This is a genomic window from Streptomyces sp. NPDC048361 (assembly GCF_040651795.1).
Taxonomy (GTDB): domain Bacteria; phylum Actinomycetota; class Actinomycetes; order Streptomycetales; family Streptomycetaceae; genus Streptomyces.
In genome coordinates, this window is record NZ_JBEZKW010000061.1 from 1 (window position 1) to 42,358 (window position 42,358).

General features: G+C 72.1%; 42 protein-coding genes and 6 pseudogenes. 33 read left to right on the forward strand and 15 right to left on the reverse strand.

Annotation, left to right across the window (positions count from 1 at the left end; all coding sequences use genetic code 11):
• The 3 genes and pseudogenes from AB0D31_RS27990 to AB0D31_RS28000 all read right to left on the reverse strand — a co-directional run.
• Positions 1-77 (reverse strand): annotated as a pseudogene (locus AB0D31_RS27990) (VOC family protein); the annotation flags it as partial.
• Positions 78-326: 249 nt separating this feature from the next.
• On the reverse strand, positions 327-719 hold the full coding sequence (locus tag AB0D31_RS27995; RefSeq protein WP_362728196.1) for a hypothetical protein: 393 nt from the start codon (positions 717-719) through the stop codon (positions 327-329).
• A 92-nt stretch (positions 720-811) separates the two neighbouring features.
• Positions 812-1,666: an alpha/beta hydrolase gene (locus AB0D31_RS28000; protein WP_362728198.1), complete on the reverse strand. Its 855-nt coding sequence runs from the start codon at positions 1,664-1,666 to the stop codon at positions 812-814.
• A gap of 237 nt (positions 1,667-1,903) precedes the next feature.
• Between AB0D31_RS28000 and AB0D31_RS28005 the strand changes: the two genes are divergently transcribed.
• Positions 1,904-3,151 carry a hypothetical protein gene (locus AB0D31_RS28005; RefSeq protein WP_362728200.1) on the forward strand — a complete coding sequence of 416 codons (1,248 nt, stop codon included), beginning with the start codon at positions 1,904-1,906 and terminating at the stop codon, positions 3,149-3,151.
• A 395-nt stretch (positions 3,152-3,546) separates the two neighbouring features.
• Here AB0D31_RS28005 and AB0D31_RS28010 read toward each other — a convergent pair whose 3' ends face one another.
• Positions 3,547-4,155: a flavin reductase family protein gene (locus AB0D31_RS28010; RefSeq protein ID WP_362728201.1), complete on the reverse strand. Its 609-nt coding sequence runs from the start codon at positions 4,153-4,155 to the stop codon at positions 3,547-3,549.
• 228 nt (positions 4,156-4,383) lie between these two features.
• Between AB0D31_RS28010 and AB0D31_RS28015 the strand changes: the two genes are divergently transcribed.
• The 5 genes from AB0D31_RS28015 to AB0D31_RS28035 all read left to right on the forward strand — a co-directional run bounded on the left by AB0D31_RS28015 (position 4,384) and on the right by AB0D31_RS28035 (position 11,457).
• On the forward strand, positions 4,384-5,217 hold the full coding sequence (locus tag AB0D31_RS28015) for a M55 family metallopeptidase (RefSeq protein WP_362728203.1): 834 nt from the start codon (positions 4,384-4,386) through the stop codon (positions 5,215-5,217).
• Positions 5,210-6,556, forward strand: coding sequence for a M20/M25/M40 family metallo-hydrolase (locus tag AB0D31_RS28020; RefSeq protein ID WP_362728205.1), 1,347 nt, complete (start codon positions 5,210-5,212; stop codon positions 6,554-6,556). Before AB0D31_RS28015 ends, AB0D31_RS28020 begins: the two co-directional genes overlap by 8 nt.
• A gap of 14 nt (positions 6,557-6,570) precedes the next feature.
• Positions 6,571-8,550, forward strand: a complete 1,980-nt coding sequence (locus AB0D31_RS28025) for a prolyl oligopeptidase family serine peptidase (RefSeq protein ID WP_362728207.1) — start codon at positions 6,571-6,573, stop codon at positions 8,548-8,550.
• Positions 8,547-9,482, forward strand: coding sequence for an LD-carboxypeptidase (locus tag AB0D31_RS28030; RefSeq protein WP_362728209.1), 936 nt, complete (start codon positions 8,547-8,549; stop codon positions 9,480-9,482). The genes AB0D31_RS28025 and AB0D31_RS28030 overlap by 4 nt, the downstream gene beginning before the upstream one ends.
• A gap of 190 nt (positions 9,483-9,672) precedes the next feature.
• Positions 9,673-11,457: a CocE/NonD family hydrolase gene (locus tag AB0D31_RS28035; RefSeq protein WP_362728211.1), complete on the forward strand. Its 1,785-nt coding sequence runs from the start codon at positions 9,673-9,675 to the stop codon at positions 11,455-11,457.
• Here the strand turns inward: AB0D31_RS28035 and AB0D31_RS28040 are convergent.
• Together AB0D31_RS28040 and AB0D31_RS28045 are read right to left on the reverse strand one after the other, a co-directional pair.
• Entirely contained in the window at positions 11,438-12,541 is a 1,104-nt protein-coding gene (locus AB0D31_RS28040; RefSeq protein WP_362728213.1) for an adenosine deaminase, read from the reverse strand. The two genes, AB0D31_RS28035 and AB0D31_RS28040, sit on opposite strands and share 20 nt — an antisense overlap.
• Positions 12,542-12,702: 161 nt before the next feature.
• Positions 12,703-13,434, reverse strand: a complete 732-nt coding sequence (locus AB0D31_RS28045; RefSeq protein ID WP_362728215.1) for a GntR family transcriptional regulator — start codon at positions 13,432-13,434, stop codon at positions 12,703-12,705.
• Between the two features lie 312 nt (positions 13,435-13,746).
• Here AB0D31_RS28045 and AB0D31_RS28050 point away from each other — a divergent pair, with 312 nt between their 5' ends.
• From AB0D31_RS28050 to AB0D31_RS28060, 3 genes are all read left to right on the forward strand, one after another.
• Positions 13,747-13,986: a LapA family protein gene (locus AB0D31_RS28050; RefSeq protein WP_362728217.1), complete on the forward strand. Its 240-nt coding sequence runs from the start codon at positions 13,747-13,749 to the stop codon at positions 13,984-13,986.
• 48 nt (positions 13,987-14,034) lie between these two features.
• Positions 14,035-14,601, forward strand: coding sequence for a GNAT family N-acetyltransferase (locus tag AB0D31_RS28055; RefSeq protein WP_362728219.1), 567 nt, complete (start codon positions 14,035-14,037; stop codon positions 14,599-14,601).
• 486 nt (positions 14,602-15,087) lie between these two features.
• Positions 15,088-15,255 (forward strand): hypothetical protein, encoded by a 168-nt coding sequence (locus tag AB0D31_RS28060; RefSeq protein WP_362728221.1) that lies wholly within the window; start codon positions 15,088-15,090, stop codon positions 15,253-15,255.
• A gap of 228 nt (positions 15,256-15,483) precedes the next feature.
• On the opposite strand, the gene AB0D31_RS28065 is transcribed toward AB0D31_RS28060, so the two are convergent.
• Positions 15,484-15,828, reverse strand: a complete 345-nt coding sequence (locus tag AB0D31_RS28065; protein ID WP_362728222.1) for a DUF6204 family protein — start codon at positions 15,826-15,828, stop codon at positions 15,484-15,486.
• Between the two features lie 247 nt (positions 15,829-16,075).
• On the opposite strand from AB0D31_RS28065, the gene AB0D31_RS28070 reads away from it, so the two are divergent.
• Entirely contained in the window at positions 16,076-18,043 is a 1,968-nt protein-coding gene (locus tag AB0D31_RS28070) for a DUF5107 domain-containing protein (protein ID WP_362728224.1), read from the forward strand.
• 106 nt (positions 18,044-18,149) lie between these two features.
• On the opposite strand, the gene AB0D31_RS28075 is transcribed toward AB0D31_RS28070, so the two are convergent.
• Complete coding sequence (locus AB0D31_RS28075; RefSeq protein ID WP_362728226.1) at positions 18,150-18,503, reverse strand: VOC family protein; 354 nt, start codon at positions 18,501-18,503, stop codon at positions 18,150-18,152.
• 382 nt (positions 18,504-18,885) lie between these two features.
• Here AB0D31_RS28075 and AB0D31_RS28080 point away from each other — a divergent pair.
• From AB0D31_RS28080 to AB0D31_RS28090, 3 genes and pseudogenes are all read left to right on the forward strand, one after another.
• Positions 18,886-19,137, forward strand: a pseudogene (locus AB0D31_RS28080) (VanZ family protein); the annotation flags it as partial.
• Between the two features lie 118 nt (positions 19,138-19,255).
• Positions 19,256-19,977, forward strand: a pseudogene (locus AB0D31_RS28085) (response regulator transcription factor).
• Positions 19,970-21,187 carry a HAMP domain-containing sensor histidine kinase gene (locus tag AB0D31_RS28090; RefSeq protein ID WP_362728227.1) on the forward strand — a complete coding sequence of 406 codons (1,218 nt, stop codon included), beginning with the start codon at positions 19,970-19,972 and terminating at the stop codon, positions 21,185-21,187. Before AB0D31_RS28085 ends, AB0D31_RS28090 begins: the two are co-directional and overlap by 8 nt.
• Here AB0D31_RS28090 and AB0D31_RS28095 read toward each other — a convergent pair.
• A complete protein-coding gene (locus AB0D31_RS28095) occupies positions 21,150-21,995 on the reverse strand; it encodes a methyltransferase domain-containing protein (RefSeq protein ID WP_362728229.1) in 846 nt (281 codons plus the stop codon). The genes AB0D31_RS28090 and AB0D31_RS28095 overlap by 38 nt on opposite strands.
• A gap of 144 nt (positions 21,996-22,139) precedes the next feature.
• On the opposite strand from AB0D31_RS28095, the gene AB0D31_RS28100 reads away from it, so the two are divergent.
• Complete coding sequence (locus tag AB0D31_RS28100; RefSeq protein ID WP_362728231.1) at positions 22,140-22,553, forward strand: phage holin family protein; 414 nt, start codon at positions 22,140-22,142, stop codon at positions 22,551-22,553.
• A 40-nt stretch (positions 22,554-22,593) separates the two neighbouring features.
• Here the strand turns inward: AB0D31_RS28100 and AB0D31_RS28105 are convergent, their stop codons facing one another.
• Complete coding sequence (locus AB0D31_RS28105; protein WP_362728270.1) at positions 22,594-22,791, reverse strand: hypothetical protein; 198 nt, start codon at positions 22,789-22,791, stop codon at positions 22,594-22,596.
• Positions 22,792-22,867: 76 nt separating this feature from the next.
• Between AB0D31_RS28105 and AB0D31_RS28110 the strand changes: the two are divergent.
• From AB0D31_RS28110 to AB0D31_RS28145, 8 genes and pseudogenes are all read left to right on the forward strand, one after another.
• Positions 22,868-23,140: pseudogene (locus AB0D31_RS28110) on the forward strand (gas vesicle protein); the annotation flags it as partial.
• A gap of 283 nt (positions 23,141-23,423) precedes the next feature.
• The gene (locus tag AB0D31_RS28115; RefSeq protein ID WP_362728233.1) at positions 23,424-23,849 is read left to right on the forward strand and encodes a gas vesicle structural protein GvpA; all 426 of its coding nucleotides are present in this window, start codon (positions 23,424-23,426) and stop codon (positions 23,847-23,849) included.
• On the forward strand, positions 23,846-24,562 hold the full coding sequence (locus tag AB0D31_RS28120; protein WP_362728235.1) for a GvpL/GvpF family gas vesicle protein: 717 nt from the start codon (positions 23,846-23,848) through the stop codon (positions 24,560-24,562). Before AB0D31_RS28115 ends, AB0D31_RS28120 begins: the two co-directional genes overlap by 4 nt.
• A gap of 6 nt (positions 24,563-24,568) precedes the next feature.
• Positions 24,569-24,823, forward strand: a complete 255-nt coding sequence (locus AB0D31_RS28125; protein ID WP_362728236.1) for a gas vesicle protein GvpG — start codon at positions 24,569-24,571, stop codon at positions 24,821-24,823.
• Positions 24,823-25,203 (forward strand): gas vesicle protein, encoded by a 381-nt coding sequence (locus AB0D31_RS28130; protein WP_362728238.1) that lies wholly within the window; start codon positions 24,823-24,825, stop codon positions 25,201-25,203. Before AB0D31_RS28125 ends, AB0D31_RS28130 begins: the two co-directional genes overlap by 1 nt.
• Positions 25,196-25,975, forward strand: a complete 780-nt coding sequence (locus AB0D31_RS28135) for a GvpL/GvpF family gas vesicle protein (protein ID WP_362728240.1) — start codon at positions 25,196-25,198, stop codon at positions 25,973-25,975. The genes AB0D31_RS28130 and AB0D31_RS28135 overlap by 8 nt, the downstream gene beginning before the upstream one ends.
• A 58-nt stretch (positions 25,976-26,033) precedes the next feature.
• The gene (locus AB0D31_RS28140) at positions 26,034-26,243 is read left to right on the forward strand and encodes a gas vesicle protein (RefSeq protein WP_362728242.1); all 210 of its coding nucleotides are present in this window, start codon (positions 26,034-26,036) and stop codon (positions 26,241-26,243) included.
• Positions 26,244-26,449: 206 nt separating this feature from the next.
• The gene (locus AB0D31_RS28145; protein WP_362728268.1) at positions 26,450-26,719 is read left to right on the forward strand and encodes a gas vesicle protein K; all 270 of its coding nucleotides are present in this window, start codon (positions 26,450-26,452) and stop codon (positions 26,717-26,719) included.
• Positions 26,720-26,985: 266 nt separating this feature from the next.
• On the opposite strand, the pseudogene AB0D31_RS28150 reads toward AB0D31_RS28145, so the two are convergent.
• Positions 26,986-27,570, reverse strand: a pseudogene (locus tag AB0D31_RS28150) (phosphatase PAP2 family protein); the annotation flags it as partial.
• A 129-nt stretch (positions 27,571-27,699) separates the two neighbouring features.
• Entirely contained in the window at positions 27,700-28,104 is a 405-nt protein-coding gene (locus AB0D31_RS28155) for a CBS domain-containing protein (protein ID WP_362728243.1), read from the reverse strand.
• A gap of 361 nt (positions 28,105-28,465) precedes the next feature.
• Between AB0D31_RS28155 and AB0D31_RS28160 the strand changes: the two are divergent.
• Positions 28,466-29,263 (forward strand): annotated as a pseudogene (locus AB0D31_RS28160) (RNA polymerase sigma factor SigF); the annotation flags it as partial.
• Between the two features lie 265 nt (positions 29,264-29,528).
• Here the strand turns inward: AB0D31_RS28160 and AB0D31_RS28165 are convergent.
• Entirely contained in the window at positions 29,529-30,797 is a 1,269-nt protein-coding gene (locus AB0D31_RS28165) for a PAS domain-containing protein (RefSeq protein WP_362728245.1), read from the reverse strand.
• A gap of 92 nt (positions 30,798-30,889) precedes the next feature.
• On the opposite strand from AB0D31_RS28165, the gene AB0D31_RS28170 reads away from it, so the two are divergent.
• Positions 30,890-31,606 (forward strand): ANTAR domain-containing protein, encoded by a 717-nt coding sequence (locus AB0D31_RS28170; RefSeq protein ID WP_362728247.1) that lies wholly within the window; start codon positions 30,890-30,892, stop codon positions 31,604-31,606.
• A 474-nt stretch (positions 31,607-32,080) separates the two neighbouring features.
• Positions 32,081-33,298 carry an aminotransferase class I/II-fold pyridoxal phosphate-dependent enzyme gene (locus tag AB0D31_RS28175; RefSeq protein ID WP_362728249.1) on the forward strand — a complete coding sequence of 406 codons (1,218 nt, stop codon included), beginning with the start codon at positions 32,081-32,083 and terminating at the stop codon, positions 33,296-33,298.
• Positions 33,299-33,608: 310 nt separating this feature from the next.
• Here AB0D31_RS28175 and AB0D31_RS28180 read toward each other — a convergent pair whose 3' ends face one another.
• On the reverse strand, positions 33,609-34,256 hold the full coding sequence (locus AB0D31_RS28180; protein WP_362728251.1) for a VTT domain-containing protein: 648 nt from the start codon (positions 34,254-34,256) through the stop codon (positions 33,609-33,611).
• Positions 34,253-35,023 carry an MBL fold metallo-hydrolase gene (locus AB0D31_RS28185; protein ID WP_362728253.1) on the reverse strand — a complete coding sequence of 257 codons (771 nt, stop codon included), beginning with the start codon at positions 35,021-35,023 and terminating at the stop codon, positions 34,253-34,255. The genes AB0D31_RS28180 and AB0D31_RS28185 overlap by 4 nt, the downstream gene beginning before the upstream one ends.
• A 119-nt stretch (positions 35,024-35,142) precedes the next feature.
• Between AB0D31_RS28185 and AB0D31_RS28190 the strand changes: the two genes are divergently transcribed.
• The 8 genes from AB0D31_RS28190 (at position 35,143) to AB0D31_RS28225 (ending at position 42,178) form a co-directional block, all read left to right on the forward strand.
• Complete coding sequence (locus tag AB0D31_RS28190) at positions 35,143-35,247, forward strand: NADH pyrophosphatase zinc ribbon domain-containing protein (RefSeq protein ID WP_323177933.1); 105 nt, start codon at positions 35,143-35,145, stop codon at positions 35,245-35,247.
• 44 nt (positions 35,248-35,291) lie between these two features.
• Positions 35,292-35,696 (forward strand): hypothetical protein, encoded by a 405-nt coding sequence (locus tag AB0D31_RS28195; RefSeq protein ID WP_362728255.1) that lies wholly within the window; start codon positions 35,292-35,294, stop codon positions 35,694-35,696.
• Positions 35,697-35,814: 118 nt separating this feature from the next.
• The gene (locus AB0D31_RS28200; protein ID WP_362728257.1) at positions 35,815-37,986 is read left to right on the forward strand and encodes a phage holin family protein; all 2,172 of its coding nucleotides are present in this window, start codon (positions 35,815-35,817) and stop codon (positions 37,984-37,986) included.
• A gap of 69 nt (positions 37,987-38,055) precedes the next feature.
• Entirely contained in the window at positions 38,056-39,402 is a 1,347-nt protein-coding gene (locus AB0D31_RS28205) for an amino acid permease (RefSeq protein WP_362728259.1), read from the forward strand.
• A gap of 179 nt (positions 39,403-39,581) precedes the next feature.
• On the forward strand, positions 39,582-40,943 hold the full coding sequence (locus AB0D31_RS28210; RefSeq protein WP_362728261.1) for a DUF2993 domain-containing protein: 1,362 nt from the start codon (positions 39,582-39,584) through the stop codon (positions 40,941-40,943).
• 107 nt (positions 40,944-41,050) lie between these two features.
• Positions 41,051-41,248 (forward strand): antitoxin, encoded by a 198-nt coding sequence (locus AB0D31_RS28215; RefSeq protein WP_362728263.1) that lies wholly within the window; start codon positions 41,051-41,053, stop codon positions 41,246-41,248.
• A gap of 324 nt (positions 41,249-41,572) precedes the next feature.
• A complete protein-coding gene (locus tag AB0D31_RS28220) occupies positions 41,573-41,911 on the forward strand; it encodes a hypothetical protein (protein ID WP_362728265.1) in 339 nt (112 codons plus the stop codon).
• 60 nt (positions 41,912-41,971) lie between these two features.
• Positions 41,972-42,178 carry a hypothetical protein gene (locus AB0D31_RS28225; protein WP_362728267.1) on the forward strand — a complete coding sequence of 69 codons (207 nt, stop codon included), beginning with the start codon at positions 41,972-41,974 and terminating at the stop codon, positions 42,176-42,178.
• Positions 42,179-42,358 lie beyond the last annotated feature (180 nt).

Here is a 42,358-nt window from a genome sequence, read left to right on the forward strand (position 1 = left end):
CCCAGACCACCCGACCGGAACGTCCAGCCGAACACCGCACCATAAAAATCCAGCGCGGCACCCAGATCCCGAGCCATCAGGCTCACCCAGCACGGCACGCCAACGACGCCCGAGCGGTGTCTGCCCGGGGCGGGCGGTTCCGCGGTGAGATCGGTGTGGTTGGGCGGCGGCGTCACGAAAGCCCTCGCTTCGCTTCCAGCAATTTCGGCAGGGAATTTCGCCAGGGAATTTCACATGCCGGCACAGAGACCTGGCACGGAGACCTCTCCAGTGTCGCGCGTACGGTTGGCGCGCGCACGCCGGAAGCCCGGGCGGGCCCCGGAGGCTCAGCGGTCGGGGTCGCAGCTCTCCCGGCGCCGCCCGATGGTGAGCAGGGCCGCCATGAGCGCATCGTGGTCGTCCCGTGCCGCGGTGTGGACCGCGCCCTCCTCCAGGACGGTGCGCAGCTCCGGGAGCCCCGCGGTCCCCGGGGTCGTACGCAGTACGACGGCGCTGGGCGGCGTCAGCGAGCGCAACCCGGTGAACAGGGCCGCCGGGTCGCTGTCGCCGTGCATGCTCGGGTCGAGCACGGTGACGTCGGGCAGCAGGACATACGCCTGCGCCAGGGCGAGCCGGGGGCTCGGGGTGTGCGCGATGACGCGGAAGTGGGGGTTGCGGTGGATGTGCTCGCGCAGCACCGCGGCTTCCTCGTCGGTGGCTACCAGCAGCACGGTCATCACGCTCCCAGCATGGCGCCCCGGCCCCATCCGAGCCACGCGGGAGGCCGCCGCGCGGGCGCCGAGGCTCAGGCGAAGGGCGCAGGAGCCGAGGCTCAGACGAAAGGCGCAGGAGCCGAGGCTGAGGCGAAGGCTGCCTGCGCGATGAGCCGGGCCGTGTCCCGTCCGGCCCGCAGGGCCAGGGGGTCGGTGGCGGGCACACAGTGACCGAGCGCGGGATCGTACGCGCCCATGACGACGCCGGCGTGGTCGGCCGCCGGTTCGTGCAGGCTCACTGATTCGTGCCGGTCCTTCGGCCCGTCCAGGCTCACTGATTCGTGCAGGTCCTTCGGCCCGTGCGCGGCCTCGGCCCTCCGCCGCGCGGCCAGCGCCGCATGGAAGGTGCGGGAGTGCCCGCTCTCGATGATCGTGTCCGCCGCGCCGTGCACCAGAACGACCGGCACACCCGGCGCACCCGGCACCCTCGTCGCGGGCGCCGAGGCCAGATCCTCCAGGGGGACGGTGCCCGTGCTGCGGGCCGGGAGCTCGTACCGCCCCGCGATGCCCACGACCGCCTTCGGGAGCTGTCCGCCGGCGAGGTCGGGTCGCAGGGCCGTCCCGATCGCGGCGCCCGCCCCCATCGACCATCCCGCCACGACGAGCCGCGCCGGGTCGGCGCCGAACGAGGCCGCGTTCTCGCGTACGTACCGCAGGGAAGCCAGGAGATGCGTACGGCCGCCGTCGGGGGAGTCGGGGCGCCAGTCGGGCACGAACACCGTCACGCCGTGCCCGGCCGTCTCGCGTGCGAGCGACGCGACTTCGAACCTCGTGTCCGGGGCGGATCCGTGCCACAGGAGTACGGCCGGTGTCGACGCCGGGGCGGCCTCCGGGCTGTACACGTCGAGGAGTTGGGGTGGTTCGCCGTCCCGCGCGGTGGTGTAGGGGACGGTCGAGCGAGGGTGGATCGGCATGACGGTCCTGGCGATGGGAGGCAGAAGGGGAGTTCACGGTAGCGGAGCTGCGCGAACGGGCCGAGGCCGGTGCACCGGATTCCAGGCCCGGGGTACCGGATTCTGGGCCGGTATGCCGGATTGACCCATCTCCTCCGCTATGACCGATTATGCCCAAACCTCACAATTTCCGCCTCCCGTACGGGAGTTGGGCCGACCGTGGGACAACAACCGTGGCGGACCCGATACGGTGCTCGTGTGCTGATCAAGGGGCAGGAACCGGGTACGGCGCTGCTGCTGGCGGCCGCTCCGGCGAACAAGGGGCGTCTCATCGACGCGGCGTCGGCGCTGCCCGGTCTGGCCGCGGTGGCCCCGGGCGTGCTGACCGGCACGGAAGCGGCCAGCATCGTGGAACTCGCCGACCCGGTCGACCCGCAGACCGTGCTGACCAGGCTCCGGGCCGTGGCCGCCGCGCCCGGCCCGCTGTCCGTGTATCTGGCGGGGCAGTTGCACGTCGATACACGCCGCAACCAGGTCCATCTGGCGCTCGCCCGCACCACACAGGCGAGTCTGCGCTACACCGCGTTCCCCTGGGACTGGCTGGTCCATGAGCTCCAGGTGCGCGGGCCGGGCACGACCACGGTGATCGTCGACCTGGTCGCCGACCCGGCGGCCTGGCAGCGGCTGCGGCAGGAGGGCGTGGGCCTCGGCCCCGGCGTCCGCCTCTACGGCCGGGTCGCCCCGCCCGCGCCGCGCCGCGCGATCGCCTCGCCGGACTATGTGAAGGCGTACGCCCAGGTGTGGCGCGGCGGCGCCCGTCCGCCACTCGCCGAGCTCCACGCGTACGCGGCGAATCAGGCGGCCCAGGCAGACCGGGCGGGCCCCGGCGCCGCGCTCCTCCTGAGTGCGGACATCCCGTCCGCCGCACCCCCCGCGCCCCGCCCCCTCCCGTCCGCCGCACCCTCCACGCCCCGGCCCCTGCCGTCCGTGCCGTCCGCCGGAACCCGGGCGAACCCGGCCCGGCCCCTGCCGTCCCCGCCCACCGTGCCGCCCACGGCCGGCGGGCTCCCCGCCGATCCGCATCCGGCGATCCTGGCTGCCGCCCGCGCCGGCCGGCACGGTGAGGCGGCGTCGATGGCGGCGGTGTGGGAGAGCGAGGCGATGCGCGCCCACGGGCCCTCCTCGCCGCAGGCCCTGCACTGGCTGGAGGTCCGCGCCGACCTCGCCCGGCTCGCCCGGGAGCCGGCCCGGTCCTGCGAATTGTGGATGGCCTGCGCGCAGGCCCTGCTGGCCCGCCGACGGACCACCGACGACGCCGACGTCCAGGCGGCCGTCGACCGTGCGCACCATCAGTGGGAGCAGCTCGGCGACCCCGAGCGCGTCCGCGCGCTGGCTCCGGACCTGATCGCGCTGCGCACCCGGGTCCCCGGCCGGCAGGCGGGTGCGCTGGAGGCCGTGCAGCGACGCCTGGAACAGCTTCAGGCGGTCCCGGCCGCAGGACGCTAGCGGGGAGCTCGCCGCAGGACGCCGGCCGAAGGGCCAACACCGGGACATCGGCCGAAGAGCCCCCGCAGGACGCCGGCCGGGAGACCGCCGCTGCGCGCCGCTAGGGTCTGCGGCGCCGCCGCAGGCGTTCCTCCCAGCGGCCCGCCAGCCGCCCGGCCATCCAGAACCGGCTCGCCCAGCGCGCCGCCAAGCCTGCCCGGCGGCTCCGCCCGACTCCGATGCGTACGGAGGCCCGGGCGTCGAGAGTCCTTGGTTTCCGCATGGCTCCAGAGTGGTCCGGCAGTGTGGCCGGCGCACGTCGAGCGCCGGTGTGGCGCCGGGCCCTGGCCCTCTCAGGCGCCGCCCTCGGGAGCCATCGAATGTCGAGCGCCCGTGCGTGCCGGGCCCTGGCCCTCTCAGGCGCCGCCCTCGGGCCGTGCGTACGGCACCCGGCCGAGCTCGTGTACGGAGCTGACCCCGCCCCACTCGTCCTTGCCGAGCCGGGCCAGCGGCCGCAGGCGGCCGATGTCGGGGTGCCCGTCGACCATGACCTCCTCCGAGATCACCGCGTGCACGACCCGGCCGAACACGACGGTCGAGTCGCCGATGCCGACCGTGCTGTGCACCTCGCACTCCAGGGCGACCGGGGACAGCGCCACCCGGGGCGGCTTCACCCGCAGGCTCGGCTCGGTGGCGAGCCCCGCCTGCTCGAACTCGCTCACACCGGGCGGAAAGGAGGTAGCGGTGGTGTTGACCTGATCCATGAGGGGTTCGGGAGCCAGGTTGACCACGAACTGGCCCGTCGCCTCGACGTTGCGGAGCGAGTCCTTGCGCCCCACCGAGGTGAACTGGACGACGGGCGGCGCGACGGAGGCGATGGTGAAGAAGGAGTGCGGCGCGAGATTGGAGGTCCCGTCGGGAGCCACGGTCGACACCCAGGCGATGGGGCGCGGCACCACGGTGGCGGTGAGCAGCCGGTAGAACTCCTCGGCGGACATGACGGCGGGATCGAAGTCAATACGCATGGCGCCAGTATCCTCCGCCCGGCCAACCCGCTTCCGGACCGATAGTCGAGGGCGCAACTACAAGTGCAGAAAGGCGAGTTGAGGTGTGTGCAAGCCGGGACCGAATCGTGTCCGGCGCGCCGCCGGGTGCCCTGGCGAACACCCCGGTAACCGCTGCCACTGGTGTGTACCTGTGGTGGCGGTGCGGCCCCTGGCCCGGGTATGACGTGGCAGGTACGGTGGGGCGGCATGAAGATCCTCATCAGCGCCGACATGGAAGGCGCCACCGGAGTCACCTGGCCGGCCGACGTGCTGCCGGGCACGCCCCAGTGGGAGCGCTGCCGGGCGATGTTCACCTCCGACGTCAACGCGGCGGTGCTCGGGTTCTTCGACGGCGGAGCCGACGAGGTGCTCATCAACGAGGCGCACTGGTCGATGCGCAACCTGCTTCTTGAGCGGCTCGACGAACGGGCCCAGATGCTCACCGGCAAGCACAAGTCGCTGTCCATGGTCGAGGGAATCCAGCACGGGGACGTCGACGGCATCGCCTTCGTCGGCTACCACACGGGCGCCGGTACGGCGGGCGTCCTCGCCCACACCTACCTCGCCAACTCCATCACCGGGGTGTGGCTCAACGGCGCCCGCGCGAGCGAGGGGCTGCTCAACGCTCATGTCGTCGCCGAGTACGGGGTGCCCGTGGTGCTGGTCACCGGTGACGACCTCACCTGCGAGGACGCCGAAGGCTACGCGCCGGACGCCCGCAAGGTCGCCGTCAAGGACCACGTCTCGCGCTACGCGGCGGTGTGCCGCACCCCCGCCCGTACCGCGGGAGACATCCGGGCCGCGGCGAGATCCGCCGCGCCGCTCGCCCGCCGCACGGCACCCGTGGAGGGAGGGCCGTTCACCGTGGAGATCGAGTTCGACGCCGAGCATCTTTCCGACGCGGCCACCGTGGTGCCCGGGGTGGCGCGTACGGGTGAACGGCGCGTCGAGTACACCAGTTTGACGATGTATGAGGGAACCCGCACGTTCAAGGCGGTCACCACGATCGTCTCGTCCGCGGTGGAGGAGCAGTATGGCTGAGGTGGAGACGATCGACCAGGTGGCGCTCGACGAGGTGGCGCTCGACGAGGTGGTGGCCTTCACCTCCGGGCTCATCCGGATCGACACCAGCAACCGGGGCGGCGGCGACTGCCGTGAGCGGCCGGCCGCCGAGTACGTGGCCGAACGGCTGGCCGCCGCGGGCCTCGAACCCCGCATGCTGGAGCGCACCGAGGGCCGTACGAACGTGGTCGCCCGCATCGAGGGCAGCGACCCGTCGGCCGACGCCCTGCTGGTCCACGGTCACCTCGACGTGGTGCCCGCCGCGGCCGCCGACTGGAGCGTGCACCCCTTCTCGGGCGAGGTCCGCGACGGCGTGGTCTGGGGCCGCGGCGCGGTCGACATGAAGAACATGGACGCGATGGTCCTCACCGTCGTACGGGCCTGGGCCCGGCACGGTGTGCGGCCACGGCGGGACATCGTCCTCGCCTTCACCGCCGACGAGGAGGACAGTGCCATCGACGGCGCGTCCTTCCTCACCGACGACCACCCCGGACTTTTCGAGGGGTGCACGGAAGGCATCAGTGAATCGGGCGCCGTCACCTTCCACGCCGGACCCGGCCTGGAGGTCTACCCGATCGGGGCGGGCGAGCGCGGCACGGCGTGGCTGCGGCTCACCGCGCAGGGCCGCGCAGGGCACGGCTCGAAGGTGAACCGCGCCAACGCGGTGAGCCGGCTCGCCGCCGCCATCACCCGCATCGATGCCTACGAGTGGCCGGTGCGGCTCACCCCCACCGTCCGCGCGAGCCTCGTCGAACTCGCCGCCCTGCACGGCATCGACGCCGACCCGGGCGCCGCCGACTTCGACGCCGACGAACTCATCGGCAAGCTCGGCCCCGCCGCCTCCCTGGTCGAGCCCGTGCTCCGCAACAGCGCCAACCCGACGATGCTGGACGCCGGTTACAAGGTCAACGTCATCCCGGGCCTCGCCACCGGATACGTCGACGGTCGCACCGTACCCGGCGGCGAGGACGAATTCCGCACCACCATGGACGAGTTGACCGGCCCCGACGTCGACTGGGACTTCTACCACTCCGGTGTGTCGCTCCAGGCGCCCGTCGACTCGCCGACGTTCCGCAAACTGCGGGCCGCCATCGAGCGGTTCGCGCCCGAGGGGCACGTGGTGCCGTACTGCATGTCGGGCGGCACCGACGCCAAGCAGTTCTCGCGCCTGGGCATCACCGGTTACGGATTCGCGCCGCTGCGGATGCCGGCAGGCCTCGACTACCAGGCGCTGTTCCACGGCGTCGACGAACGCGTACCCGTGGACGCCCTGCACTTCGGCGTCCGCGTCCTCGACCACTATCTGCGGTCCGCATAGGGAGAGTTGCCACGATGGTGCCCACCGGGGCTTACGGAAGCTGGCCGTCGCCGATCGACGCGGCCGTCGCGGTCGCCCACGACGGATCCCCCGACTACGTGGGGATGGTCGGCGACGACCTGTGGTGGACGGAGGCTCGCCCCGCGGAGGGCGGCCGCAGCGTCCTCGTACGCCGCCGCCCCGACGGCGAGGCCGAGACGGTGCTGCCGGCGCCGTGGAACGTGCGCAGCCGCGTCATGGAGTACGGCGGCGCACCCTGGCACGGCGCCGCCCGTGCCGGACAGGGCCCGCTCGTCGTCTTCGTGCACTTCGCCGACCAGCGGCTCTACGCCTACGAGCCGGACACCACCGAAGAGCCGCGCCCGCTCACCCCGCTCTCCCCGGTCGGCCAGGGGCTGCGCTGGGTCGATCCCCGTATCGATCCGGAGCGCGGCGAAGTGCGGTGCGTCCTGGAGGAGTTCACCGGCGACGCTCCCACTGACGTACGCCGGGTGATCGTGGCCGTTCCGCTGGACGGCTCGGCCGCCGAACACCGGGCGGCTGTACGGGAGTTGAGCGACGGTCATCACCGCTTCGTCACCGGGCCGCGGCTCTCGCCGGACGGTCGGCGGGCCGCCTGGATCGCCTGGGACCATCCGCGGATGCCGTGGGACGGCACCGAGCTGATCCTCGCCGACGTCGCCGACGACGGCACGCTGCACGGCGCCCGTACCGTCGCCGGAGGCCCCGAGGAATCCATCGCGCAGGCCGAGTGGGACGCCGACGGGCAGCTCCTGTTCACCTCCGACCGCGACGGCTGGTGGAACCTGTACCGGGTCGACCCCGACGCGGGGGCGGCGACCGCGCTGTGCCCGCGCGAGGAGGAGTTCGCGGGCCCGCTGTGGCAGGTCGGGCGCCGCTGGTTCCAACCCCTGGACAGCGGCCTGATCGCCGTCGTGCACGGCAAGGGCACCACCACGCTCGGCATACTCGACCCGCGCAGCGGCGAACTCGTCGACACCGCGGGCCCCTGGACCCGGTGGGGCGCGACGCTCGCCGCCCATGGCAGCCGCGTCGTGGGCGTGGCCGCGAGCCCCCGCAGCGGCGCCGAACTCGTCGAACTGGACACCGCCACCGGCCGCGCCCGCGTGATCGGCTGCGCCCACACCGACACCGTCGACCCCGCGTATTATCCCGACCCGCTGGTCCGCACCTTCACCGGGCCCGACGGCCGCGCCATCCACGCGCACGTCTACCCGCCGCACCACCCCGACCGCACCGGCCCCGGCGACGAACTGCCGCCCTACGTCATCTGGGTGCACGGCGGCCCCACCAGCAACGTCGCGCTCGTCCTCGACCTGGAGACCGCCTACTTCACCTCGCGCGGCATCGGCGTCGTCAAGGTCGACTACGGCGGCTCCACGGGGTACGGGCGCGCCTACCGCAACCGGCTGCGCGAACAGTGGGGCATCGCCGACGTCGAGGACTGCGCCGCCGTCGCCCGCGCCCTGGCCGACGAGGGCGCCGCCGACCCGCGCCGCATCGCGATCCGCGGCGGCAGCGCGGGCGGCTGGACCACGGCGGCCTCCCTCGCCACCACCGGCGTGTACGCCTGTGGCGCCATCAGCTATCCCGTCCTCGACCTCACGAGCTGGCTCGGCGTCACCCACGATTTCGAATCGCAGTACCTGGAGAGCCTGGTCGGCCCCTACGCCGACGTGCCCGGCCGCTACGGCGAACGCTCGCCCGGCCGGCACGCCGACCGTGTCACCGCCCCGTTCCTGCTGCTCCAGGGCCTCGACGACGCGATCTGCCCGCCCGTGCAGTGCGAGGAGTTCCTGGAGAAGATGGCAGGCCGCGGCATCCCGCACGCCTACCTCACCTTCGCGGGCGAGGGCCACGGCTTCCGCCGCGCGGACACCATGGTCCGTGCCCTGGAAGCCGAACTCTCCCTGTACGCCCAGGTGTTCGCGATCGACCGGACCGACATCCCCCTCCTGGAGCTCACCAAGTGAGCCTCACCGCACTGACCCGCCCGCCCCGGCTGCGGCCGGGCGCCAGGATCGCCGTCACCGCGCCCAGCGGACCCGTCGTCGAGGAACGGCTCGCCGCCGGCCTCGACATCCTGCGCGGCTGGGGCCTCGACCCGATCGCCACGCCCCAAGTCACCGAGCGGCACCCGCGGTTCAGGTATCTGGCCGGCGAGGACGAGAAACGGGCACGCGACTTCCAGGACGCCTGGTGCGACCCCGCCGTCGACGCGGTGATGTGCGCCCGCGGCGGCTACGGAGCCCAACGCATGGTCGACCTCCTCGACTGGGAGGCGCTGCGGGCCGCCGGCCCCAAGGTGCTCATCGGCTACAGCGACGCGACCGTCCTGCACGAAGCGTTCGCCGTCCGCCTGGGCCTGTCCACCCTGTACGGCCCCATGGCGTCCGCGCTCTCCTTCACCGCCGACCGCGCCGCGCAGGAATCCCTGCGCACCACCCTGTTCGAGCCGGAAGCCGCGATGACGCTCGGCCGGCCGGGCGCCCGCGCCCTGGTACCCGGCCGGGCCCGCGGCCTCACCTTCGGCGGCTGCCTCTCGCTGCTCACCGCGGAGCTCGCCACCGCGCACGCCCGGGTGTCGTCCGCGGGCGGCCTGCTCCTGCTCGAAGACATCGGCGAGGACGACTACCGCCTGGACCGTGCTTTGACCCAACTCCTGCGCGCGGGACGGCTGGAGGGCGTCACCGGGATCGCGCTCGGCTCCTGGCAGGAGTGCGGACCGTACGAGGAGAGGGTGCGCCCGGTGCTGTACGAACGCCTCGCCGGGATCGGTGTGCCCGTCGTCGAGAACCTCGGCTTCGGGCACTGCGAGAACGCCCTCACCATGCCGCTGGGGGTGCCGGCCGTCCTGGACGCGGAGGAGGGCACCCTCACCCTGGAGACACCCGCCCTCGCCTGAACCATGGCGGCCCCCGGCCCGGCCCGGCCCTCACCCCTACCCGCGCACTCGCCACTCCGCCGCCCCCGGGCCGAAGCCGCCCACCCGTCAAATACCTTGTGCCGCAGGCGTTGACGCGCAACTTTGACGTGTCACAGCATGAGGGCGCCGGGCCTACCGATCGGTAGGCCAGCTCGCCGTGGAGGACACCGTGACCCGTCGCCCTGCCGTGCCCAGATCCCGCAAGCCGCTGGCGGCCGCCCTCGGCGCGGCGCTCGCCGTACCGCTGCTCGCGGCCGGCCCCGCCACCGCGCAGGGCGCCGCCGACGCGCAAGTCGCCGTCACAGCGCTGAAGTTCACCGTCCGCGCCGGCAACCAGACCTGTGCCGTCGACGCGGACCTCTACCGCCCGTCCGGCGTCGACAAGAAGCACCCCGCGCCCGCCGTGCTCACCACCAACGGCTTCGGCGGCAACAAGTCGGACGGCTCCACCGCCGGGACCGCCAAGGCGTTCGCCGAGCGCGGCTATGTCGCCCTCGCCTACTCCGGGCTCGGCTTCGGCAAGTCGGGCTGCCTGATCTCCCTCGACGCCCCCGGCATCGACGGCCGCGCCGCCTCCCGCCTCATCGACTTCCTCGCCGGGACCCGCACCGCCGACGACGGAACCCGTATCGACTTCGTCACCAAGGACCGCCCGGGCGACCCGCGCGTCGGCATGATCGGCGGCTCCTACGGCGGGGCCATCCAGATGGCGACGGCCGCCGTCGACCACCGCGTCGACGCGCTCGTCCCGCTGATCACCTGGAACGACCTGTCGTACGCGCTCGACCCCAACAACGTCGCCGACCGCAAGGTGCCCGGCGCCTTCAAGTGGCAGTGGACCAACGGGTTCTACCTCATCGGGGAGAGCCAGCCGATCACCCTGCCCAACCTCGACCCCTCGCGCTGGGGAACCCTCGGCTGTGTGCACTTCGCGCCCGACGCCTGCAAGACCATCGGCCTGCTCAACTCGGGCAGCTACCCCGCGGCCCCCACCGCCGCGATGCTGCGCTACGCCCGCAGCGTCTCCCCGGTGACCTACCTCGACCGCGTCGAAGCCCCCACGCTGCTCATCCAGGGCCAGACCGACAGCCTGTTCAACCTCAACGAGGCGACGGCGACATACAAAACGCTCAAGGAGAACGGCACCACCACCAAGATGATCTGGCAGTCGTGGGGCCACAGTGGCGGCCAGGCGCCCGGCGAACTCGACCTGAGCAAGGGCAACTTGGAAACCAGCTACACCGGGCAGCGCATCCTGTCCTGGTTCGACCACTACCTGCGGGGCCACAAGCACACCGACACCGGGCCCGCCTTCGCCTACTACCGCGACTGGCAGAGCGGCTACGGCGAGGCCTCCAAGGTCCCGCCGCTCACCCAGAAGGTGTACCTCTCGGGCGACGGCAAGCTCGTCGACAACCGTAAGAAGGTGGCGCGCGGCAGCCGCACCTACACCAACGCCCTTGTCCCGACGAGCCATTCGGAGAGCTCGCTCGCCGGCATGATCGGCCTGCCCGACCCCGCACCGTACGACACACCGGGCACCTACCTCGGCTGGGACACCGACCCGCTGAAGGCGCCCGTCGATGTGGTCGGCTCGGCCAAGGCCACGCTGAAGGTGGACTCGCCCGCGGCCAGGGCAACACAGAACTCCCAGGACGCCGCCGACAAGCTCGTCCTGTTCGCCAAGCTCTACGACGTGGCGCCCGACGGCACCAAGACGCTGGTGCGCCGCCTGGTCGCCCCGGTGCGGGTGCCCGACGTGACCAAGCCGTTCACCGTCGCCCTGCCGGGCATCGCCCACCGCTACGAGGCCGGGCACCGCATCGAGTTCGCGATCGCCGCGAGCGACGACGCCTACCTCGGCAACAAGGGCATCAAGCCGGTGACCGTCGTAAGCGCCCCCGGCTCCACGGGAACGCTCCAACTGCCCGTCGTCAACGGGAGGTTGAACTGATCTCCGCGTAGCCGGGGCGCACGATCTCGTCGATGATGCGACGGCGCTCCGGCAGCGGCAGGAACGCCGCGTCGACCGCGGCTACGGTGAACTCCTCGAAGACCTCCGGGCCGTAACCGAAGGCGTCCGCCATGTGCTGGAACTCCTCGCTCATCGTCGTGCCGGACACCAGTCGGTTGTCGGTGTTCAGCGTCACCGTGAACCCGAGCCGGCGCAGCTCGTCGATGGGGTGCTTCTCGTACGAAAGGGCCGCGCCCGTCTGGAGGTTGGAGGTCGGGCAGACCTCCAGGGCGATCCGGTTGTCACGGACGAACGCGGCGAGGTGGCCGAGCGTGCCGTCCGCGGCGATGTCGTCGGTGATCCGCACGCCGTGCCCGATGCGCTCGGCGCCGCACACCTGGACCGCCTCGTGCACCGACTCGGCGCCCACGGCCTCACCGGCGTGGATGGTGATGTGGCAGTTGGCGCGCTTGAGGTGCTGGAAGGCCGGCAGGTGCTCGGCCGGCGGGTTGCCGATCTCACCACCCGCGATGTCGAAGCCCGCCACACCGCGGTCACGGTGCGCGACGGTCAGCTCGGCTATCTCCAGGGAGCGCCGGGTGTGCCGCATGCCGGTGAGCAGCGCCCGCACCGTGATCCTGCCGCCGGTGCGGCGCTCGCCCTCGCGCAGCCCCTCGTTCACGGCGTCCACGACCTCGTCGAGGCTCAGGCCGCCCTCCAGGTGCTGCTCGGGGGCGTACCGCACCTCCGCGTAGACGACGCCGTCGGCCGCCAGGTCCTCGGCGCACTCGGCGGCGATCCGGTGCAGCGCCTCGCGGGTCTGCATCACCGCGCAGGTGTGGGCGAAGGTCTCCAGGTAGCGCTCCAGGGAGCCGGAGTCCGCGGCGTCACGGAACCAGAGCGCGAGCTCGGCCGGGTCCTCGGTCGGCAGCGCGGTGTAACCACAGGAGCGGGCCAGCTCGACGATGGTCGCGGGACGCAGCCCGCCGTCGAGGTGGTCGTGGAGGACGGCCTTCGGAGCGCGGCGGATCCACTCGGCGGGGGTGACCGGGGCGGGGGCGGCGAGGTTGTCTGACAAGTGCATGAGGCGGGAGTGTACAGCGTGTCGGGCGGGGGTTGTCCGGTACCGGACTGCGGGCCCCCTGGTACCGGACTGTGGGCCACGCCGGGGCTTGGCGGAGGGTGTGCTCCGGGGCCTGGCCCCTGCCCCGTCCGATGCCGGGCCGACGAGGCTCGCCCCGGTGCCTAGTTCGACTGAAGGATCGGGAGGGCCGGGGCGCCCGAGGGCAGCATGTGTTTGGCGGCCATGACCGGGGTGCCATCGACCCGTACGACCTGGGTGATCAGTACGGCCGGGGTGTCGGCGGGCCGGTCGAGCTGCTCGCCCCTGCGCCGCCCGAGCAGCGTGGCGCTCACTCCGCTGTGCGCGGTCAACGCCACGCCGCGCGAGGCGTCGCCGAGGACGGTGAGCATCGAGGCGGCCGGCTCGGCGCGGAGCGCGTCGGCGAACGCGGGGTGCGACCGCTCCAGAACCTCCTCGGGCGCCGCCCACTCATGGCTCAGTGCGACCGCGAGATCGGCCCCGACCAGCAACGACTCCCAGAAGCGCAGCTCGGACCCGGCGGGCGCGAGCAGATGCTGCGCCGTGAAGTCGGTGGGCTCCTCGCGGCTGCGCAGCAAGGCCCGCACGCGCACCGGGCCCAGCAGATCGTCCAGCGGCTGCACGTGCTCGAAGCCGCGCTGGGGCGGCCGGTCGTTGACGGTGCGACCCACCCCGCGCCGTACCGAAAGCAGCCCGTCCTCCTGGAGCAGGAGCAGCGCCTCGCGCAGGGCGGGGCGGCTCACACCGAGCTCGCCCGCGAGCTTCGGCTCGGACGGCAGGGTGGAGCCCGGGGGATAGGTGCCGTCGTGGATGGCATCCGCGATCCGCTCGTACAGCGCCACGACCGGCCTGCGCCGCTGTCCGTTGCCCGCCATGGTCCACCCCTCGCCGTACCGCCTCGACGTACCGGAAGGCCCAGCATGCCCGGCGCTCACTTGTCTGACAAGGCGACCCCAAGGCCGGTGCAGGGAGCGCATGGCCGGCGCGGGCGGGCAGGGGCCGGCGTGGGCGGGCAGTGGCTCACCCATACGGCTCGCTCCAGCGCACCCCGGGGCAGCGCATCCGTCACGCTGGGCGCAACGTACCTGCGGCACCACGAGCGCACGCTGGGCGCAACGTACCTGCGGCACCACGAGCGCACGCCGGGCGCAACGCAGCTGTGGCACCACGAGCGGAAGGGCGGCGCCATGAGTCCGAGGGGTGAGTCACGCAGTACGCAGGACAGGGCGGGCGGCCTCGTCACACCGGGCAGGATCGCGGTCCTGGTCCTCGCCGTCCTGGCGCTCGTCTTCATCTTCGAGAACACCCGCCGCGTCAAGATCCGGCTGCTGATCCCCGAGGTCACCATGCCGCTGTATCTCGCGCTGCTCGCGGTGTTCGTCGTGGGGCTGTGCTGCGGCTACTTCCTGCGCAGGCGGAACAGGTGACGGCCGTAGGGGCCACCGTCCGCGTGATCGGATCAGTAACCTGACCCGATGCGAACCGAGTCCGGCTTCCTCGCCCAGGGCCCCCGCGTGGGCATACGCACCTTCACCCGCCAGGACGCCGAGGAGTTCACCGCCCTCGCCGCGGCCAGCCGCGCCCTGCACGCCCCCTGGCTCTTCCCGCCCGCCGACCCCGACGCGTATGCGAGCTACGTGGACCGCCTCCTGGACGATCCGACCCGGCACGGCTACCTGGTGTGCGAGCGGGGCGACGGCCGCATCTCCGGGTTCATCAACATCAACAACGTGGTGGAGGGCGCCTTCCAGAGCGGCGCGCTCGGCTACGGCGCGTTCGCCCCGGCGGCCGGCCGCGGCCTGATGAGCGAGGGCCTCACTCTGGTCGTCCGCCACGCCTTCACCCGGCTCGGCCTGCACCGCCTCGAAGCGAACATACAGCCCCGCAACGAGGGCTCCGTCAACCTGGTCCGCCGCGCCGGCTTCCGCCTGGAGGGCTACTCGCCGGACTTCCTCTTCATCGACGGCGCGTGGCGCGACCACGAACGGTGGGCCATCACGAAGGAGATGACGGAGCGGCGTGGGGAGTCGCTCGGGGCATAGGGGGAGGGCCGGCGCTGCTGCGCTCGGGGCGGTAAGGGCGGATGCGTGACGGCTGGCGATCCATGATCCGGTGCCTGTCGGACGGAAAATATGCACGCGGGGCTTGTGTTGTGTGCACGTAAACTGGCCCAAGTTGACGTCACGATGAGGGGGTTCGTGTCATGGCTGGACCGAGGGGGCGTCGGGCGGTTCTGCTGCCGGGGGCGGATCGCCCCGCACGCAGCTGAATGACGTCGCCGGGACAGGCGCCGGGGGCGGTGCGGACATTGGACGCAACGGAGACTCCGGACGATGACACATGGACGCCGAGCCTCCGCCGCGCCGTCGCCAAGGACCCTTGTCGGCGTCCTGTGTGCCGCACTCGTGGGTGCGCTCACGGCCTGTTCGGCACCTTCGGAGCCGCGGTCGGGACAGAGCCGGGAGGCACCAGCCCGGCGGGTGCCGTACTGGCTCGATGGGGTGACGCCTGCCCAGGTGGCCCAGCACATGAATTTGACGATCCCGGGGCGGGCTGCCGACGTCAGAGCGGCGTACCAGGTGGGTTTCCAGGACGACGCGGCGCTCCTCGCCTTCACCTTGCCCACGTCGGATGTCGACAGGTTCATTCAGGGGCTGAAGCCCGTGAGCCCGCTGGAGCACCGCGCGCTTCCGTAGCCCCATTCGGGAGCGACGCAGCCCCCCACCACGCCTTTCGGTCACCTGGGGCTGAAAGAAGCGAAGACGCCGCCGACGTCATCGAGGGATCCGTGTGCACGGTGTGCAAGGGGGACCTGAACTACTTGAACATCTCCGTCCATCCCCTCGACGCGCACACGAGCCAGCTGTACTTCGACGCCGCAGTCTGACCGGGGCGGGCAGGGGGAGCTGTTGCGACGCCTGGCCTCAACGGCGGCCGCTGCGCTTGTAGTTGACCTTCATGGTGTCGAGGTCGGTCACCGTCGAGCGCAGATCACGGAACCCGTGGCCGAGCGCCGAGAGCGCGGACTCGGCCCGGTCCTCGGCGATCGCGGCGGCCATCTCGTCGCCGTCGGCGGCGTCGGATACCACGGTGAAGCGCCATGAGAAGTGCTTCAGGACGCGGTCGTAGGCGAGCGAGCCCTCGGGCGTGAACTCCATCGCGGTCAGCCCGTGGTCGTCGGCCTCGGCCAGCAGCCGCGCCCGTGAGTCGTCGCTCAGGCCGTCCCACACACCGCGCACGATGACCCGATAGGTGTGCTGATCGCTCATGTCCCGCTGTCCTTCCGCGTACGGCCTGTCCGTTGCGGGTAGATCGTCGCTCACGGAGCGGAATGTGTCGATCGATATACGGTGCGCGGGCCGCCCCGCGCACCCGGCTCGGCCCGCCGGGCACTCGGCCTTTGCGCAATCCTGACCCGGGGTGCCCCTGGCCGTTGTCAGTGGGGCGGTGTTCCATGGTCATCGGGGGGTCGGCCGAAAGAGCCGCCGAAGCCCCGTACGAGGGAGTGAGGTTGCCTTGGCGACGACCGTGCGACGTGCCGTACTGACCCTGCCCGGCGCCCCGTTGGGCGAGGCGAACCCGCTGCCCGCGCTGCGCCCGCGCGACGAACTGCACCGGCTCGACGAGCGGGCCCGCGAAGGGCTGCCGCGCGACATGGCGCGCCAGATCGGGTACGGGCCGCTGGAGACCCTGCTGCCGGTGCGAGTCCTCGACGGCTACGGACGGCAGCGGTCCCCCATCGAGCTCGACACGATCGTGATCGAGAACGAGCGGCTGCGCGCCACCGTGCTGCCCGGCCTCGGCGGCCGCGTGCACTCCCTGTTCCACAAGCCCACCGGCCGTGAACTGCTCTACACCAACCCGGTGTTCCAGCCCGCCGACTTCGCACTCAACGGCGCCTGGTTCTCCGGCGGCATCGAGTGGAACATCGGCGCCACCGGCCACACCACCCTGTCCTGCGCCCCCCTGCACGCCGCCCTCGTACCGGCGCCGGACGGCGGCCGGATGGTCCGCCTGTGGGAGTGGGAGCGGCTGCGCGACCTCCCCTTCCAGGTCGACCTGTGGCTCCCCGACGACTCCGACTTCCTGTACGTGGGCGTACGCATCCGCAATCCGCACGAGAGGACCGCGCCGGTCTACTGGTGGTCCAACATCGCCGTCGAGGAGGGCGAGCGCACCCGTGTCCTCGCCCCCGCCGACGAGGCCTGGCACTTCGGCTATGAGCACACCCTGCGCCGGGTGCCCATGCCCACCTGGGACGGCGTCGACCGCACCTACCCGCTGCGCGGAGAACACCCCGCCGACTACTTCTACGAGGTTCCCGACGGCGCCCGCCGCTGGATCGCCTCGCTCGACGCGAGCGGGCACGGCCTCGTGCAGACCTCCACGGACACCCTGCGCGGCCGCAAACTCTTCCTGTGGGGCTCGGGCCGGGGCGGGCGTCGCTGGCAGGAATGGCTGACCGAGCCCGGCACCGCCGGATACGCCGAAATCCAGGCGGGCCTCGCCCGCACCCAGTTGGAACACGTGCCGCTCGACCCCGGCGCCGAGTTCGCCTGGCTGGAGGCGTACGGCCCGCTGACCACCGACGCCGCGCTCGTGCACGGCGCCGACTGGACGGCCGCCCGCGCCGAGACCGAGGCGAGCCTTGAGCGAGCCCTGCCCCGCACCACGGTCGACGAGGCCTACGCCGCCTGGCGCCCCTTCGCCGACGCCGAGCCCGCCGAGAGCCTCGCCACCGGCTCGGGCTGGGGCGCCCTCGAAGCTCTGCGTACGGGGGTGAAACTGCCCGGCACCCCGTTCCCTGAACTGACGCTCACTCAGGAACAGCAGCCCTGGCTGGAGTTGCTGCGCTCCGGCGTGTTCCCCGAACCGCGCAAGGTGGCGCCGCCCGGCCCCAGCCTCGTCGCACCGCACTGGCGCGACATGCTGGAGACGGCGCCCGCCGACCCGCTCACCGAGTACCACCTCGGCATCGCCCAATGGCACGCCGGCGACCGGGCCCAGGCGGTGCGCAGCTGGGAGCGCGGCCTGCCACTGGCCCCGTCGCGCTGGCCGCTGCTGCGCTGCCTCGCCGTCGCCGACCAGCTCTCCGGACATGCGAGCCGCGCCGCCGACCGCTACGTCGAGGCGTACGACGACTTCTGCCAGGAACGCAGGGACGGCGAGGCCTGGACGGCGGCCGACGCCGCGCTCGGCCGCGAGGCGATGGAAGCCCTCCTCACGGCGGGCCGCCCCGCCGAAGCCCGCGCGATATGGGCCCGGCTGCGCCCCGCCGTGCGCGAACGCGGCCGTTTCCGTCTCATCGAGGCCCAACTCCTGCTCGCGGAGGGCGACTCGGCCGCCGCACGCGCCCTCTTCGCCGCGGGATTCGAGGTCGCCGACCTGCGCGAGGGCGCCGAAACCCTGAACGAGGTATGGGCCCGCCTCACCGACGACCCCCTCCCGGACCACTACCAGTACCGCATGCGGCCCGAGGAGTAGGCGAGGAGCGGGCGAGGAGTAAGGGAGGAGCAGGCCACGGCGGTGGGCCCCGGCGGTACTTGCCCACCGGGTCGTCTGCGGCCTGGGGCTGCCTACGCCCGGACGGTCAGTACGCCGGCTTGCGGTCGACGTACTCGAAGACCGAACCGTCGGGGTGGACGGCGATCAGATTGCGGCCCGCGGGCGTCGCGACCGGCCCCGCGATGACGCGGGCGCCCGCGTCGGTCAGGGCGGCGTGCGCCTCGTCGACGTCCTTGACGGCGACCGTCGCCGCCACCTTGCGCAGCACGTCGAGCTCCGCCTCGGGACCGCTCATCAGCAGGAAGGCCCCCACGGCGGCGACCGACACGCCACCACGGTCGAAGCGGAGCGCCTGACTGCCGGTGACGCGCTCGTAGAAGACGATCGCGCTCTCCAGGTCGTCGACGCAGATGCGCAGCGTTGTCCCGAGAATCTCCATGTGACGAAGCCTAGTTGGGCGAGATCGCCCGCGGCAGGTGATCGGCGATCGGCGATCGGTGATCGGCGGGTGTGGATGTGGGGGCGCCCGCCGATCGTCGCAACGTGAGCCGGAGTCCCGGAGTTCTGGAGTCCCGGAGTCCCGGAGTCCCGGAGTCCCGGAGTTCTGGAGTCCCGGAGTTCTGGAGTCCCGGAGTCCGCGTGTATCGCCGGCGTATCGAAAAGTGCATACGCCGCCGCAACGACCTGCCGTCTCCAATAGGGGCATGAACCACGACGCTTCCCCATCGGCACCCGCCCCGACCTGAGGACCGGCATCCGCACCGGCTCCGGCGCCAGGGCCAGCCGCGGGGCAGGCATCGGCCGCGGCGTCCGCGCCCACGCTCGGCTTCTTCGCCCCGATCCGGTTCGCGGCGCTCGCCTCCGTGCCGCGGATTCTGGCGCTCGGCGCGGGCTGCTCGGCCCTGGTCGAAACCGCTCAGTACGTACTGCGGCTCGATCGCGTGTCGTCCGTGGACGACGTCCTGGTCAACGCCACCGGCGCCGTCCTGGCCGCGCTGGCTTCGCGCCGCTGGTGGCGCACGACGCCGCCGGACCTGACCCGCCCCACGCCGGCACCGGCGCCTGCTTCCTGAGCGCAACCGAGCTCCCGGCCAGACACGCATCGGTGGAGCTGGAGCCCGGCACAAGGACGCTCGCCGGGTACGCGCCCCGCATACGCCGGCGATATGCCGTGCTGTCTACGCTGCGGGCATGCGCGTACTGATCGTGGAGGACGAGCCCTACCTGGCCGAAGCAGTCCGTGACGGCCTCCGGCTCGAAGCGATCGCCGCCGACATCGCCGCAGACGGCGACCGCGCGCTGGAAATGCTCGGCGTCAACTCCTACGACCTCGCGATCCTCGACCGCGACATCCCCGGCCCCTCCGGTGACGAGGTCGCCCGGAGCATCGTCGCCTCCGGCAGCGGCATCCCGATCCTCATGCTCACCGCAGCAGACCGCATCGACGACAAGGTGTCCGGGTTCGAGCTCGGGGCGGACGACTACCTGACCAAGCCGTTCGAGCTGCGGGAGCTCGTCATGCGGCTGCGGCGCTGGAGCGCAGGCGCGCCCATGCCCGGCCGCCGGTCCGCGAACTCGCCGGCCTGCGGCTCGACCCGTTCCGCCGGGAGGTCCTCCGTGACGGCCGTTACGTCGCGCTCACCCGCAAGCAGTTCGCCGTGCTCGACGTCCTCATCGCCGCCGACGGCGGCGTCGTCAGCACCGAGGACCTGCTGGAACGGGCCTGGGACGAGAACGCCGACCCCTTCACCAATGCCGTCCGCATCACCGTCTCCGCGCTGCGCAAACGGCTCGGCGAACCGTGGATCATCGCCACCGTCCCGGGCGTCGGCTACCGCATCGACACCGACGACACCGACACCGACACCGACACCGACGGCGACGGCGCCCGCCCCGGCGGTCCCCATGCCTAGACGCCCCGGCCTCAGCGTCCGGTTGCGGCTCACCCTCAGCTACGCCGGCTTCCTCGCCGTGGCAGGTGCTCTGCTGCTGGCCGTGGTCTGGGTGTTCCTGCTGCGCTACGTACCCGACAACTCCAGGGGGCTCCTCGGGATCGCCCCCAACCGCTACCTCCTGGTGCGCACCTTCGCCCCCGCCGCGGCCGTCGCGATGTTCTTCCTGCTCCTGTTCGGCCTCGTCGGCGGATGGTTCCTCGCCGGCCGGATGCTCGCGCCGCTCACGCGGATCACCGCCGCGGCGCGTTCGGCCGGGACCGGGTCGCTGTCCCACCGGGTCCGGATGGAGGGCCGCCAGGACGAGTTCCGTGAACTGGCCGACGCTTTCGACGCGATGCTCGGCCGACTGGAGTCACACGTCGCCGAGCAGCGAAGGTTCGCCGCGAACGCCTCCCACGAGCTGCGTACTCCGCTCGCCGTCTCGCGGGCGCTGCTCGACGTGGCGGACAAGGACCCCACGCGTGACCACGACGAGCTGCTCGCCCGCCTGCGGGTCGTCAACACGCGCGCGATCGATCTCACCGAGGCGCTCCTGCTGCTCAGCCGCAGCGACCGGGGGAACGTCGCCCGCGACCACGTCGACCTCTCACTCGTCGCCGAGGAAACCGCCGAAACCCTGCTCCCGCTCGCGGAACGGCGCGGCATCACGCTCGACGTCACCGGAGCGGCGGCGCCCGCCGCCGGCTCGGCCGAGCTCCTGCTGCGGATGATGACGAACCTCGTGCAGAACGCCGTCGTCCACAATCTCCCCGCCGACGGCACCGTGAGGGTCGCCACCGGCGTGCTCGGCGACGCGAGCGTGGTGACCGTCGAGAACACGGGTCCCGTGCTGCCGCCGGAGCTGGTGCCGACCCTCATCGAGCCCTTCCAGCGAGGTGCGGAACGCGTACGCACCGACGAGCACGCCGGGGTCGGGCTCGGCCTGGCGATCGTGCACAGCATCGTCCGCGCCCATGACGGCACGCTCGACCTGGCACCCCGCCCCACCGGCGGCATTCTCGTCACGGTGCGCCTTCCCGCGCATCCCGGACCGGCCCCGTCCGGCCCCGACCCATCCGGACCGGCCCCATCCGGACCGGCCCCGTCCGGACCGGCCCCGTCCGGCCCGGCCCCGTCCGGCCTCGCCCCGCTCACACGCGGCAGAGGATCTCACCGTGCGGCACCATGAACCAGGCGTCGTCCTGGGTGCCCCACGCACGCCAGGCCTCGGCGATCGCGGCCAGCTCCGGCGCCGTGGCGTGCCCGCCCTCGACCGCCAGATCCGCGTACGAGGAGGCGACCGTACGCTCCGCCCACAGCCCGCTCCACCACGCCCGTTCCTCCTCGGTGGCGAAGCACCACGTGCTCGCCGAAGCCGTCACATCCGTACAACCCGCCTCCAGCGCCCAGGACTTGAGCCGTCGGCCCGCGTCCGGCTCGCCCCCGTTGGCGCGCGCCACCCGGTGGTACAGCTCCAGCCACCCGTCGAGGGCGGGTGACTCCGGGTACCAGGCGAAGGCCCCGTAATCGCTGTCGCGCACCGCGATGATCCCGCCCGGCTTCGTGACCCGGCGCATCTCGCGCAGCGCCTGCACCGGGTCGCCGACGTGCTGCAGTACCTGGTGGGCGTGGACGACACAGAACGTGTCGTCGGGGAAGTCCAGCGCATGGACGTCCGCCACCGCGAACGACATGTTCTCCAGACCGCGCCCGGCCGCGTACTCCCGGGCCCGCTCCACGATGCCCGCAGCGCGGTCGACCGCGGTCACATGCCCGTCCGGTACCAGCGCGGCCAGGTCGGCGGAGATGGTGCCGGGCCCGCAGCCGATGTCCAGGACTCGCATGTGCGGCTTCAGCTCGCCGATGAGATAGGCCGCGGAGTTGGCGGCCGTACGCCAGGTGTGGGAGCGCAGCACGGACTCGTGATGGCCGTGGGTGTAGACCGCGCTTTCGCTCTGCGTCGTGCTCTGCGTCGCGCGCGGCGTCTCCTGTGACATGGCTGACTCCCTTTCGCCGAACTGCCTTGATCCTGTGCCCACTTTAGAATGTGGCGCCAGATAATGAGATACGCGTCTTGCGATATGGACGCGCGGCTGGGTGTCGGCGGGACTGCCTACGGGCCCCCGGGGTACTCGGCCGCCATGGAAACGAACCTGCCGAATCTGCCGGAGCAGCTTTCCCAGGTCGTCCGGGACGCGATCAGGGACGAGCTGCGCGAACAGACGAGGAACCAGCGCCACGCCGCACGGATGTACGCGGGAGCCGGCGCGGCCGGACTCTACGGAGGCGCCGCGCTCACCGCGTTCCTGCTCCTGGTGCTCGGCCTCGCGCTGCCCTACTGGCTGGCCGCGCTGATCGTCGCCGTACTGCTGCTCGGCGCCGCAGTGCTGCTGAGCCGGAGCGCCCGCGGCAGCCGCGGCGCGCCGCCGGACCGGCCCGCATCGCTCATGGAACCCGGGGTTCCCCCTGGTGCCCCGGTCGTGCCGCCCGTCCCGCCGGTCGCCCCCGAAGCGCCGCACAGCCCGCTCGGCGCGCCCCGCGACGGCGGCCGCTGACGCGCCGCCCGCCGTGCCCCGTTGTGCCGCTCTCGGCACATCAGTCCTGGCGGAACCGCTCCCAGGGGGTTTGAGCAGCTCCGTCGCGGCTACCCGAAAGGCCTAGAACGCGAGGTGACATGGCTGACACACCCGAGAACTCAGAGAAGACACCATCCAAGACGACGGCGAAGACCGCTTCGAGATCAACGGCAAAGCGCGCTTCGAGCAACACGGCGAAGAGCGCTTCGAGCACCACGGCGAAGACGTCTTCGAGTGGTGCACCGGCGAAGACAGCTTCGAGTGCACCGGCGAAGACGGCTCCGCAGTCCCGTGAGGACGACGACCTCCCGAGCGCGGTGCAAGTTCTGCGGGGCGCACGCGCCCAGCTCTCCGAGCTCATCGGCATGGCCGCCGAATCGGTCTCGTCCTTCGAGCGGACCGACGACGGCTGGCTACTGAAGATCGAGGTCCTGGAGCTCTCCCGGGTTCCGGACACGATGAGCCTCCTCGCCTCGTACGAGGTCGAACTCGACGCGCGCGGCGAACTCACCGGCTACCAGCGGCTGCACCGATACGAACGCGGCCGGGCCGACCGGAACAAGTGAACGCGCCGGGCGGCCGGTCGAGTGCATACCTCGCGGCCGTACGGCAACAGGACGACTGTGACCAACAACGGTTCGACAGTCCCCAACGGTTCGACAGTTCCCCACGGTTCGACAGTCCCCAACGGGACGACAGTTCCCAACGGGACGACAGGCACCACCCGCCAGACCTGACAAACCTGACAGACCTGGCGGACCCGACAGACAGGCACCACCCGACAGACCCGACAGACCCGACAGACCCGACAGAAGCGAGTAGGACAACACGTGAGGAGGGTCGGACACCATGACGGTTGTCCCGGCACAGCAAAGCGGTGGCGGCGGCGGCTCCAGCGGCCTCTATGACGTCCTGGAGCTCGTGCTCGACCGAGGACTCGTGATCGACGCGTTCGTGCGTGTCTCCCTCGTCGGCATCGAAATCCTGAAGATCGACATACGTGTCGTCGTCGCCAGCGTCGACACCTATCTCCGGTTCGCCGAGGCCTGTAACCGCCTCGACCTGGAGGCGGGCCCGCACCGCAACCCCGGACTCCCCGACCTGGTCGGCGACATGACCGAATCGGGCGCCCGCGGCAAGACCAAGGGAGCGCTCTCGGGCGCCGCGCAGACCATCTCCGACGCCTTCAAGGAGGCGCGCGACGACGACGGCGAGCGCGAGCCCAAGCCCCGGGCCCGGCGCACCACCACGCGCCGTAAGGAGGAGCAGGAATGACCACGTACGTCTACGGCATCGCCCGCCGCAGCCACGGCAGGCTGCCGGAACAGATGGGCGGCATCGGCAACCCGCCGCGCCCCGTCCGCACGGTAGAGCAGGGCGAGCTCGTGGCACTGGTCAGCGACGCCCCCGAGGAGCTCAAGCCCAAGCGCCGCGACCTGCTCGCCCACCAGAACGTACTCGCCGAGGCCGGGTCCGCCGGGCCCGTGCTGCCGATGCGATTCGGCGGGGTCTCCACCGACGACGAGGCCGTACGCGCCGTGCTCGCCGAGCACGAGCACCGCTATCTGGAACGCCTCGAAGCGCTCGACGGCAAGGTCGAGTACAACGTGAAGGCGACCCACGACGAAGAAGCCGTCCTGCACCAAGTCCTCGCCGACAACGCCGAGTTGCGCGCCCTGAGCGAAGCCAACCGGAAGTCCGGCGGAGGCTCGTACGAGGACAAGCTGCGGCTCGGTGAGCGCATCGCCGCCGCCGTGCAGCAGCGCGAGGCGACGGACGCCGCGCTGGTCGATCAGGCCCTGCGTGACGCGGCCGATGAGCAGTGCCCCGGGCCGCAGTCCACCGGCTGGCTTGCCAACATCTCCTTCCTCGTGCCGCGCGACCGCGCCGACGAGTTCATCGCCACCGTGGACGGCCTGCGCGCCCAGGCGCCGCACCTCGTCATCCAGGTGCACGGCCCGCTGCCCCCCTACAGCTTCACGGGGTGAATTCGAGTGGGCCTCCTGAAGGAGCTGCTGCTGCTTCCCGCGGCGCCCGTCCGAGGCACCTTCTGGGTGCTCGGGCAGGTCGCCGCGGAAGCGGAGCGGCAGTACTACGATCCGGCGACCGTGCGACGCGAACTCGCCCAACTGGAAAAGCAATTGATGGAGGGCGAGATCGACGAGGCAGAGTTCGACCGCCGCGAGGACGAACTCCTCGACCGGCTTGAACACCCCGCACCCGCCGCATCCGATTTCGGGAGGAACTGATGGCGACCCCGGCACGATTCCCAGACGCCTACCCGTCCGACGGCGGCGGCGCCAACCTGGCCGACATTCTCGAACGCGTCCTCGACAAGGGAATCGTGATCGCCGGGGACATCCGCATCAACCTCCTCGACATAGAGCTGCTCACGATCAAGCTGCGGCTCATCGTCGCCTCGATCGACAAGGCGAAGGAAATGGGCATCGACTGGTGGGAGGACGATCCCGCCCTTTCCACCGGCGCCCGCCGCCGCGAACTGGCCCGCGAGAACGACGAGTTGAAGGCTCGGATCGCCGCCATGGAGTCGGCGCGCGCCGCCGAGCCGGAGGCCGCCGAGCCCGAGGCCGTCGCGGCAAAGAAGCAGCGGGCGGTGACCGATGAATGACGACGAGCTGCTCTACGTGTACGCCGTCACACCCCCCTTCTCCGGGGTGCTCCCCGACGGCGTGCGCGGGCTCGACGGTGAGCCGCCCCGTGTGATCGAGCACGACGGGCTGTGCGCCGCGGTGAGCCGGGTGCCGGCCGCCGAGTTCGACGCCGCCCCGCTCCGCTCCCACCTCGAAGACCTCGACTGGCTCGCCGGGACCGCGCGCGCACACGAGGCGGTGATCGCCGCGCTCGCCTCGGTCACCTGCCCCGTGCCGCTCCGGCTGGCCACGGTGTGCCGCGACGAGAGCGGGGTGCGGCGCCTGATCGACTCCGGCCGCGCCCGTTTCGTACCCACCATCGAGCGCCTCGACGGCCGTGTCGAATGGGGCGTCAAGGTGTACGCGCACTCCCAACCGGCCGCTCCGGAGCCGGAGTCGAAGGTCTCCAGCGGCCGGGACTATCTGCGCCGACGGCTCGGCCAGCGCCAGTCCCGCGACGACACCTGGCGCCGCGCGGGAACCCTCGCGCGCGCCCTCCACACCCAGCTGCGCGGACACGCCGAGGACGGACGGCTGCACCGCCCCCAGAGCAGCCAGCTCTCCGGCGCACCCGGCGAGAACGTACTCAACGCCGCGTACCTGGTGCCGCGCGAACAGAGCGAACGATTCGTGGCCGCGGTGCGTGAACACACTCCCGCGGACGACGACGGCGTACGCGTGGAGCTGACCGGCCCCTGGGCCCCCTACTCCTTCGCCGGCGGGCCGGACGAGGGACAGGAGGACCTGTGAGGCGCGGCGACCAGCCGGGAGGACCTGTGAGGGACAGCGACCAAGGCCGGGAGGACAGGTGAGGGACACCGGAGAAGCCCTCGCGCAACGTGAGGTCGCCCTCGTGGACCTGCTCGACCGGCTGCTCGCCGGCGGCGTCGTCATCACGGGCGACCTGACGCTGCGGATCGCCGACGTGGACCTCGTCCGCATCGATCTCAACGCGCTGGTGAGCTCGGTCAGCTCCAACGTCCCCTCCCCCTTCGAGGAGTACGAGGAGCCCCTGTAATGGACGCAATGGACATCATCAACGCGGACCTCTTCGACGCCCTGGAGGCCGCGGGCGACACCGGTGCCGCCGCTGCCGGCGGCCCGGCTGGGGCGGCGGCAGCGGAAGAGACCGCCCGGGCCGATGGCGCGGCCACGGACGCGCGGGGGAGCGCGAACGGAAGCGGAAGCGCCGGCGGTGACAGCGACGGCGGTACGCGGCGCCGGGTGAACCTCGAACCCGACACCGTGGAGCGCGACCTCGCCCGGCTGGTCCTGACCGTCATCGAACTCCTGCGGCAGCTCATGGAACGCCAGGCCCTGCGCCGCGTCGAGACCGGAGCGCTCACCGAGGACCAGGAGGAACGGATCGGGCTCACGCTCATGCTCCTGGAAGACAGGATGGGCGAGTTGAGGTCGAAGTTCGGGCTGCGCCCCGAAGATCTCAACATCGACCTCGGCCCGCTCGGCCCTCTCCTCCCACGGGACGGTTCCTGACCGGCCGGGGTCCGCCCACCCACGAGGGGCCGCAGCGACGAACGTGTCGCTCCGGCCCCTCACCGCTGCCTGTCCTCTGTGTCTTCTGTGCGTGTCTTCGGTGCCCTCTGCCGACTCTACGGACCCCATTGACCCCGATTGGTCCGTTTGTCCTTGGGTCCTTTGACCCCGTTGTGCCCGTCGCTCGGCGGCGCGACGGCTCAGCGGCGCGCCGCCGGCCGGTTGACGGTCAGTGGCGCGGGAGGCTCGTCCCGCGTCGACCGGCCCGGCGCCTCGGCCTGCGGCCGGCCGGCCGGCGAAGGCTGCGTACGCGTCGATAGGAGCCCGCGCACGGCGAAAGCCGCACCCACGCCAAGAGCCATGCCCACCAGCACATCGCCCGGATAGTGCACCCCGGTGTACACCCGGGACGCCGCCACCGAGAACCCCACCGGGGCCAGCAGTGCACCCAAGGCCCGGGACTCCAGGGCGACGCCCGTCACGAACGCCGCGGCTGACGCGGAGTGACCGGAGGGAAACGACGTCGTGATCGGGTGGCGCTTCAACTGGCGTACCAGCGGCACCGCGTCGAGCAACGGACGGTCGCGGCGCACCGCGCGCTTCGCCACGGTGTTGACCGTCAGCGAGGCCAGCGCCAGCGAGGCGACACCCCGTGCCGCCGCCCGGCGTGCACGGGGTGAGCGCGTCGCGCCCAGCGCGGCCGCCGCCGTGAACCAGAGCACGCCGTGGTTGGCGGCCCGGCTCAACCGCGGCAGCACGGCCTCGGCGGCCGGCCAGTGCCTGGTGGCCGCGAAGTCGAAGAGCGCCTGGTCTTGGGCGCCGAGTCGCTTGTGCCAGTTGGAGTACGTCATGGCACGCGGGTACCCGGATGGCGCGACGGTACCCGACCGCATCGCACTCCATCGGCCCCCCCACCTGCGACGCGGCTTTCTACGCGGGCCCGCAACTCCGGTGCCGCCACGACCAGTCGGGCCCGCGGCTCACGTCGGTGGGTGCGGGATCGCATCCTGAGCATCCTGATGGGCCGTCACATCTATGAGGCTGACCATGCCGAGAGGGCGCCCGTGGGCCACCACGGGCAGTCGCCGCACCGCATGGCGGCGCATCAGCGAGAGCGCCGTCGCCACCTCGTCGTCCGGGCCCACGCAGACCGGCGGCCGGGTGCAGACGGACTGGGCGCTAACGATCAGCGGATCCGCCCCCTCGGCGACCGCCCGTACGGTGATGTCCCGGTCCGTCAGCACCCCGATGACCCGCCCGGCTCTCGTGACCAGCAGATCGCGGCTGTCCTGGGCCCGCATCAGCTGCGCCGCCTCCTGAAGCGACGCGTCGGGCGGCACGGCTGTCACGCCCGGCGTCATCACTTCCCTGACGAAACGTGCCATGAGTTCGGCGCCCCGTTCCTGTTCATCACTCGGTCCCTCGGTCCCTCGGTCCCTCGGTCACTCGGTCACGCGGTCACGTGGTCCGTCGGGTCCGTCGGTCCGTTGGGTCCCGAGGCCGGGTACGCCGGGTACCGGGTGCGCAGCACGGGAAACCCGCCCTTTGAGTGCTTCGACACAATCTTCGCGGCTTCGGCACAACCCCCGTTTGGTCTCGCGAACGCGGGGCACGCGAACCACGTGCTTCGGACCGGAGGCACGTCCGTGGGAGCGGTAGTGCGCTCCGGGCGTGCCCATGTGCCCTGCCGAAGGCTCCCCGGTGACAACCATCCGCCGCACCGTTTTCAGGGAGCTGGGACCGCAGATGCGTACCGACACGACGGCGAAGCAAGCGAAGCAAAGGCACCCGCACGACGACGCACCGAAGACGGTGACCGCCTTCGAACGGCTCGCGGCGCTGCCCGACGGGCCCGAACGCAACGCCTTGCGCCAGGATCTCGTCAACGCCTGGCTGCCCATGTCCGAGCGGCTCGCCGGACGTTTCCGCAACCGCGGCGAGTCCTTGGAGGATCTGCGTCAGGTCGCCGCCCTCGGGCTCGTCAAGGCCGTCGACCGCTACGACCCGGCCCGTGGCGCCGCGTTCGAGAGTTACGCCGTCCCCACCATCACCGGTGAGATCAAACGGCACTTCCGCGACCACATGTGGACCCTTCATGTGCCGCGCCGCGTGCAGGACTTGAGGGGGCGGGTGCGCGTGGCGGGTCAGGAACTCGCCGCGACCGCGGGATCCCAGCGGCCCAGCGTGGCGGAGCTGGCCGCGCAGGCCGGGCTGACGGAGGACGAGGTCAGGGCGGGCCTTGAGGCCATCGACAGCTTCAGCGCGCTCTCCCTCGACGCCGAACTCCCCGGTGGCGAGGACGGATACAGCCTGAGCGACTCGCTCGGCGGCGCCGACCCGGCCCTCGACATCGTCGTGGACCGCGAGTCCGTCAAGCCGGGCCTCCGATGCCTGCCCGAGCGGGAGCGCACCATCCTCTACATGCGGTTCTTCCGCGACATGACCCAGAGCCGGATCGCCGAAGACCTCGGCATCTCACAGATGCACGTCTCCCGGCTGCTCACGCGCTGCTGCAGCCGTCTGCGGGACCAGGCCCTGCGTGACCTGTGCGACGACCACCGTCACCCGGCGCGGGACGGGGCCGCGGCGGCGAACCACTCGGCATCGGTACCGGTGCCGGGACAGGTATCGCCACCAGTACGGAAGACGGGACCGCTATCGGCGCCGGTACCGAAGACGCGGACGGACGCGACGACGCGGACGGACGCGAAGACGCGGACGGCCGCGAAGGGGAAGACGGTGGCGAACGCGAAGCTGATGGCGGCGGCGAAACCGCGGACGGCGGGGACGGCAGGGGCGACGGCGACGATCAGGGCGACGAGGGAGTCGGGGGAGATGAGGGAGAGGGGGGCGACGCCGACGCGCAGGACCGCTCGTCCGAATCAACTGCCGTGTCCGGAACCGCAGATGGCGTCACGTCGGGTGCGGGGCGCCGCATAGCGAGCGCGATGTGACGGGACATCACATCCACCGCCTGCCCCTCCGCCATCGAGAACGGGCGGGCGGAGCCGGTCCGGAACAGGGTCAGCACCCCCGCAACCGGTCCGGGCGCCCCGAGCGGCACACACATCAGGGACGACACCTCGGCGCGCGCCAGCACCGGCGTCCCCGACGCATCGTGTCCGAACCCCTCGACGTCCTCGGGCTGGACCTGCAACACCCCGTTCCCGGCCCGCGCCGCTTCGAGCACCACCGGGCAACTCGCCGGATCCTGGTCGGCCATCACGCGCAACAGGGAAGCCGCCGCCGGATCCTTCGGTCCCAGGGAGATCACGCGCCGCAGCCCACCGTCGACCAGGTCGGCCACGACCCACTGTGCGAACCCTGCGCACAGCACCCGCGCGGCACGGTCGAGTATGGATTCCCGTTCCCCCGGCGGCAGTTGAAGCAGCGTGTCTGCCATGGCGCCCACCAAATCCATGAGTTCGGCGTGCCGGGTGGACTCCGCGAGGTCGGGCGCCCTCGGTCGCGGGGGAGTGGCGGCCGAACCCTGGACGCTGCCCGCCTTTCCCTGGGCACCGCCCGCCTGGAACACCACGAGCACCGCCGGCAGTGGCTCGTCCGGCGGGCGGAGCGCGGTGAGCGTGGCCAGCAGGGGCTCATCGGGGCGCTGTTGGAGCCGTACGGTCAGCCCCCGGTCGCCCTCGCCCCGGGCCACCGCGGCGGCCTGCGAGCGGAAGGCGGCGCGGTCGCCGGGCGTCAGCAGCGCCGCGAGGGGACGGCCGGTCGCATATCCGGCACGGGCCCCGGTGAGCCCCGTCGCCGCGAAGTTCAGCCTGCGTACGACCGTTTCCCGGTCGACCAGCAGCACCGGCAGTGGCATCCGCTGGAACAGCGCCTTCAGAAGCAGCCGTTCCTGCCGCTCCTCCGGCGACGGGACGCCGGATCCGGCCGCCATCTGCTCGTAGCGCGGCCACAACTGCTCGGCCACATGCTGGAGTTCGAACAGGGCAGCGTCCAGGACCACCGAATGGTCCGCGTGTTCGCCGACCGGGCGAGCGCGTGCGGTGCGCAGCTCGCCCACCCGTCTGACGAAGTCCGCCAGTTCGTCGCCGAAGCCGTCTTCCGTCTGCGTCATGGGAGAAAGCTAGTCGCTCGGCCGCGAGCCGGGGGCCCGTACCGTTTCCCCACGAGGAGCCCGGGAAGCCGCAGTATGAGGAGGTGTTCGCGATGCTGCCCGAGCCCGAACGCCAGGAGCCCGAAGCGACCACCGTCGACCGGCGGCTCTCCCTGCTCGCCGAACAAGCGGTGCGCTGCGCGCCCGCCTGCTGCGGGGCCGTCGCCACCATCAAAGACAGCGGACCCGAACGCCGCATCACCGCCACCCACCCGGACCTGGCGCCCCTCGCCTCCGTCCAGCTGGCCTGCGGCGACGGGCCGATCCCGAGCGCGCTGGACGCGGGGGAGCCCGTGGACACGGAGGACCTGCTGACCGAGGCCCGCTGGCCCGGCTACCGCGCCCTGGCCCTCGCGTCGGGCGTACGCTCCTGCGTCACCCTCCCCTTCCGCCGGGCCGGCATCGAAGTGACGGTCAGCCTCTACGGCTACCGCCCCGGCTCCCTCAGGGACATCGTGCGCGGCCCGGTCGGCATCCTCGCCAAGGAGACCACCACCGCTCTGGTCCGCGACCGCCGCTACCACGCGGCGCTCGCCGAGGTCGAGCAACTGGAGACGGCGCTGCGCTCCCGCCCGGTCATAGACCAGGCCAGCGGGATCGTGATGCACGTCCTGGGCTGCGAGGCCGACGCGGCCTTCGGCATCCTGCGCACCATCTCCCAGCGCACCAACCGCAAACTCGCCGATGTCGCCGAGGCTGTGGTGCGCGCCAAGGGCCGCGGCCTGGAATCCGAACTGTCCGCCCTCGCCCTGACCCGCCCGACCCGCTGACCACTCGGCCGCCTTTGTTTTAACGGGGCGCGTCGTTCCGGCCTGCCGCACCCGGGGCTCCGTCGTGGACGCCCCTCCACGCGGACGCGGCCCGTCGCGGCCTGCCCCACGGAAGGCCCCCTCGCGGACGCCTCCCCCTCGCGGACGCCTCCCCGCGCGCGGGCGGCCCCACGCGGACACCCCCACGCTGACGGAACCCTCGCTGGCAGGCGGTCGTGGGCACATCCACCGCTCCGGATAGCCGACACCCGTCCCACCCCGTCCGCGTACAAGCGGCGGCCCGGGCCAAACCTCCGTATAAAGACCTGAGGGGCCGAAACGCGCGGCTCGCGGTGTGGCGGGTGTGCGGTGTGGGAGGCACCCGGGGCCCAAGGGGCGCACGAGGGCCACAGGACTCAAGGGGTGCACGAGGGCCACAGGACTCAAGGGGTGCACGAGGGCCGCAGGGCCAGACGGTCTCAGGAGGGAGCCGGCATGCACGGGACGGACGCCGAAGGTCGCGGGCCGGTGCGGTACGGGCCACCCGCTCCCGGCCCCGGCCTGCCCGTACTTCCGGAACTCGCTGCCGCACTCCGAGCCGCCGCGGGACGCACGGAACCCCAGCCGCCCGGTGGCGGACCGGAGCTGCGCGAGGCGGCCTGCGGTTACTGGCTGCGGCGCGGACTGCCCACCACCCCGGAGCGTGTCGTGGCCGCGCCGGGCGCACAGCCACTGCTCGTCGCCCTGCTCGGCGCGTACGGCGGTGACGTCCTGATGCCGAGGCCCTGCCCCGCGTGGTGGACCCCGCAGGCCCGGCTGCTCGGCAGACCCGCCTACCACGTGCCGACCCCGGCGGAGTGCGGCGGCGTACCCGACCCGTACGCGCTGCTCGAAACCGTCCGCCGGGTGCGCGCCGAGGGCGGCAGGCCCAGGCTGCTCCTGCTCTGCGTCGCCGACGACCCGACCGCCACCGTGGCGCCGCCCGAGACGGTACGGGAAGCCTGCGAGGCCGCCGTCGGCGAGGGGCTCCACATCATCAGCGACGAGACGTGGCGTGACACAGTGCACCGGCTCCACGAAACCGTGCCGCTCAGTCCCGCCGAGATGTGCCCTGACGACGTCACCGTCCTCGCCGACCTGGGCGGCGCGTTCACCCCGCCGGGCTGGCCCGCGGCCGTGGCCCGCTTCCCCGCCACGGACGCCGTGGCGCCCCGCCTGGCGCGCGCCCTGGACATCCTCGCCGCGCTCGGCGCCGTCGTCGGCACCCCGGTGGGCGCGGCCGCGGCCCTCGCGCTGAGCGAACCGGCGCCCGTCGCCGACCGCACCCGGCTTGCAGCCGCCCTGCACGGCCGCATCGCGCTCGCCGCCCACCAGGCCGTACTCGACGCCGGCGCCCTCGCGAAACCCCCACAGGCCGGCCGTCATCTCTACGCCGACCTCGGACCGTTCCGCACCGGCCTCGCCGCCCGGGGCGTCACCGACTCCATGGAGCTGGAGGACTACCTCACGCGCCGCCTCGCCGGCCCGACCCCCGGAGGCCACCGCTTCGGCGACGAACTGGGTGCCCTGCGCGTCCGCCTCGCCACCGGCCCCCTCCTCGGCGCGACCCCGGACCAGCGACTCGACGCCCTCGCGGCAGCCGACCCCCTCCAACTGCCTCACGTACAGGAGGCGTTGAGCCGCTTCGTCTCAGTCCTCGACGAACTGCGCTGACGCCTGAGCCACGTCCACGCCGATCCCGAGGACACGGTGCCCGGCTCCTCGGCCCGCCTGCTCGTCGACCCCGAGAGCGCTGTCAAGCGTTGGCCCATCTCCTCGGCCCACCTGCTCTTCGACGCCGAGAGAGCGCTCTCATACGGTCGTGTGGCGGCTCGGCTCAGTTGATCGGCGATGCCGAGAGCGCTCTCACGCGGTATCCCATCTCCTCGGCCCACCTGCTCGCCGACGCCGAGAGCGCTCTCATCCACCCCCGCCGTTTGCCTCCCCACCCGCCGTGCGCCTCCGCCCTTTCGGCCGTCCGCGCCTACCCCCCGCCGTGCGCCGCCACCCACCCGCGCCGGACTCTTCGCCACCCCGCGGGCACGCCACTGACCAAGAGGGTCAGTGCCACGGCCGCCACCACGCCCTTCCACGGCTCGTCGAACAGCGAGCCGCCGAGAATGCCGATCAGGCCGTACGCGCCGGACCAGGCCAGGCAGGCCGGGATGTCGCCGCGAACGAACGTGCGCAGCGGCATCTCCGAGAGCAGACAGGCCAGCATGACCGGGATGCGCCCGGCCGGCACCAGGCGGGACAGCACCAGCACCACGACGCCGTGCTCGTCGAGCTTGCGCTCGGCCTGTTCCAAGTGGTCCGGCGCCGCCCGGCCGCGCAACCTCTCCAGCAGACGCGAGCCGTTCTTCGACCGCACCCCGCGCCGCCCCAGCCAGTACAGCGCCACATCCCCGATGAACGCGGCCAGCGCACCCACCCCGAACGCGAGGAGCAGCGAGAACCAGGCGGTCTGGTGGAAGGCCACCACCGCGGCCGTCGACACCAGCGCCCCCGTGGGCACCACCGGCACCAGCGAACCGAGGACGACCAGGACGAACAGCGTCGGGTAGCCGGCGGCCTGCTGGGTCGTCTCGGGCGTCACCGTCGTGGCCAGCGCGAGGACCCGGCCCGCTATCACCGCCTGGCCTCCAGACGCACGCTCTCACCGTGCTCCAGGCGGTGCACCGCGGCCTTCGGAGCGAGCCGCGCAGCCTGGCGTACGAACTCCTCGCCCGGGGCGTGGAACTCGTGCGGCCGCACCCCGTCCATCCCGACCGGCCAGTACGTGCCGTAGTGCACCGGCACCGCTGAGAGCGCTCCCAGTTCGGCCAGTGCCCGCGCCGCGCGCCCCGCGTCGAGATGGTCCCGGCCGAGCCCCGGACCCCACCCGCCGACCGGAAGCAGCGCCGTGTCCACCGGCCCGACCGCCTGTGCCATGCCGTCGAAGAGCCCGGTGTCCCCGGCGAAGTAGGTGCGGGCCTCGCCCTCCACGACATAGCCGAGCGCGGGGGAGCGGCGCGGCCCGACCGGCAGCCTGCGCCCGTCGTGCCGGGCGGGCACGGCCCGTACCCGGACCGCTCCCACGTCGACGACGTCGCCGGCCCGCACCTCCGTGACGCGCAGACCGAGGCGCCCGAGCCCCGGCACGGAACGCACCGCGCCGGCCGGCCCGATCACCCGGGTGCCGGGCGCGAGCCGTGCGAGCGAGGCCACATGCAGATGGTCGGCGTGCAGATGCGAGACGAGGACGGCGTCGGCGACCGCGGCCTCGGGCCCCGGGAGCGCTCCACGGCGCCGGCGAAGATGCGCGAGGCGACGCGCGAACAGCGGATCGGTCAGCACCCGCACCCCGGAATCCTCGATCGTGCAGGTGGCATGACCCCACCAAGTGACCTCCACCGGCACGCGATCCTCTCCTCGCTGTACGGGGGTCGTCAGCGATTGTTCACGACGAGCCTAAATCTCCCCGCGCGCAAAGCACCGCAGTAGGGGGTAGGCATCCGGCACCAGAGGGGAGGGGTGCCGTGACCATGCACTCCGAGCAGTGTCCGCGGTGCGGAGGGGTCCTGGCGGTGAGCCAGGACGGCTGGAAGATCTGCCACTCCTGCGGCTACTCCTCCCCGCCCTGAAGGGGAGTAGGGTCGCCCCCTACGGCGTATACAGGGGGACGGCCATGGACCACGTACGTGTGGCGGCGATCGCGAGCCTGACCCCCCTGGAAGAACTCGATCTGGATCCCTTTCTGGTGGACACCCGCAGCCAGCACGAGATGTGTACGCGCTGGGCCGAGGGCCGCGGTTACCTGGTCACCAGGCAGTTGCTCTTCTACGGTCTGCGTCCGGACCACGCGGGCATCTGGGCGGATGTCGACGCGGGCCTCGTCGACGTGTTCGTCGCGCCCAACGAGCGAGTGCTGGCACGGGCGTTGACGTCGGTGCCGGAGTTCTCCGACGAGTGCCGCCGACGCGGCGTGCGCCTGGAGACGGCCGGACTCGACGAGCCCGACTACGACGCCACGCACAAGGCCCACATCCACCGCCGCCTCTCCATGCCGACCGCCGGATACGACGGCTGCTGACCTCGAGCGGCCCGCGCCCGCGCGTCGCGGCTTGCGCCCCCGCACGGCCCGCGCCACCTGCGGATTCGCGGCCTGTGGCAGGGTGGGGAGGGAACGGGCACATCGAAGGGCGGACGGCGTGGGGCGGTGGCGGACTGCGGGCGGCGCCCTGCTCCGGGTGATAGCGGTGTGGGTCGTCTCGACACTCACCCTGATGGTTCTCGCGGGCATCCTGCCCGATTTCGAACTCACCTCCGACAACGGTGACGGCATCACCAGGGTCGCGCTCACCGCCGGCTGGGGAGCGGGCGCCTTCGGGCTGCTCAGCGCCTTGGTGTGGCCGCTGGTCGTGCGGGCGTTCCTGCTGGTGCCCGCGCTCGTGCTCGGCCTCCTGGTGTTCTTCCTGAACGGTTCGCTGCTCCTGATCGCGCTCCGCCTGATCCCGACCGGCCGGGGCGCGGCCGACCCGGAGACCGCGGTCATCGTCGCCGCGGTCATGTCGGCGGTCGCGTCGGCGACCTCGACCGCCCTGGCCGTACGCCACGACGACGCCTACCGGCGCCGCCTCTCCCGGCTCGCCCTGCGCCGCCGGCGCAGACGCGGCGGACACGGCGACGGCCCGATACCGACCCCGCCGGGCATCGTCTTCATCCAGCTCGACGGCGTCGGAGAGCGCGTTCTGCGCGACGCCGTCGGCCAGGGTCTGATGCCGACCGTCGGGGCATGGCTGCGGACCACCCACCGGCTCACCCCGTGGCGTACCGACTGGTCGAGCCAGACCGGTGCCAGCCAGCTCGGCATCCTGCACGGCACCACCTTCGACGTGCCGGCGTTCCGCTGGTACGAGAAGGAGAGCGGCGAGGTCATGGTCTCCAACCGGCCCGCATCCGCCGTCGAACTGCAGCGCAGGGCCGTCGAGCGCACCGGTGACGGCGGCCTGCTCACCGTCGACGGAGCCAGCCGCGGCAACCTGTTCTCCGGCGGCGCCGACCAGGTGGCCCTCGTCTTGACCGCGGCCGCCCGCAGAGGGCGCAGAAACCGCTCTCGCGCCGGATACTTCGCCTACTTCTCCGACCCCGCCAACGCGGTGCGCACCGCGGGCTCGTTCGTCGCCGAGGTCGGACGGGAGATCGCCCAGGCGACGCGGGCCAGGCTGCGCAAGCAGACCCCGCGCATCGGCCGCGGCGGCCTGTACCCCCTCATCCGCGCCTTCGCGACGGTCGTCGAACGCGACGTGGTCGTGGCCGCCGTCATGGGCGACATGCTCGCCGGACGCACCGCCGTCTACGCCGACCTCGTCGCCTACGACGAGGTGGCGCACCACTCCGGCCCGCACGGCCGGGACACCGCTCAGGTACTCAAGCGACTCGACCGCTCCCTCGCGCTCATCGCCGACGCCGCCGAACACGCGCCCCGCGACTACCGCGTCGTACTCCTCTCCGACCACGGGCAGAGCCCCGGCGAGACCTTTGAGAGCGCTTTCGGGCTGACTCTGAAGGACCTCGTGCGAGCCGGCTGCGGGCTGCCCGTGCCGCGCCGGGCCCGCCGTACACGCAGCGGCGCGGAGGCCAGGTACGCGGTGCGGGTCGCACTGCACCGGCCGGTCGACGAGAACCCCGGGGTGGCGGAACCCGTCGGGCAGGGGCCGGCCGAAGGGGAGGGCGGATCGGAGCCCCGCCCCGGCCCGGTGGTCCTCGCCTCGGGCAACCTCGGCCTCGTCTCCTTCCCCGACATCGAAGGCCGTGCGACCCGCGAGGAAATCGACCGCCGTCATCCGGCGCTGCTGACCACCCTGGCCGCCCACCCCGGCATCGGCTTCCTCCTCGTACGCAGCCGGGAGCACGGCGCGGTGGTGCTCGGCCCGGACGGCGTCGAGGTGCCGTTGGCCGAACTCGCCGACGAACAGGGCCCGTTGAGGGGGTTCGGGCGCGGCGCGGCCGATGCGATCCGGCGCACCGACACCTTCCCGCACACCGCCGACATCATGGTCAACTCCATGTACGACCCCGTCACCGGCACCGTTCACGCCTTCGAGGAGCAGATCGGCTCGCACGGCGGACTCGGCGGAGAGCAGTCCCGCCCCTTCCTGCTCTCGCCCCACACCCTGTCGCGACCGGTGGCCGGTCACGATGAGCTGGTGGGCGCCGTACAGGTGCACCACGTGCTGCGGCGCTGGCTGCGCGAAGGCCAAGGACCACAGATTCCGCTGGTCACCGAAGCCGCGGCCGTCATGGAGGATTCGCCGTCAACCAGCCAAGCGGAAGGATCTTTTCCGGTTTCCGGCTGCGCCGTACAGGACAAAACCAGCTGATTTGGTACGGCGGACCCCGTACCCGACCATGGTCAGGTTTGTCCCGTACGAGAGGCGCGCCCCCCCACCATGATCACGCGAGAACCCCAGAACAAGCACGCCCGGCAGTTCGGCCTGCCGGTCGCCGTCGCTCTGGTCATGGGCAACATCATCGGCGGCGGGATCTTCCTACTGCCCGCCTCCGTCGCCCCCTTCGGCACGATCAGCCTGGTCGCGTTCGCCATCCTGACCGCCGGCGCGATCGCGCTCGCCCTCGTCTTCGGCCGCCTCGCCGAACGACACCCCCAGACCGGCGGCCCCTACGTCTACGCGCGCGAGGCGTTCGGCGACTTCGCCGGATTCCTCGCCGCCTGGTCCTACTGGATCACCACCTGGGTCTCCAACGCCGCACTCGCCGTCGCCGCCGTCGGCTACCTCGACGTCCTCATACCCGTGGGCGCCTCCAAGACCGCCACCATCACGGCGGCCCTCCTGCTCCAATGGCTCCCGGCGCTCGCCAACCTCGCCGGCACTCGGTACGTGGGCGCGGTCCAACTCGTCGCCACCGTAATGAAGTTCGCCCCGCTGCTCCTCGTCGCCGTGGGAGGGCTCTTCTTCTTCGACCCGGCCAACCTCGGCCCCTTCCAGGCGAGCGGTCAGTCCGGGATCGGCGCGATATCCGCGTCCGCCGCCATCCTGCTCTTCAGCTACCTCGGCGTGGAGTCCGCCGCCGTCAGCGCCGGCGAGGTCCGCGACCCGCGCCGCAACGTGGGCCGCGCCACCATCCTCGGCACCGTCGGCGCCGCCGTGATCTACCTCCTGGGAACGCTCTCCGTGTTCGGTACGGTCCCGCACGACAAGCTCGTCGGATCCACCGCCCCGTTCACGGACGCCGTGAACGCCATGTTCGGCGGCGCCTGGGGCGGTACGGCCGTCGCGCTCGCCGCCCTCGTCTCGATGGTCGGCGCGCTCAACGGCTGGACCCTGCTGAGCGCCCAGACCCCGTACGCCGCTGCCAAGGACGGCCTCTTCCCCAGGATGTTCGCGGTCAAGAGGCGCGGCGTGCCGACGGCCGGCGTCCTGGTCACCGCCGTTCTCGCCTCGCTCCTCACCGTCTACAACTACACGGCGGGCTCCCAGGGAGTCTTCGAGATCCTCGTCCTGGTGACCACCTTCACCGCCACCGTCCCCTACCTTCTGTCGGCCGCCGCCCAGATCTACTTCCTCGCCTCCGGCCAGGCCGAACGCGTACACCGCTCCCGCCTGGTCCGCGACGCCGTCCTGGCCGTGCTCGCCTTCGGCTTCTCCATGTGGCTCGTGGCGGGCTCCGGCTACGAAGCGGTCTACCAGGGCGTGCTGTTCCTCTTCGCGGGCGTCCTCGTGTACGCGTGGATGGCGGCCCGCAGGCAGCACACCCGGGACGGGTCCGTCCTATGAGGTGAGCCGTATGACGTGAGCCGTGTGACGTGAGCCGTGTGACGTGTTGTTCGCCACGGTCCCGTGCCGCACGGCGGATGTGAGCGCTCTCAGGCGCCCATTCCGGACCTATCGCCGTCTGCGGTTCGATACGAGTGGATCATGTGTGGTGGGATGAGGTGATGCGAACCCCCACACGCATGCAACCCCGTTACCGCAACCCCTATGACGAACTGGCGGCACTCGCCGACCCCGAACCGGAGCCCCACCCCGGCGATGGCGACGACCCCTGGGGCGAACCGGACTACGCCACGGAGGAGACACCGGCCGCGACGCAGGCCGTGACAACGGCGGCGATACCGGCCGCCATACCGCGGCAGGACACGCTGGGCAACGCTCCGGGAGCGCTCTCAGGGGCCTTCCCGCACCCTGGATCCCACGACGACTTCTGGGCCCCGCAGCAGGAGCCCGAGCATGAGCCCGAGCGCCGCCGCGCCGGCCACCGGCGCCGCGCCAGGCGCGCCCCTCGTCGGACGCGGAGCGCGTTCGCCGCCCTGCCCCGCGCCGCCAAACTCCTGTCCGCCATCGTCGTCTGCGCCGGTTTCCTGCTGCTCGCGGACCGATGTGCCGCGATGTACGCGGAGAAGAAGGCACAGCAGGCGCTGCAACACCAGCTGCACCTGGAGGCCGCCCCCCAGGTGGACATCCACGGCTTCCCCTTCCTCACCCAGGTGCTGAACAAGCGCCTGGAACGTGTCGACGTCACGGTGCCGCACGTGCCGGCCGACCGGATATCTCTCGCGAAAGTCCAGGCCAGCGCACGCGACATCGAGCTGACCGGCGATCTGCCGAGCGACATACGCAGTGCCGTCATCGGCAACCTGAACGGTGAGATCGCGCTCTCATTCGACGACATGAACCGCGAACTCGCCGCATCTCAGGTCAAGTTCAGCCGCCGCAGCGACAACTCGATCGCCGCGGACGGCCGGCTGACCATCGCGGGACAGGAGCTTCGCGTACGGGCCGACGCCCAGCTGAGGCTCGACGGCGACCGCACTCTCTCCACGGACGTCGACGGCATGAGTCTCGACATGCCCGGCATCGCCACCTACCGACCCGGCAAGAACAGGGGCCTGACACTGCACCGCGAGACCGCCGAACTCATCAGCCGCGACACCGCCCGCGTCAAGGCGCTCCTGTCGGTGCCGGCCGTGGTGAAGCGGCTCGGCGTGCCCCAGAGCGGCATCGACGCCGCCCTGCGCAACGAGGCGAAACTGCACGAGCTGATGGGCACACCCCGCTTTGTGGACCAGCTGATGGGCGTCAACCTCGTGGACGTGGTGGTGGACCACCCCTGGCTGCTCTCCAAGGTCGGCATCGACCCGAAACTGGTCGCCGGCCTGCTCCAGATGCGCCCGCCGGAGCTGTCCGACCGGCTGTCCTTCTCGTTCACGCTGCCCAAGGAGGCCCAGGACTTGCGATTGCGCGGCGTGCGCGTCGAGAAGGACGGCGTCGTGGCGACCGTCTCGGGCGCGGAGCTCGCGGTCGGCAAGAGCGGCTAGGTCCCGGACGGCCGGGGCCCGGTATGACGGCCCGGTCGGCTCCTGGGGGTGCGAAGCCCGGCGAATGCGCGGATGCTGGGTGTGCCAGCATCCGCAAGGAGGCAGTTATGTCGATGCTCGACAAGCTCAAGGGCCTGCTCAAGGGTCACGAGGACACCGCGCGCCAGGGAGTCGAGAAGGGCGGCGACGCGTTCGACGCGAAGACCGGGAACAAGTACCAGAGCCAGGTCGACACGGCCCAGCAGAAGCTCAATGAGCAACTGGGCAGCACCGAAAGGCCCCAGGACCGCCCGCCGCAGGCCTAGCACACGGCGGGACTCCGCCCCTCACCCGTGGACGTTCCGACCAGGCCGGCCACGGGCAGGGGCGCGAAAACGTACGCGTACGGAAGTTGGGTGGGGGGCGGGGCCGGGTCACCTCGCGACCCGGCCCCGCCTGCCGTGCCCTCTCCGCAGCACGTCGCCCCGCGGCTCTTGCCCTGCCGGAGCCGCGAGGCGGGCAGGGCAGGCGGCCGACGGCGTGAGTTCGCTGCGCCAACAGCGTCAACAGCGCCAAACCGCATCACCCGGTAGAGCGGATCTGTGGGCAAGACGAGCACGTCACCGCCTTGGCTGGGCAGAGCTGTCCTCGTGCCGTCCGTCTCCCTCACCGTCCTGCGCCGCGCCCTCGTGGTGCTGCTGGTGCTCGGCGTGCTGTTCGGGGCGGTGCCCGAGGCCCAGGCGGTCGAGGGACGGACGGTGGACAGCGCCGCGGTGTCGGTGGCACCCGAACCGTCGAGCGAGGCCACTCCGGACGCGGCCGAAGCCGCGCTCCCGCCGCAGCCGAGCCGCATCGCGCGGCCGGACCGCCCGTCACCGGACGCCGCCACGCCGCCGCGCCGGCCCGGACCGCCGTCCTCCTTCGCTCACGCTCCTGCCCGTCGTCCCTCAGCGGCGACGGGCCTGCGCTGTGTGGTGCTGCGCTGCTGACCGTTCCGTACGGAACCAGGTCGGACAGTCAACTCGCGTACACAGCAAGGTGGTTCACCCATGCCCATCGACCCGTTCGCGGCACTCAACGCCATGATCCGAGCCGAGGCCGCCCGCATCCAGCCCGCCGGGCCCGGTGCTCCCGAGGAAGAGGTGCCGACCGAGCGAGGGAAGGAGCGGCGGCGCGAACAGCACCCCGGCCGGCCTCAGGTCCAAAGCCGGGACCAACTCCAAGGCGGGCAGCAGGCCCCAGGCGGGGACAGCTAGCAGCGCTGGTCTCGGCGCCAAGGCCGAACCGGCGCCGAGAGCAACCGCGCCCCCGTCGGCGCCGGCACAGAGACGACACCGCGACCGAAACCGCGACCGGCCCGGGCTGGTGCCCCAGAGGTGGGGGGGTCGGGCTCTCCGAGCACCACCCCCCCGCCGACGAGCGCGGGGGGCGCGGCG

What these genes read in the sequence shown, in the direction of transcription:
- AB0D31_RS28000 (WP_362728198.1), bottom strand. Translation starts at nt 1,666, where the DNA reads ATGCCGATCCACCCTCGCTCGACCGTCCCCTACACCACCGCGCGGGAC.
- AB0D31_RS28010 (WP_362728201.1), bottom strand. Translation starts at nt 4,155, where the DNA reads ATGCGTATTGACTTCGATCCCGCCGTCATGTCCGCCGAGGAGTTCTAC.
- AB0D31_RS28015 (WP_362728203.1), top strand. Translation starts at nt 4,384, where the DNA reads ATGAAGATCCTCATCAGCGCCGACATGGAAGGCGCCACCGGAGTCACC.
- AB0D31_RS28020 (WP_362728205.1), top strand. Translation starts at nt 5,210, where the DNA reads ATGGCTGAGGTGGAGACGATCGACCAGGTGGCGCTCGACGAGGTGGCG.
- AB0D31_RS28025 (WP_362728207.1), top strand. Translation starts at nt 6,571, where the DNA reads ATGGTGCCCACCGGGGCTTACGGAAGCTGGCCGTCGCCGATCGACGCG.
- AB0D31_RS28040 (WP_362728213.1), bottom strand. Translation starts at nt 12,541, where the DNA reads ATGCACTTGTCAGACAACCTCGCCGCCCCCGCCCCGGTCACCCCCGCC.
- AB0D31_RS28045 (WP_362728215.1), bottom strand. Translation starts at nt 13,434, where the DNA reads ATGGCGGGCAACGGACAGCGGCGCAGGCCGGTCGTGGCGCTGTACGAG.
- AB0D31_RS28050 (WP_362728217.1), top strand. Translation starts at nt 13,747, where the DNA reads ATGAGTCCGAGGGGTGAGTCACGCAGTACGCAGGACAGGGCGGGCGGC.
- AB0D31_RS28055 (WP_362728219.1), top strand. Translation starts at nt 14,035, where the DNA reads ATGCGAACCGAGTCCGGCTTCCTCGCCCAGGGCCCCCGCGTGGGCATA.
- AB0D31_RS28060 (WP_362728221.1), top strand. Translation starts at nt 15,088, where the DNA reads ATGAATTTGACGATCCCGGGGCGGGCTGCCGACGTCAGAGCGGCGTAC.
- AB0D31_RS28065 (WP_362728222.1), bottom strand. Translation starts at nt 15,828, where the DNA reads ATGAGCGATCAGCACACCTATCGGGTCATCGTGCGCGGTGTGTGGGAC.
- AB0D31_RS28075 (WP_362728226.1), bottom strand. Translation starts at nt 18,503, where the DNA reads ATGGAGATTCTCGGGACAACGCTGCGCATCTGCGTCGACGACCTGGAG.
- AB0D31_RS28090 (WP_362728227.1), top strand. Translation starts at nt 19,970, where the DNA reads ATGCCTAGACGCCCCGGCCTCAGCGTCCGGTTGCGGCTCACCCTCAGC.
- AB0D31_RS28095 (WP_362728229.1), bottom strand. Translation starts at nt 21,995, where the DNA reads ATGTCACAGGAGACGCCGCGCGCGACGCAGAGCACGACGCAGAGCGAA.
- AB0D31_RS28100 (WP_362728231.1), top strand. Translation starts at nt 22,140, where the DNA reads ATGGAAACGAACCTGCCGAATCTGCCGGAGCAGCTTTCCCAGGTCGTC.
- AB0D31_RS28115 (WP_362728233.1), top strand. Translation starts at nt 23,424, where the DNA reads ATGACGGTTGTCCCGGCACAGCAAAGCGGTGGCGGCGGCGGCTCCAGC.
- AB0D31_RS28120 (WP_362728235.1), top strand. Translation starts at nt 23,846, where the DNA reads ATGACCACGTACGTCTACGGCATCGCCCGCCGCAGCCACGGCAGGCTG.
- AB0D31_RS28130 (WP_362728238.1), top strand. Translation starts at nt 24,823, where the DNA reads ATGGCGACCCCGGCACGATTCCCAGACGCCTACCCGTCCGACGGCGGC.
- AB0D31_RS28135 (WP_362728240.1), top strand. Translation starts at nt 25,196, where the DNA reads ATGAATGACGACGAGCTGCTCTACGTGTACGCCGTCACACCCCCCTTC.
- AB0D31_RS28155 (WP_362728243.1), bottom strand. Translation starts at nt 28,104, where the DNA reads ATGGCACGTTTCGTCAGGGAAGTGATGACGCCGGGCGTGACAGCCGTG.
- AB0D31_RS28165 (WP_362728245.1), bottom strand. Translation starts at nt 30,797, where the DNA reads ATGACGCAGACGGAAGACGGCTTCGGCGACGAACTGGCGGACTTCGTC.
- AB0D31_RS28170 (WP_362728247.1), top strand. Translation starts at nt 30,890, where the DNA reads ATGCTGCCCGAGCCCGAACGCCAGGAGCCCGAAGCGACCACCGTCGAC.
- AB0D31_RS28175 (WP_362728249.1), top strand. Translation starts at nt 32,081, where the DNA reads ATGCACGGGACGGACGCCGAAGGTCGCGGGCCGGTGCGGTACGGGCCA.
- AB0D31_RS28195 (WP_362728255.1), top strand. Translation starts at nt 35,292, where the DNA reads ATGGACCACGTACGTGTGGCGGCGATCGCGAGCCTGACCCCCCTGGAA.
- AB0D31_RS28205 (WP_362728259.1), top strand. Translation starts at nt 38,056, where the DNA reads ATGATCACGCGAGAACCCCAGAACAAGCACGCCCGGCAGTTCGGCCTG.
- AB0D31_RS28210 (WP_362728261.1), top strand. Translation starts at nt 39,582, where the DNA reads ATGCAACCCCGTTACCGCAACCCCTATGACGAACTGGCGGCACTCGCC.
- AB0D31_RS28215 (WP_362728263.1), top strand. Translation starts at nt 41,051, where the DNA reads ATGTCGATGCTCGACAAGCTCAAGGGCCTGCTCAAGGGTCACGAGGAC.
- AB0D31_RS28225 (WP_362728267.1), top strand. Translation starts at nt 41,972, where the DNA reads ATGCCCATCGACCCGTTCGCGGCACTCAACGCCATGATCCGAGCCGAG.